The 54080-nt window shown below is 68.3% G+C and carries 60 protein-coding genes (1 of these 60 running past the window's edge); 27 read left to right on the top strand and 33 right to left on the bottom strand.

Annotated features, from left to right (window positions below):
* The 5 genes in view from AC07O4_RS10640 to AC07O4_RS10620 are tightly spaced (at most 56 nt apart) and all read right to left on the bottom strand, a layout consistent with a single transcriptional unit that may run on beyond the window.
* On the bottom strand, nucleotides 1-27 hold the 5' end (the start) of the coding sequence (locus AC07O4_RS10640) for a sugar phosphate isomerase/epimerase family protein (RefSeq protein ID WP_495304495.1). 717 nt of this gene lie to the left of the window's left edge; 27 of the gene's 744 nt are visible here — the first part of the coding sequence; it begins with the start codon at nucleotides 25-27; its stop codon lies off the left edge, out of view.
* Nucleotides 27-782 (bottom strand): amino acid ABC transporter ATP-binding protein, encoded by a 756-nt coding sequence (locus tag AC07O4_RS10635; protein WP_495304494.1) that lies wholly within the window; start codon nucleotides 780-782, stop codon nucleotides 27-29. The genes AC07O4_RS10640 and AC07O4_RS10635 overlap by 1 nt, the downstream gene beginning before the upstream one ends.
* A 27-nt stretch (nucleotides 783-809) precedes the next feature.
* Nucleotides 810-1607, bottom strand: a complete 798-nt coding sequence (locus tag AC07O4_RS10630) for a transporter substrate-binding domain-containing protein (RefSeq protein ID WP_159277491.1) — start codon at nucleotides 1605-1607, stop codon at nucleotides 810-812.
* A 56-nt stretch (nucleotides 1608-1663) separates the two neighbouring features.
* Nucleotides 1664-2317, bottom strand: coding sequence for an amino acid ABC transporter permease (locus tag AC07O4_RS10625; protein WP_062474720.1), 654 nt, complete (start codon nucleotides 2315-2317; stop codon nucleotides 1664-1666).
* 31 nt (nucleotides 2318-2348) lie between these two features.
* Nucleotides 2349-3020, bottom strand: coding sequence for an amino acid ABC transporter permease (locus AC07O4_RS10620; RefSeq protein ID WP_495304493.1), 672 nt, complete (start codon nucleotides 3018-3020; stop codon nucleotides 2349-2351).
* A gap of 135 nt (nucleotides 3021-3155) precedes the next feature.
* On the opposite strand from AC07O4_RS10620, the gene AC07O4_RS10615 reads away from it, so the two are divergent.
* Entirely contained in the window at nucleotides 3156-4850 is a 1695-nt protein-coding gene (locus AC07O4_RS10615; RefSeq protein WP_495304492.1) for a hypothetical protein, read from the top strand.
* A 297-nt stretch (nucleotides 4851-5147) separates the two neighbouring features.
* A complete protein-coding gene (locus AC07O4_RS10610) occupies nucleotides 5148-5897 on the top strand; it encodes a metallophosphoesterase family protein (RefSeq protein ID WP_495304491.1) in 750 nt (249 codons plus the stop codon).
* 11 nt (nucleotides 5898-5908) lie between these two features.
* Here AC07O4_RS10610 and AC07O4_RS10605 read toward each other — a convergent pair whose 3' ends face one another.
* Entirely contained in the window at nucleotides 5909-6445 is a 537-nt protein-coding gene (locus AC07O4_RS10605) for a cysteine hydrolase family protein (protein WP_495304490.1), read from the bottom strand.
* Between the two features lie 154 nt (nucleotides 6446-6599).
* Between AC07O4_RS10605 and AC07O4_RS10600 the strand changes: the two genes are divergently transcribed.
* The gene (locus tag AC07O4_RS10600; protein WP_495304489.1) at nucleotides 6600-7727 is read left to right on the top strand and encodes an MBL fold metallo-hydrolase; all 1128 of its coding nucleotides are present in this window, start codon (nucleotides 6600-6602) and stop codon (nucleotides 7725-7727) included.
* A 115-nt stretch (nucleotides 7728-7842) separates the two neighbouring features.
* Here the strand turns inward: AC07O4_RS10600 and AC07O4_RS10595 are convergent, their stop codons facing one another.
* Entirely contained in the window at nucleotides 7843-8118 is a 276-nt protein-coding gene (locus AC07O4_RS10595; RefSeq protein ID WP_159277496.1) for a hypothetical protein, read from the bottom strand.
* A gap of 169 nt (nucleotides 8119-8287) precedes the next feature.
* Here AC07O4_RS10595 and AC07O4_RS10590 point away from each other — a divergent pair, with 169 nt between their 5' ends.
* Entirely contained in the window at nucleotides 8288-9241 is a 954-nt protein-coding gene (locus tag AC07O4_RS10590; protein ID WP_159277497.1) for an ABC transporter substrate-binding protein, read from the top strand.
* Nucleotides 9242-9263: 22 nt separating this feature from the next.
* Here AC07O4_RS10590 and AC07O4_RS10585 read toward each other — a convergent pair whose 3' ends face one another.
* The 5 genes from AC07O4_RS10585 to AC07O4_RS10565 all read right to left on the bottom strand — a co-directional run bounded on the left by AC07O4_RS10585 (nucleotide 9264) and on the right by AC07O4_RS10565 (nucleotide 15888).
* Nucleotides 9264-9461: a hypothetical protein gene (locus tag AC07O4_RS10585; RefSeq protein ID WP_225617000.1), complete on the bottom strand. Its 198-nt coding sequence runs from the start codon at nucleotides 9459-9461 to the stop codon at nucleotides 9264-9266.
* The gene (gene parC / locus AC07O4_RS10580; protein WP_095744758.1) at nucleotides 9461-11857 is read right to left on the bottom strand and encodes a DNA topoisomerase IV subunit A; all 2397 of its coding nucleotides are present in this window, start codon (nucleotides 11855-11857) and stop codon (nucleotides 9461-9463) included. The genes AC07O4_RS10585 and parC overlap by 1 nt, the downstream gene beginning before the upstream one ends.
* 87 nt (nucleotides 11858-11944) lie before the next feature.
* Nucleotides 11945-12880 carry a lytic transglycosylase domain-containing protein gene (locus AC07O4_RS10575; RefSeq protein WP_495273620.1) on the bottom strand — a complete coding sequence of 312 codons (936 nt, stop codon included), beginning with the start codon at nucleotides 12878-12880 and terminating at the stop codon, nucleotides 11945-11947.
* Between the two features lie 33 nt (nucleotides 12881-12913).
* Nucleotides 12914-14902: a DNA topoisomerase IV subunit B gene (locus tag AC07O4_RS10570; protein WP_495304488.1), complete on the bottom strand. Its 1989-nt coding sequence runs from the start codon at nucleotides 14900-14902 to the stop codon at nucleotides 12914-12916.
* Between the two features lie 74 nt (nucleotides 14903-14976).
* Nucleotides 14977-15888 (bottom strand): LysR family transcriptional regulator, encoded by a 912-nt coding sequence (locus tag AC07O4_RS10565; protein ID WP_495304487.1) that lies wholly within the window; start codon nucleotides 15886-15888, stop codon nucleotides 14977-14979.
* Between the two features lie 90 nt (nucleotides 15889-15978).
* Here AC07O4_RS10565 and AC07O4_RS10560 point away from each other — a divergent pair, with 90 nt between their 5' ends.
* The 8 genes from AC07O4_RS10560 (at nucleotide 15979) to AC07O4_RS10525 (ending at nucleotide 23508) form a co-directional block, all read left to right on the top strand.
* Nucleotides 15979-17172 carry a serine hydrolase domain-containing protein gene (locus AC07O4_RS10560; RefSeq protein ID WP_495304486.1) on the top strand — a complete coding sequence of 398 codons (1194 nt, stop codon included), beginning with the start codon at nucleotides 15979-15981 and terminating at the stop codon, nucleotides 17170-17172.
* Nucleotides 17165-18361 (top strand): MFS transporter, encoded by a 1197-nt coding sequence (locus tag AC07O4_RS10555; RefSeq protein ID WP_495304485.1) that lies wholly within the window; start codon nucleotides 17165-17167, stop codon nucleotides 18359-18361. Before AC07O4_RS10560 ends, AC07O4_RS10555 begins: the two co-directional genes overlap by 8 nt.
* A gap of 131 nt (nucleotides 18362-18492) precedes the next feature.
* A complete protein-coding gene (locus AC07O4_RS10550; protein ID WP_062474686.1) occupies nucleotides 18493-19719 on the top strand; it encodes an MFS transporter in 1227 nt (408 codons plus the stop codon).
* 41 nt (nucleotides 19720-19760) lie between these two features.
* Nucleotides 19761-19904, top strand: a complete 144-nt coding sequence (locus AC07O4_RS10545; protein WP_167395003.1) for a hypothetical protein — start codon at nucleotides 19761-19763, stop codon at nucleotides 19902-19904.
* Nucleotides 19905-19947: 43 nt separating this feature from the next.
* Nucleotides 19948-20520, top strand: coding sequence for a class I SAM-dependent methyltransferase (locus tag AC07O4_RS10540; RefSeq protein ID WP_495304484.1), 573 nt, complete (start codon nucleotides 19948-19950; stop codon nucleotides 20518-20520).
* A gap of 71 nt (nucleotides 20521-20591) precedes the next feature.
* Nucleotides 20592-21488: a 4-hydroxy-tetrahydrodipicolinate synthase gene (dapA, locus tag AC07O4_RS10535; protein ID WP_409574630.1), complete on the top strand. Its 897-nt coding sequence runs from the start codon at nucleotides 20592-20594 to the stop codon at nucleotides 21486-21488.
* A 155-nt stretch (nucleotides 21489-21643) separates the two neighbouring features.
* Entirely contained in the window at nucleotides 21644-22723 is a 1080-nt protein-coding gene (bamC, locus tag AC07O4_RS10530; protein WP_495304483.1) for an NlpB/DapX family lipoprotein, read from the top strand.
* Between the two features lie 5 nt (nucleotides 22724-22728).
* Nucleotides 22729-23508 carry an MBL fold metallo-hydrolase gene (locus AC07O4_RS10525; RefSeq protein WP_062474678.1) on the top strand — a complete coding sequence of 260 codons (780 nt, stop codon included), beginning with the start codon at nucleotides 22729-22731 and terminating at the stop codon, nucleotides 23506-23508.
* 79 nt (nucleotides 23509-23587) lie between these two features.
* Here the strand turns inward: AC07O4_RS10525 and AC07O4_RS10520 are convergent, their stop codons facing one another.
* The 3 genes from AC07O4_RS10520 to AC07O4_RS10510 all read right to left on the bottom strand — a co-directional run bounded on the left by AC07O4_RS10520 (nucleotide 23588) and on the right by AC07O4_RS10510 (nucleotide 25569).
* Complete coding sequence (locus tag AC07O4_RS10520) at nucleotides 23588-23836, bottom strand: hypothetical protein (protein ID WP_056583267.1); 249 nt, start codon at nucleotides 23834-23836, stop codon at nucleotides 23588-23590.
* Between the two features lie 94 nt (nucleotides 23837-23930).
* On the bottom strand, nucleotides 23931-24437 hold the full coding sequence (locus tag AC07O4_RS10515) for a hypothetical protein (RefSeq protein ID WP_495304482.1): 507 nt from the start codon (nucleotides 24435-24437) through the stop codon (nucleotides 23931-23933).
* A complete protein-coding gene (locus AC07O4_RS10510; protein WP_495304481.1) occupies nucleotides 24427-25569 on the bottom strand; it encodes a JmjC domain-containing protein in 1143 nt (380 codons plus the stop codon). The genes AC07O4_RS10515 and AC07O4_RS10510 overlap by 11 nt, the downstream gene beginning before the upstream one ends.
* Nucleotides 25570-25583: 14 nt before the next feature.
* Here AC07O4_RS10510 and AC07O4_RS10505 point away from each other — a divergent pair, with 14 nt between their 5' ends.
* Nucleotides 25584-26108 (top strand): FKBP-type peptidyl-prolyl cis-trans isomerase, encoded by a 525-nt coding sequence (locus tag AC07O4_RS10505; protein ID WP_095947302.1) that lies wholly within the window; start codon nucleotides 25584-25586, stop codon nucleotides 26106-26108.
* 69 nt (nucleotides 26109-26177) lie between these two features.
* Here AC07O4_RS10505 and AC07O4_RS10500 read toward each other — a convergent pair whose 3' ends face one another.
* The 4 genes from AC07O4_RS10500 to coaBC form a co-directional block, all read right to left on the bottom strand.
* Nucleotides 26178-26678, bottom strand: coding sequence for a glycine zipper 2TM domain-containing protein (locus tag AC07O4_RS10500; protein WP_062474665.1), 501 nt, complete (start codon nucleotides 26676-26678; stop codon nucleotides 26178-26180).
* A 189-nt stretch (nucleotides 26679-26867) separates the two neighbouring features.
* Entirely contained in the window at nucleotides 26868-27314 is a 447-nt protein-coding gene (gene dut / locus AC07O4_RS10495) for a dUTP diphosphatase (protein ID WP_495304480.1), read from the bottom strand.
* Nucleotides 27315-27330: 16 nt separating this feature from the next.
* Entirely contained in the window at nucleotides 27331-27771 is a 441-nt protein-coding gene (locus AC07O4_RS10490; RefSeq protein WP_492695321.1) for a hypothetical protein, read from the bottom strand.
* Nucleotides 27771-28994, bottom strand: coding sequence for a bifunctional phosphopantothenoylcysteine decarboxylase/phosphopantothenate--cysteine ligase CoaBC (gene coaBC / locus AC07O4_RS10485; RefSeq protein WP_495304479.1), 1224 nt, complete (start codon nucleotides 28992-28994; stop codon nucleotides 27771-27773). Before coaBC ends, AC07O4_RS10490 begins: the two co-directional genes overlap by 1 nt.
* A gap of 124 nt (nucleotides 28995-29118) precedes the next feature.
* On the opposite strand from coaBC, the gene pyrG reads away from it, so the two are divergent.
* Genes pyrG through AC07O4_RS10445 form a run of 8 tightly spaced genes read left to right on the top strand, consistent with a single transcriptional unit; the run spans nucleotide 29119 to nucleotide 35929 of the window.
* The gene (gene pyrG, locus AC07O4_RS10480; RefSeq protein WP_139705616.1) at nucleotides 29119-30801 is read left to right on the top strand and encodes a CTP synthase; all 1683 of its coding nucleotides are present in this window, start codon (nucleotides 29119-29121) and stop codon (nucleotides 30799-30801) included.
* Nucleotides 30798-31655 carry a 3-deoxy-8-phosphooctulonate synthase gene (gene kdsA, locus AC07O4_RS10475; protein ID WP_492695317.1) on the top strand — a complete coding sequence of 286 codons (858 nt, stop codon included), beginning with the start codon at nucleotides 30798-30800 and terminating at the stop codon, nucleotides 31653-31655. The genes pyrG and kdsA overlap by 4 nt, the downstream gene beginning before the upstream one ends.
* Entirely contained in the window at nucleotides 31652-31942 is a 291-nt protein-coding gene (locus AC07O4_RS10470; RefSeq protein WP_062474654.1) for a DUF1330 domain-containing protein, read from the top strand. The genes kdsA and AC07O4_RS10470 overlap by 4 nt, the downstream gene beginning before the upstream one ends.
* A gap of 52 nt (nucleotides 31943-31994) precedes the next feature.
* Complete coding sequence (gene eno / locus AC07O4_RS10465) at nucleotides 31995-33278, top strand: phosphopyruvate hydratase (RefSeq protein WP_062474653.1); 1284 nt, start codon at nucleotides 31995-31997, stop codon at nucleotides 33276-33278.
* Between the two features lie 15 nt (nucleotides 33279-33293).
* The gene (ftsB, locus tag AC07O4_RS10460; RefSeq protein WP_070059525.1) at nucleotides 33294-33572 is read left to right on the top strand and encodes a cell division protein FtsB; all 279 of its coding nucleotides are present in this window, start codon (nucleotides 33294-33296) and stop codon (nucleotides 33570-33572) included.
* Nucleotides 33573-33594: 22 nt separating this feature from the next.
* Entirely contained in the window at nucleotides 33595-34227 is a 633-nt protein-coding gene (gene pnuC, locus AC07O4_RS10455; protein WP_495266074.1) for a nicotinamide riboside transporter PnuC, read from the top strand.
* On the top strand, nucleotides 34224-34901 hold the full coding sequence (locus AC07O4_RS10450; RefSeq protein ID WP_495304897.1) for an AAA family ATPase: 678 nt from the start codon (nucleotides 34224-34226) through the stop codon (nucleotides 34899-34901). Before pnuC ends, AC07O4_RS10450 begins: the two co-directional genes overlap by 4 nt.
* Nucleotides 34902-34945: 44 nt before the next feature.
* On the top strand, nucleotides 34946-35929 hold the full coding sequence (locus AC07O4_RS10445) for a hypothetical protein (protein ID WP_495304478.1): 984 nt from the start codon (nucleotides 34946-34948) through the stop codon (nucleotides 35927-35929).
* A 2-nt stretch (nucleotides 35930-35931) separates the two neighbouring features.
* Here the strand turns inward: AC07O4_RS10445 and AC07O4_RS10440 are convergent, their stop codons facing one another.
* Nucleotides 35932-36807, bottom strand: a complete 876-nt coding sequence (locus AC07O4_RS10440) for an AraC family transcriptional regulator (protein WP_495304477.1) — start codon at nucleotides 36805-36807, stop codon at nucleotides 35932-35934.
* Between the two features lie 106 nt (nucleotides 36808-36913).
* On the opposite strand from AC07O4_RS10440, the gene AC07O4_RS10435 reads away from it, so the two are divergent.
* On the top strand, nucleotides 36914-37702 hold the full coding sequence (locus AC07O4_RS10435; protein WP_495304476.1) for an SDR family oxidoreductase: 789 nt from the start codon (nucleotides 36914-36916) through the stop codon (nucleotides 37700-37702).
* Between the two features lie 25 nt (nucleotides 37703-37727).
* Nucleotides 37728-38603, top strand: coding sequence for an NAD(P)-dependent oxidoreductase (locus AC07O4_RS10430; RefSeq protein WP_495304475.1), 876 nt, complete (start codon nucleotides 37728-37730; stop codon nucleotides 38601-38603).
* Nucleotides 38604-38615: 12 nt separating this feature from the next.
* Here the strand turns inward: AC07O4_RS10430 and hslO are convergent, their stop codons facing one another.
* Together hslO and AC07O4_RS10420 are read right to left on the bottom strand one after the other, a co-directional pair.
* Entirely contained in the window at nucleotides 38616-39614 is a 999-nt protein-coding gene (gene hslO, locus AC07O4_RS10425; protein WP_495304474.1) for an Hsp33 family molecular chaperone HslO, read from the bottom strand.
* 31 nt (nucleotides 39615-39645) lie between these two features.
* Complete coding sequence (locus tag AC07O4_RS10420) at nucleotides 39646-40170, bottom strand: gamma carbonic anhydrase family protein (RefSeq protein WP_099796276.1); 525 nt, start codon at nucleotides 40168-40170, stop codon at nucleotides 39646-39648.
* A 39-nt stretch (nucleotides 40171-40209) separates the two neighbouring features.
* On the opposite strand from AC07O4_RS10420, the gene AC07O4_RS10415 reads away from it, so the two are divergent.
* Both AC07O4_RS10415 and AC07O4_RS10410 read left to right on the top strand, forming a co-directional pair.
* Entirely contained in the window at nucleotides 40210-41022 is an 813-nt protein-coding gene (locus tag AC07O4_RS10415) for a ferritin-like domain-containing protein (protein WP_495304473.1), read from the top strand.
* Entirely contained in the window at nucleotides 41019-41699 is a 681-nt protein-coding gene (locus AC07O4_RS10410; RefSeq protein ID WP_495304472.1) for a pentapeptide repeat-containing protein, read from the top strand. Before AC07O4_RS10415 ends, AC07O4_RS10410 begins: the two co-directional genes overlap by 4 nt.
* A gap of 3 nt (nucleotides 41700-41702) precedes the next feature.
* On the opposite strand, the gene AC07O4_RS10405 is transcribed toward AC07O4_RS10410, so the two are convergent.
* The 9 genes from AC07O4_RS10405 to phnD form a co-directional block, all read right to left on the bottom strand.
* The gene (locus tag AC07O4_RS10405) at nucleotides 41703-42155 is read right to left on the bottom strand and encodes a MaoC family dehydratase (protein ID WP_495304471.1); all 453 of its coding nucleotides are present in this window, start codon (nucleotides 42153-42155) and stop codon (nucleotides 41703-41705) included.
* A 39-nt stretch (nucleotides 42156-42194) separates the two neighbouring features.
* Entirely contained in the window at nucleotides 42195-43328 is a 1134-nt protein-coding gene (locus AC07O4_RS10400; protein ID WP_495304470.1) for a thiolase family protein, read from the bottom strand.
* 94 nt (nucleotides 43329-43422) lie between these two features.
* Entirely contained in the window at nucleotides 43423-44004 is a 582-nt protein-coding gene (locus tag AC07O4_RS10395) for a TetR/AcrR family transcriptional regulator (protein ID WP_495266083.1), read from the bottom strand.
* A gap of 45 nt (nucleotides 44005-44049) precedes the next feature.
* Nucleotides 44050-45042: a Bug family tripartite tricarboxylate transporter substrate binding protein gene (locus AC07O4_RS10390; RefSeq protein ID WP_495304896.1), complete on the bottom strand. Its 993-nt coding sequence runs from the start codon at nucleotides 45040-45042 to the stop codon at nucleotides 44050-44052.
* A gap of 44 nt (nucleotides 45043-45086) precedes the next feature.
* Nucleotides 45087-46055: a Bug family tripartite tricarboxylate transporter substrate binding protein gene (locus tag AC07O4_RS10385; protein WP_062482231.1), complete on the bottom strand. Its 969-nt coding sequence runs from the start codon at nucleotides 46053-46055 to the stop codon at nucleotides 45087-45089.
* 72 nt (nucleotides 46056-46127) lie between these two features.
* The gene (gene psrA / locus AC07O4_RS10380) at nucleotides 46128-47231 is read right to left on the bottom strand and encodes an iron-containing alcohol dehydrogenase PsrA (protein WP_495304469.1); all 1104 of its coding nucleotides are present in this window, start codon (nucleotides 47229-47231) and stop codon (nucleotides 46128-46130) included.
* A 50-nt stretch (nucleotides 47232-47281) separates the two neighbouring features.
* The gene (gene phnE, locus AC07O4_RS10375; protein ID WP_159272475.1) at nucleotides 47282-48100 is read right to left on the bottom strand and encodes a phosphonate ABC transporter, permease protein PhnE; all 819 of its coding nucleotides are present in this window, start codon (nucleotides 48098-48100) and stop codon (nucleotides 47282-47284) included.
* Nucleotides 48097-48954: a phosphonate ABC transporter ATP-binding protein gene (gene phnC, locus AC07O4_RS10370; protein WP_495304468.1), complete on the bottom strand. Its 858-nt coding sequence runs from the start codon at nucleotides 48952-48954 to the stop codon at nucleotides 48097-48099. The genes phnE and phnC overlap by 4 nt, the downstream gene beginning before the upstream one ends.
* Nucleotides 48951-49814, bottom strand: coding sequence for a phosphonate ABC transporter substrate-binding protein (gene phnD, locus AC07O4_RS10365; RefSeq protein WP_495304895.1), 864 nt, complete (start codon nucleotides 49812-49814; stop codon nucleotides 48951-48953). The genes phnC and phnD overlap by 4 nt, the downstream gene beginning before the upstream one ends.
* A gap of 250 nt (nucleotides 49815-50064) precedes the next feature.
* On the opposite strand from phnD, the gene AC07O4_RS10360 reads away from it, so the two are divergent.
* Complete coding sequence (locus AC07O4_RS10360; protein ID WP_062482221.1) at nucleotides 50065-50949, top strand: LysR substrate-binding domain-containing protein; 885 nt, start codon at nucleotides 50065-50067, stop codon at nucleotides 50947-50949.
* 14 nt (nucleotides 50950-50963) lie between these two features.
* On the opposite strand, the gene xerD is transcribed toward AC07O4_RS10360, so the two are convergent.
* Complete coding sequence (gene xerD / locus AC07O4_RS10355) at nucleotides 50964-51878, bottom strand: site-specific tyrosine recombinase XerD (RefSeq protein WP_495269515.1); 915 nt, start codon at nucleotides 51876-51878, stop codon at nucleotides 50964-50966.
* A 67-nt stretch (nucleotides 51879-51945) separates the two neighbouring features.
* Complete coding sequence (locus AC07O4_RS10350) at nucleotides 51946-52920, bottom strand: tripartite tricarboxylate transporter substrate binding protein BugE (protein WP_495269516.1); 975 nt, start codon at nucleotides 52918-52920, stop codon at nucleotides 51946-51948.
* Between the two features lie 116 nt (nucleotides 52921-53036).
* Here AC07O4_RS10350 and AC07O4_RS10345 point away from each other — a divergent pair, with 116 nt between their 5' ends.
* A complete protein-coding gene (locus tag AC07O4_RS10345) occupies nucleotides 53037-53954 on the top strand; it encodes an AEC family transporter (protein ID WP_062482210.1) in 918 nt (305 codons plus the stop codon).
* Nucleotides 53955-54080: the final 126 nt, after the last annotated feature.

Here is a 54080-nt window from a genome sequence, read left to right as displayed (position 1 = left end):
CAGAGAAATCAGGACTTCGAAGGCCATCAGTGGGCTTGGTGCGAGCTGAGAATTTGCCCGAGGAACTGGCGCGTGCGCTCGTCCTTGGGGTTGCCGAAGAACTCCTGCGGCGGTGCCTGCTCGACGATCTTGCCGTCGGCCATGAAGATCACGCGGTCGGCCACGCTGCGGGCAAAGCCCATCTCGTGCGTCACGCACAGCATGGTCATGCCGTCTTCGGCCAGGCCGATCATGGTGTCGAGCACTTCCTTGACCATCTCGGGGTCGAGCGCGGAGGTGGGCTCGTCGAACAGCATGATCTTGGGCGACATGCACAGCGCGCGCGCAATGGCCACGCGCTGCTGCTGGCCGCCCGAGAGCTGGCTCGGGTACTTCTTCGCCTGCTCGGGAATGCGCACGCGCGTGAGGTACTTCATGGCCACCTCTTCCGCCTGCACCTTGGTCATGCCGCGCGAGCGCATCGGCGCCAGCGTGCAGTTCTCCAGGATGGTGAGGTGCGGGAACAGGTTGAACTGCTGGAACACCATGCCGACTTCGGCACGCACCGCGTCCACGTTCTTGCCGCCGGCCGTGAGGTCGATGCCGTCGACCACGATGCGGCCTTTTTGCACCGTCTCGAGCCGGTTGATGCAGCGGATGAGCGTGGACTTGCCCGAGCCCGAGGGCCCGCAGATCACGATGCGCTCGCCCTGGCGCACCGACAGGTCGATGCCGGTCAACACCTGGAATTCACCGTACCACTTGTTGACCGCTTCCATGCGGATGATCGATTCCGTCGTCATGCCAGGATTCCCTTCAAGCGCTTTCGCTTATTGCATCTTCGGCAGGTCGGCCTGCAGCCACTTTTGATAGAGCTTGTTCAGCTCACCGTTGGCGGTGTTCTTCTGCACGAATTCGTTCACGGCCTTGTGCAGCTCTTCCTGGCCCGGACGCATCGCGATACCCATCGACTGCTGCACCAGCGTGAACTTGTTTTCGAAAGTGTTGGCCGGCACGCGCTTGGCGATCTGCGCCGCGACGGTGACCGAGCAGCCGATCGCATCGACCTGGCCCGAGATCAGCGCCTGCATGGCCGAGGCGTCGTCGTCGAAGCGGCGGATCTCGGTGCCTTCGGGTGCGGCCTTGGTCACGGCCACGTCTTGCGTCGAGGCGCGGGCCACGCCCACGCGCAGGCCCTTCAGGTCGCCTGCCGCCTTGATGGAAGTCTTGGTCGCGCCGTACAGCACGATGGTCGCCGCCGCGTAGGGCTGCGAGAACTGCACCTGCTTGGCGCGCTCGGGCGTCACGGCCAGCGATGCCACCAGCAGGTCGACCTTGTTGGTCAAGAGGAACGGAATGCGGTTCGGGCCGGTGACCGGCACGATGTTGGCCTTGACGCCCCAGTCTTTCGCCAGCAGCTTGGCCACGTCGGCGTCGTAGCCGTCGGGCTGGTTCTTCGCGTCTGTGGTGCCGTAGGGCGGGAAGTCGACCAGCATGCCGATGGTGATCTCGCCCTTCTTCTTGATGTCGGCCATGCTTTGCGCCGAAGCGAAGGGAGCGAACACGGTCAGCGCGGCGCCGAGGCCCAGGGCTGCGATGGCAGCGCGGCGGGTGGTGGTAACGGTCATTGGATGTGTCTCCTGAATAAAGAAAGGAAGCGACGAGAAAGGAAAAGCGAAAAGGGTCAACGTGCGAGCGCCTGGGCGCGCTTGCGCTCCATGCGCGCCGCGAGCAGCGACAGCGGCCAGCAGATCACGAAGTAGATGGCGGCCACCACCGAGAACACGATGAGCGGCTGGAAGGTGGCGTTGTTGACGATCTGACCGGCGCGCGTGACCTCGACGAAACCGATGATGGCCGCGAGCGAGGTGCCCTTGATGATCTGCACCAGATAGCCCACCGTGGGCGCCAGCGCGATCTTGAAGGCCTGCGGCAGCACCACGTCGCGCATGCGTGCCACGTAGTGCAGGTTCAGCGCCTGCGCCGCCTCCCACTGGCCGCGCGGAATGGCCTGGATGCAGCCGCGCCAGATTTCGCCCAGGAAGGCCGCGCTGTTCAGGACCAGCGCCACGCCTGCGGCGACCCACGGGTTGATGTCCAGCCCCAGCACCGGCGCGCCGAAGAACACCAGGAACAGCTGCAGCAGCAGCGGCGTGCCCTGGAAGATCTGGATGAAGGTGGTCGACACGGCGCGCGCCCACGTCGATTCCGACGTGCGCATCAGCGCGATGAGCAGCCCAAGAATGGCGCCGCCCACGAAGGCGATGGCCGACAGCGCCAGCGTCCACTGGGCCGCTTCGAGGATGAAAAGGAATTCGGGGAAACCGAAGGTGCGCATGGTGTGTGCTCCGTCCGTCGTGGTCAGTCAGTTACCGGCGGTCCGGGTAGTTGAGCGTGCGCTTGTAGATCAGCTTGAACATGGCCGAGAAGGCCAGCGCCAGCGCGAGGTAGATGCCGGCCACGACGATGTAGATCTCGAAGCTGCGGAAGGTCTGCGACTGCAGGTTGGCGGCCACCGAGGTCAGGTCGTCGGCCGAGATGACCGACACCACCGCCGAGCTCAGCATCAGCAGAATGAACTGGCTCGTGAGCGCCGGGTAGATCGCCTTCAGCGCGGGCTTGATGATCACGAAGCGGAAGATTTCCCAGGGCTTGAGGTTGAGCGCGCGGCCCGCCTCGATCTGGCCCTTGGGAATCGACTCGATGCCCGCGCGGATGATCTCCGTGGCGTAGGCGCCCAGGTTCACCACCATCGCCACCAGCGCGGCCGTCTGCGGCGACCAGCGCAGGCCGATGGCCGGCAGCGCGAAGAAGAAGAAAAACAGCTGCACGAGGAACGGCGTGTTGCGGATCACCTCGATGTAGGCATTGACGAGGAAGCGCAGCCAGCCCGGCCCCGAGGTCTTGCCCCAGGCACAGAAGATGGCCACCACCAGCCCCAGCAAGGTGGCGGTGAGCGAGAGCTGCACCGTGATCCACGTGCCCTTGAGCAGCAGCGGCCAGGCGGCAAAGACGGCGTCGAATTGGAACTGGTAGTTCATGGCGGAGCGTGCACGGCCAGGCCGTGCGCAGACCCTGAAAGGAATGCTTGCAGCTTAAATGAAACCGGTTTCAGGCCTAGCTAGGGATTCCCCTAGGTGGGCGTTTTGCCCTACCCGCCTGCCTACACTGGCGCGATGCCGAACCCCCACGCGGACCCCACTTCTTCCCCGGCAGGCACCCCGGCCACCGGCCCCGTCGTGCAGCATTTCCGGCAGGCGCTGCTCTGGCCCTTGCGCCTGGTGCCGGCGCCCGGCGCGGCGCCCACGCACCACGGCCCCTGGCACGTGCTGCGCGACTTGGGCGAGGCTTCGCCCTGGCGCGAGGAGGTCGACGAATACACCGGCGAGAGCGGCCGCTTCCACGAGCGCCACTACAACGAGTTCGTGAGCTTCCTGCCGTACGTGCAGCGCTTCCTGTACGGCGAAGGCCGATCGCGCGGCAGCACCGACGCCGCAGGCAGCGACGGCGATTCGCCGATGCGCGTGTTCCGCCGCCGCGACATCGCGGCCGTGCGGCTGGTGGCGCACCCCGGCGAGGCGCCCATCACGCTCGACGTGATTCACTGCGACCTGTACTTCTTCTTCGACATCGACGTGGTGCTGCTCAACCTCGAGGTCGGCACCGACCACCTGAGCCTGGCGCAGGCGCAGGACATCCTCTACCGCTTCGGCCGCGCCTACCCCTCGGGCTGGGAGCCCGACGGCGCCGCCCTGCACTGCATGGCCAGCGTCGAGTGGCTGGACGCCGACGGCCGCGTGCTCGCCGCCTCCGACGCGCAGCAGCGCGACGCCTTCCTGTCGCACGTGGCCCAGCACCGCGCGCCGCGCATCGCGGCGCACTGGGCCTACCTGATGCAGCCGCTGGTGAGCGACCATTCGGACGACCCCGGTGTGCTGCGTTACCGCCAGATCGAGTACTACCGCATGCCGGTGATGGCCTACCTGTCGCTGGACGACCCGCGCCGTCTCACGCGCGACGACTTCGTGCGGCTCGCGCTGGTCACCGGCGCGGGCGGGGCCGACGCCCACCTGCCCTATGCCGAGCACCACCTGGCCGACTTCGAGCACAAGTACTGCTACGACCGCTTCTGGGTGAACACGGGCGCGGCGCCCAACACGCGCTACCTGTGCAACGGCCACGCCCTCATCGTGGTGGGCGACGCGCGCTCCGAGTTCTTCTGCTGCCGCGACCGCGGCGTGCTCGCGCAGTTCAGGCACCAGCACTTCCTGCTGTTCCTCATCGCGCACTTCCAGAAGGCCTCGCTGCTGATGTTCTCGGACCAGCTGGTCGAGGCGCTGAAGAAGCTCGACATCCGCAGCACGCCGAGCGTGAAGCAGTTCAAGCGCGCCATCCGCGCGAGCTTCGAGCGCTTTCTGCGCTTCACGCACCGCTACTGGTTCCACGAGATTTCGGAGCAGGCGCAGGTGCGCGCGCTCTCGCACATGTGCGCCGCGCACCTCGGCCTCGACCCGCTGTACGACGAGGTCAAGGCGCGCATCGCCGACATGAACACCTACCTCGATGCCGACAGCCTGCGCCGGCAGGCCAGCACCGTGGTGCGGCTCACGGTGGTCACGCTGTTCGGTCTCATCGGCACCGTCACCACCGGCTTCCTCGGCATGAACCTGCTGGCCGAAGCCGACGCGCCGCTGTGGCGCAAGGCGATCTGGTTCGGCGTGGTGTTCGTGTTCACCACCTGGCTCACGATCTACACGATGGTGAAGTCGCAGCGGCTGTCGGACTTCATCGATGCGCTGTCGAACGACCGGCTGAGTTTTCGGGGCAAGCTGGCTGCGCTGGCGCGGGTGTGGCGGGCTGGGGCGGACTGAAAGTTTTGTTCGGGGCGACGCTCCCGCCGACGGCGTACCTTGCTCCGCGAATGTCCTCCGGCCTGCGGCCTCCCCCTTGATTTCGCTGCGCAAGGCACCCCATCGACGTGAGCGTTGGGCAGTGCAGTCGTTGATCGGCGAGCACCAGCAGCGCGTCCAGTGCGCAGGACACTGGGTGCTTCCCGCAGCGAAATCAAGGAGGAGGCCGAAGGCCGGGGGACATTCGCGGAGGGAAGTACCCGGTGGCCTGTGCACGCACCCCGAACTAAGATCACCGCCCTCACAAAGAAGCCACGCATGCGCATCGCCCTCGTCTCCGACATCCACGGAAACCTCCCCGCACTGAAAGCCGTCGTCGAGGACATCGCACGCCGCAACGTGGATGCCATCGTCAACCTCGGCGACAGCCTCTCAGGCCCGCTGATGCCGCTGGAGACTGCGCAGTTCCTGATGGCGCAGGACTGGGTCCAACTCGCCGGCAACCACGAACGGCAACTGCTCACGTTGCCGACCTCCGGCCAGCGCGGCGAGTCCGACGCCTTCGCACACGCCCGACTCGGCGAGGCAGAGTTCGCATGGATCGCCTCGCTCACGCCGCGCCTGCGCTTGAGCCCCGAGGTGCTGCTGTGCCACGGTACGCCCGACAGCGACCTCACCTACTTCCTCGAAACGGTCGAGCCCACGCAACTGCGCACGGCCACCGCAGCAGAGGTCGATACGCGTCTCGGCACAGTGGAAGCCGGCACGGAGCTGGTCGCCTGCGGCCACACGCACCTGCCGCGCGTGATGCACGCATCCAACGGCACCTTGATCGTCAACCCGGGCAGCGTCGGCCTGCAGGCCTATGGCGACGCGCATCCGTACCCGCACCACGTGGAGACCGGCTCACCCGATGCGCGCTACGCGCTGGTCGAACGGCACGACCACGGGCAGTGGACCTGCACGCTGGTCACCGTGCCCTACGACCACGCGGCCATGGCGGCACTGGCTGCTGCCAATGGGCGTGCGGACTGGGCCCACGCACTGGCCACCGGGCGCATGCCCTAGCGATCGATCGATCAATCGCCGAAAGCGATGTCCGCGCTGTCGACCGCGCGGATCGGCACGCCGAAGCTCGTGATGTCCGACAGCGTCGCGTTGTGGTGCGCGCGGATGAAGGCGCCCTTGGCATGCGGCTTGTCGTGCGAGGTGTGGGCGTCGGCCGCCAGCACCACCTCGTAGCCCAGCGCGGCGGCGCGGCGCACGGTGGTGTCCACGCAGAACTCCGACGAGTAGCCGCAGACCACCACGCGCCGCACGCCCTGCCCCGACAGCCAGGCCTCGAGCGGCGTGCGCAGGAACGAGTCGGGCGTGGTCTTGCGCAGGCGCGCGTCCGCCGGTGTCACCTGCAAGGCATCGGCCAGCTGCCAGCGCTCGGAATCGAACTCCAGGTCGATGGCGTTCTCGTGCTGGATGAAGGCCACCGGCACGCCGGCCGCGCGGGCCCGCGCCGTGAGCGCGTTGATGCGCGCGATGACCGCTTCGGCCTCGTACGGCCGGGGCGGATCGTCGCAAAGGCCGCGCTGCATGTCGATGACGAGGATGGCAGTTTTCATGGCGATGAAGGGCTGAAGCCGTGGATCGCCGCAGTATGCCGCCGCCCCGCGGATTGCCCCCGCTCGCCGAATGTTTCTGTCGCTGAAACCATTGAAAAGCCAACTCCCGCTAGTCTCGCGCCTCAAGACCAACACACACGCAGAGGGCTTTCCCATGGCTGACGAATCGGATTCGCAAGGCGCTTATTTACCCCGGCTGCTGCGCCGCAGCGCGGTGCTCGCCACGGCGGGCTGCGCGTTCGTGGCCGGCTGCAGCAGCGCCGGCGGCGGGGAAACGCGCTACGACAACTCGCCGCAGTTCAAGGGCGGCGTGTTCCAGAACATGCCCAACCCCGAGCTGCAGCCCGCCGCCAGCACCTGGCGCATCTGGTCGCGCTTCATCGTCGGCAGCAAGGTCGACACCGTGCCGGTCGACCCCATTCCGGTGCGCGCGCTGACGCCCCAGGCGCTCGACGCGCTCGCGGCCGACGCCAACCACGTGGTGCGCCTGGGCCACTCGTCGCACCTGCTGAAACTCAAGGGCAAGTACTGGCTCATCGACCCCGTGTTCAGCGAGCGCGTCTCGCCCTTCACCTGGGTCGGGCCGAAGCGTTTTCACAAGCCGCCGATCCAGCTGGAGCAGCTGCCGCCGATCGAGGCCGTGATCCTCTCGCACGACCACTACGACCACCTGGACGTGGCCACCATCGAGTACCTCGCCACGCGCGTGCAGCGCTACTTCGTGCCGCTGGGCGTGCGCGCCCGACTCGTCGAGATGGGCGTGCCCGCCGAGCGCGTGACCGAGCTCGACTGGTGGCAAGGCGGCGAGCATGCGGGCGTGAAGCTCACGGCCACGCCCGCGCAGCATTTCTCGGGCCGCGCGGTCACGCTGACCGACCGCGACCGCACGCTGTGGGCCTCGTGGGTGGTGCAAAGCGGCGAGCAGCGCATCTTCTACAGCGGCGACTCGGGCTACTTCCCGGGCTTCAAGCAGATCGGTGAACGCTTCGGCGGCTTCGACCTCGCGCTGATGGAAAACGGCGCCTACGACGCCTACTGGCCCGGCGTGCACATGACGCCCGAGCAGAGTGTGCAGGCCTTCGAAGACCTGCGCGGCAAGGTGCTCTATTCGGTGCACAACAGCACCTTCGACCTGGCCTTCCACACCTGGCACGACCCGCTGGACCGCATCGCCGACCTGGCGCAGGCGAAGAAGATCGACCTGGCCACGCCGGTGATCGGCGAAGTGCTCACGGTGGGCCAAGCACGCACCAACGTGCGTTGGTGGGCCGGGCTGAAGTAAGGAGCGCACCGTCCGCGCGGCGGTGTGTATTTCAAATGTTGCTCGCCACTTTTGGAAGGTTTACAGACAGTTAACCAGCGGCCGGTTCAATCGCCGTGTCGCCGCGACGAATCCCTCACCGGACGCCGATCGCGGACGACACCGTCATCTGCAAGGCAGCAGCCACAGGGAGCAAGGTGATCACAAGAAGAACCGGCAAGAAAGGAGGCGGCATTCCCGCCATCTCGACGCGCGCCCCGAGGCGCCGCCTGGCGCGCATCGCCAGGGGTTTCGCCACGGGGCGCGTGCTGGCATCGATCGCGGGCGCACGGGCCGTCGCCCCCTCGATGCGCCGCACATCGGCCTGATCGTCAGCGACCCGGGCAACCCCTTCTTCCTCCAGGTCTGACACTGCTGCCGCCCACGCTGCTGACCCGCGACAACATCGGCACCGACCGGGGCCGGCAGGTCCGTCCATTCCCCCACGCTTGCCCCGCAGATCGCGGATGCGAGGCGGTGCGGAACATGTCATCATCCCCACCCCTTCACCGGCCCCCTCTCGCAACGAGGCCCTCGCACCCATGCCCATGAAACGTCCCTGGCGCACCTGGCTGCTGGCCCTCCTCCTCGCCGTGGGCCCCGTGGGCAGCGCGCTCGCGACACATGCCAACCATGGCAAAGGCCCGCGCGTCGGCGTGCTCGTGAGCGACCTGCGCAACCCCTTCTTTGCCTACATCGCGCGCGCAGTGGAAAGCACGCTGGCCGCAGACAGTCGCAACGCGGCGCACATCACGGTCGTGTCGAGCGGGTTCGATCCGCAGCGGCAGGACGAACAGCTCAAGGAAATGATCCGCCAGCGCGTGCAGCTGGTGATCGTGACGCCGGTCGATTCGACCACCCTGCACGCCCGCGTCACGGAGGCGCGCGCCGCCGGCATCAAGGTGGTGGCGGTCGATGCGCTCGTGCAAGGCGCGGACGCGGCCGTGGTGACCGACAGCCGCGCGGCCGGCAGGCTCTCTTGCGAACACCTGGTGCGCACGCTCGGCGGCAAGGGCGAAGTGGCGATCATCGACGGCCCGCCGAACACGGCCGCGGTGGGCCGCGTCAACGGCTGCCGCGAGGCATTGAACGCCGCACCCGGCGTGCGCGTCGTGTCGATGGCGCTCAATGGCGGCGCCACCAAGGACGGCGGCGTCGAACAGATGACGCGGCTGCTCGCGCGCCATCCGAAGCTGTCGGGCGTGTTCGCGATCAACGACCTGTGCGGCATCGGCGCGGAACTGGCGGCCCAGGTCGCGGGCCGGCGCGACATCGTCATCACGGCGATGGACGGTTCGCCGGAGGTGGCGCAGCGGCTGCAGGACCCGGTCACCTTGATCGTCGGCAGCGCCACGCAGTCGCCCACGTTGATGGGCCAGCGGGCGGCCCAGATCGGGCTGAAGCTCCTGAAGGGCCAGCCCCCGGCGCAGCGCGTGCTGCTGTTGCCGTCCAAGCTCGTGACGCGCGAGAACGTCGACGGCTACGGGGGCTGGTGAGCCAGCCGCTCGGCCTGCCTGCCTACTTGCCTTCCTGCTCGCGCCGCTCGCGTGCGCGACGCACCTGGCGCGTCTCGTTGGCCTGCGCGATGGCGCGGTCTTTCGCGCGCCGCTTGCCCTGGCGCTTCTCGCGCATGCGGCGCCCCAGGATGTAGCTGCCGAAGCCCGTGACCACGGCGAGGATCACGCCGAGGATGCTGATGTCGATGCCGCCCAGCATCAGAGCACCCGCACCACGCTCGCCGGCGTGAATCCGAGGTCTGCCACCTTGCCCTTGCGCGCGCGGGCACCCATCGCGTTGTTGAGCGAGCGGATCTCGAGCGTTTCTTCGCGCTCCTTGCCGCCGCGGGCGACGCCTTCGATCCGCACGCTGCGCGTGTAGGCCACCGCACCGGCCAGCGATTCCTTGGCCTCCAGGTCGATCAGCATCAGGCCGCGTCCGCCCTTGGGCAGGCTCTTGAGCTCGGCGATGTCGAAGGTCAGGATGCGCTTGCCGCTCGAGGCGCAGGCCACGTGCGTGGCGGCCGGCATCGGCTCGGCGCCGCTCGCGCCACCCACCAACGACGGCCGGCACAGTTGCTCGCCCTCGCCCACGTCGATGAAGGCCTTGCCGCCGCGCTGGCGCGACATCATGTTCTCGATGGTGGCCATGAAGCCGTAGCCGCCGGTGTTGGCCAGCAGCAGGCAGGCACCCACCGGGCCCGCGAAGAAATGCGTGACGTGCGTGCCGGCATCGAGCTCGATGAGCGTGGTGACGGGCTGGCCGTCGCCGCGCGCGCCGGGCAGCGAGGCCACGGGCACGGTGTAGACGCGCACGCTCTTGTCCTTGGCGCTGCCGAAGACCAGCAGCGTGTCGACGCTGCGGCATTCGAAGGCGCCGTAGAGCGTGTCGCCCGACTTGAAGCTGTACTCGGGCGCGGTGCCCCCGTTGCCGGCGGCCTTCTCGCTGGCCCAGCCCTTCTGCGCGCGCACCCAGCCCTTCTGCGACACGATCACGGTGACGGGCTCGTCGACCACCTTCACTTCGGCCACGGCGCGCTTCTCGGCCTGGATGAGCGTGCGGCGCGGGTCTTCGAAGGTCTTGGCGTCGGCTTCGATTTCCTTCACCAGCAGGCGGCGCAGCGTGGCCGGGCTGGAGAGGATGTCTTCGAGCTTCTTCTGCTCGTCGCGCAGACCGGCCAGTTCCTGCTCGATCTTGATGGCCTCGAGCCGCGCGAGTTGGCGCAGCCGGATTTCAAGGATGTCCTCGGCCTGGCGTTCGCTGAGGTTGAAGCGCGCGATGAGCGCCGCCTTCGGGTCTTCCGCCGCGCGGATGATGGCAATGACCTCGTCGATGTTCAACAGCACCAGCTGCCGGCCTTCGAGGATGTGGATGCGGTCCTGCACCTTGTCCAGGCGATGGCGCGAGCGCCGCTCGACGGTGATCTCGCGGAACGCGATCCACTCGTTGAGCATCTGGCGCAGCGACTTCTGCGTGGGCTTGCCGTCGATGCCGACCATCGTGAGGTTGATCGACGACGAGGTCTCGAGCGAGGTCTGCGCCAGCAGCGTGGTCACGAACTCGTCCTGGCTGATGCGCGAGGTCTTGGGTTCGAACACCAGGCGCACGGCGGCGTCCTTGCTCGATTCGTCGCGCACCACGTCGAGCACGGACAGCATCGCGGCCTTGAGCTGGGTCTGGTCGGCGCTCAGCGCCTTCTTGCCGGCCTTGACCTTCGGGTTGGTGATTTCCTCGATTTCCTCGAGCACCTTCTGCGTGCTCACGCCCGGCGGCAGTTCGTTGACCACGAGCTGCCACTGGCCGCGCGCGAGGTCTTCGATCTTCCAGCGCGCGCGCACCTTGAGCGAGCCGCGGCCGGTGCGGTAGGCGTCGGCGATGTCGCTCGCGCTGCTGATGATCTGCGCGCCGCCCGGGTAGTCGGGGCCGGGCACGAGGGCGAAGAGTTCTTCTTCGCTGAGCTTGCCGTTGGACTTGATCAGCGCCACGCAGGCGTCGGCGATCTCGCGCAGGTTGTGGCTCGGGATTTCGGTGGCCAGGCCCACGGCGATGCCGCTGGCGCCGTTGAGCAGCGTGAACGGCAGCCGCGCGGGCAAGAGGCGCGGCTCTTCGGTGCTGCCGTCGTAGTTGGGAATGAAGTCGACCGTGCCTTCGTCGATCTCGTCGAGCAAGAGGCTGGTGATGCGCGCCAGGCGCGCTTCGGTGTAGCGCATGGCCGCGGCGCCGTCGCCGTCGCGGCTGCCGAAGTTGCCCTGGCCGTCGACCAGCGGATAGCGCTGCGAGAAGTCTTGCGCCATGCGCACCAGCGCGTCGTACGCGGCCTGGTCGCTGTGCGGGTGGAAGCGGCCGAGCACGTCGCCGACGACGCGCGCGCTCTTCACGGGTTTGGCGCCCACAGTGCCGTTGGTGCCGCCGAAGCCCAGGCCCATGCGCGACATCGAGTACAGGATGCGCCGCTGCACCGGCTTCTGGCCGTCGGACACATCGGGCAGCGCGCGGCCCTTGACCACGCTCAGGGCGTATTCGAGGTAGGCGGTCTGCGCGTAGTCGGCCAGCGTGAGGGTGGTGTCGCCGTCGGTGGGGCCTGCAAGGTCGAGCGGAGGTTGAGAGTCGTCCATGAAGAAGAGAGAAAGAAAAACAGTGACGGGCGGCGTGCGTTCGCGCTCAGCCCAAAATGAAAGTGGGGTGCATGGCGGCCTGCGGGATCACGACAGCGGCGACGGCGGCGAAGCGTCGCCCGGCTCCACCGCGCTGGTGGGCACGTCGGACGGCTCGGGAATCTCGGGCATGGTCGGCACGTTGCGCGGCGACTCGGACGGCATGTTGCCGCGCCCGATCGCGCCGCCCTTGGGCACCGACATTTCCATGCGGATGCGCCCCGGCGTCCTGCCACCACTGCTGCCGCTTCCGCTGCGCAGGTTGCCGCCCACGGTCACGGCCGAGGGCTTGAGGTACGCATACAGCTGCAGCACGGTCTGCACGTAGTTCTGCGTTTCCTTGTAGTTCGGGATCTTGTTGCCCGCGCGCTGCACCGCGCCCTCGCCCGCGTTGTAGGCGGCCAGCGCGAGCTCGATCTGGCCCGGGAACATCGCGATCAGGTCGCGCAGGTAGCGCGAGCCGGCGGCGATGTTGATGTGCGGGTCGAACAGCTTCTTCTCGATCGTGCCGCGCTTGTCCGTCGCCACGCCGTAGCGCTGCGCGGTGGCCGGCATGAGCTGCATGAGCCCCATCGCGCCCTTGGGCGAGACGGCTTTTGCATCGAAGCCCGACTCGGTGGCGACCAGCGCCTGCAGCAGCTCGTAGTCGATGGCGTGCTTGCTCGACGCATCGCGCAGCGCCGCCTTGGCGGTCTTGTAGCCGGGCGAGGCCTCGAACATGGCGAGCAGGTTCTGCGACGCCGGCGACACCTTGCCGTCGAGCCGGCGATTGATGCTGCCGCGGCCCATCGGCGACAGGCCCTTGGCGGTGTCGAAGCTCTGGCCGCCCTGGAAGAAGAGCTTGTAGCGCTCGTCGACCTTCTCGGCCGCGAAGTGCGCCACGCCGTTGCTGTCGATGTAGCCATAGATGTCGGTCGCGTGCGCGAGCCCCTGCTGCATGCACAGCAGAAGGGCCAACCACAGCGAACGCTTGAAAACCGACATGCGTATGAGAAGAAGGAAAGAAAAAGGAAACTGTCAGACGTCGATGTCGACGTCGTCTGCGCGCAATTCCATGAGCTCGCGCCGCGCCGCCGCTTCGCCCTTGCCCATCAGCTTGGTGATCTCGCCCTGGGTGGACGAAAAATCGAACCGCCCCAATTGGACCTTCATCAGGCGACGGGTGTCCGGATTGAGCGTGGTTTCCCACAATTGTTCCGCGCTCATTTCGCCCAGACCCTTGAAGCGGCTGATGCTCCAGGCGCCTTCGCGCACGCCATCTTTACGCAGTTTGTCGAGCGTGGCGGTGAGTTCGCCCTCGTCCAGCGCATAGACCTTGGAGGCCGGCTTCTTGCCGCGCGCAGGCGCATCGACCCGGAACAATGGCGGCTTTGCGACATACACGTGGCCGGCTTCGATGAGCTTGGGAAAGTGCCGGAAGAACAGCGTGAGCAGCAGCACCTGGATGTGCGAGCCGTCCACGTCGGCATCCGACAGGATGCAGATCTTGCCGTAGCGCAGCCCGCTCATGTCGGGCGTGTCGGCGGGGCCGTGCGGATCGACGCCCACAGCCACCGAGATGTCGTGGATTTCGGTGTTGGCGAACAGGCGGTCGCGCTCCACTTCCCAGGTGTTGAGCACCTTGCCGCGCAGCGGCAGGATGGCCTGGCTTTCCTTGTCGCGGCCCATCTTGGCGCTGCCGCCGGCGGAGTCGCCCTCGACCAGGAAGACCTCGTTGTGGCTGATGTCCTTGCTCTCGCAGTCGGTCAGCTTGCCGGGCAGCACGGCCACGCCCGAGCCCTTGCGCTTCTCGACCTTCTGGCCGGCGCGCTGGCGCGTCTGCGCGGCCTTGATGGCCAGTTCGGCCAGCTTCTTGCCGTAGTCGACGTGCTGGTTGAGCCACAGCTCGAGCGTGGGACGCACGAAGCTGGACACCAGGCGCACGGCGTCGCGCGAATTCAGGCGCTCCTTGATCTGGCCCTGGAACTGCGGGTCGAGCACCTTGGCGCTGAGCACGTACGAGGCGCGCGCGAACACGTCTTCAGGCAGGAGCTTCACGCCCTTGGGCAGCAGCGAGTGCAGCTCGATGAAGCTCTTCACTGCGGTGAACAGGCCGTCGCGCAGGCCGCTTTCGTGCGTGCCGCCGGCGCTGGTGGGAATCAGGTTGACGTAGCTCTCGCGCACCGGCTGGCCGTCTTCGGTGAAGGCCACGCACCAGTCGGCGCCCTCGCCTTCGGCGAAGTTGTCGGCGTTCTTGTCGGCATGGCCGCTGCCTTCGAACAGCGGAATGACGGGGTCGCCGTTGAGCGTCTGCATCAGGTAGTCGCTCAGGCCGCCCTTGTAGAGCCACTGCTGGCTTTCGCCGGTCTTCTCATTCACCAGCGTGACGCTCACGCCGGGCATCAGCACGGCCTTGCTGCGCAGCAGGTGGGTGAGTTCGCCCATCGGCAGCGCGGCGGTCTCGAAGTACTTGGCGTCGGGCCAGGCACGCACGGTGGTGCCCTGCTTGCGTTCGCCGGCTTCGAGCTTGCGGATTTCGAGCGCCTCGATCACGTCGCCGGCGCTGAAGGCCAGCTTGGCGACCGAGCCTTCACGGTGCGAGCTGACTTCGAGGCGCTTGGACAGCGCGTTGGTCACCGACACGCCCACGCCGTGCAGGCCGCCCGAGAAGCTGTAGGCGCCGCCCGAGCCCTTGTCGAACTTGCCGCCGGCGTGCAGCCGGGTGTAGACCAGCTCGATCACGGGGGCCTTTTCCTCGGGGTGCAGGCCGAAGGGAATGCCGCGGCCGTCGTCCTCAACGCTGACCGAACCGTCGGTGTGCAGCGTGACCTTGATCTTCTTGCCGTAGCCCGCCAGCGCTTCGTCGGCGGCGTTGTCGAGCACTTCCTGGATGATGTGCAGGGGGTTGTCGGTCCGGGTGTACATGCCCGGGCGCTGCTTCACGGGCTCGAGGCCCTTGAGCACGCGGATGGAGCCTTCCGAATAGCCGGAAGCGGAGTCTGAAGATGTCTTGGGGGAAGTCGCCATGGGGGCGGATTGTAGTCAGTTGGGTTGAAATGACTGGATACCCATACAGGCACCGGCTTCGGTCTTTTCGCACATCAGGCGGGAGTTTCTGCGGGCGGACCGAACATCCGCGCGCCCAGGAAATCGATGAACGCCCGCAGCTTGGGCGACGGATGGCGCCCCGAAGGCCACAGCACGCGGAACGCGATGGTACGGGGCCGGCGCAGGTGGTCGGCCAGCACGGGTTGCAGCGCGCCCTCGGCCAGCGCGGCGCGCACGCTGAAGTCGGGCAGGCAGGCGATGCCGCGCCCGCGCAGGGCAAAGCACAGCCGGGTCTCGATGTTGTTGCAGATCATCGAGACCGGCGGGCGCACCTCGCTGCCGTCGGGCCCGGGCGCGAGCGGCCAGACCTCGACCTTGCCGGTCGCCGGGTAGCGGTAGTGCAGGCAGGCGTGGCGGGCCAGGTCGTCCGGCGAAGTGGGCGTACCGTGGCGCGCCAGGTACGCGGGTGAGGCCACCAGCAGCTGCGAGAACTCGCCCAGCTGGCGCGACGACAGCCGTGAATCCGCCGGCTCGCCGGTGCGCACCACGGCGTCGAAGCCCTCCTCGATGACGTCGACGAGGCGGTCGCTGAAGTCGAGGTCGAGCTCGATCGCCGGGTAGGCGGCCATGAAGTCGGCCAGCACCGGCAGCACCAGCGAGCTGACCAGCGGCAGGCTCACGCGCAGGCGCCCGCGCGGCGCTTCGGCGGCGTGCGACAGCTCCTGCTCGGCGGCCTCGATCTCGGCCAGCACGCGGCGGCTGCGCGCCAGGAACAGCGCGCCCTCGGCGGTGAGCGTGATGCTGCGCGTGCTGCGGTGGAACAGGCGCACGTCCAGCCGCTCCTCGAGCCGCGCCACGCGCTTGCCCACGGCCGAGGCCGACACGCCGAGCGCGCGCCCCGCCGCCACGAAGCTGCGGGTCTCGGCGACCTGAACGAAGACGGCAAAGCCGCTGAGGCTGTCCATGGGGAATCTCCATTGCGGACTTCAACGTCCGCATTGAGCGGAACTGTAGCCGTCTTTATCCGAAGTCGGCTTCTTCCTATCGTTGGCCGCATGACCTTTCTTCCCGACATTTCCCCCACTTTCACCCCTGCGTGGCAGGGCCCGGACCCGTCGCGCATCGACGCGACCATCGACCGTGCGCTGGCCGAGCAGCGGCTGGTTGGCGCCGTGGTACTGGTGAGCCACGGTGGCCGCCTCGTCCACCGGCGCGCCGCCGGGCTGGCCGACCGCGAGGCCGGCCGGCCGATGCGCGAGGACGCGCTGTTCCGGCTGGCCTCGGTGTCCAAGCCCATCGTCTCGACCGCCGCGATGGTGCTCGTGGACCAGGGCCGGCTCGACCTGGACGACCCGGTGACGCGCTGGCTGCCGGACTTCCGCCCGCGCCTTCCCGATGGCGGCGAAGCGGTCATCACGCTGCGGCAGCTGCTGACCCACACGGCCGGGCTGGGCTACCGCTTCCTCGAAAGCACGGACGACGGCCCGTACGCGCGCGCCGGTGTGTCGGACGGCATGGACCGCGACGACGGCCTCACGCTGGCCGCCAACCTGCAACGCCTGGCCGGCGTGCCGCTGCTGTACCCGCCCGGCACCGGATGGCTCTACTCGCTGGCCATCGACGTGCTCGGCGCGGTGGTCGAGACGGCCAGCGGCCTGCCGCTGCCCGAGGCGGTGCGCACGCTGGTGACCGGGCCGCTGCAGATGCACGACACGGGCTTCGCCGCCGTCCCCGGCGACCCGCGGTTGGCCACGCCCTACGTGAACGGCCCCGGCGCCACGCCGCCGCAGCGCATGGACGGCCCGGTCGTCGCCACGCCGTTCGAAGGCGCCGTCGGCATCCGCTTCGACCCGGCGCGCGCCTTCGACGCCAACGCCTGGCCCTCGGCCGGCGCCGGCATGGTCGGCAGCGCGGGCGACTTCCTGCGCCTGCTCGACACGCTGCGCACCGGCGGCGCACCGCTGCTGGGCACCGCCACCGTCGACGCCATGGGCCGCAACCACACGGGCGCCTGGGGGCCGGCGGACGCGCCGGGCTGGGGCTTCGGCCTGGGTTTCTCGGTGCTGCACGACCCGCAGCCCACGCAGACGCCCGAATCGCCCGGCACCTGGCGCTGGGGCGGCGCCTACGGCCATGCCTGGTTCGTCGACCGGGCGCACGGGCTCAGCGTGGTGGCCTTCACGAACACGCTCTACGAAGGCATGTCGGGCCGCTTCGTCACCGAGTTGAGGGACGCCGTCTATGCGTGACACGACCTCTTCTTCACCGCTGCCCCTTTCAGGCCTGCTGGCGCTGGCGGCCGGCGGCTTCATCACCATCCTCACCGAGGCGATGCCGGCCGGCCTGCTGCCGCAGATCGGCGCCGACCTGGGCGTGGCGCCCGCGCTGGTCGGCCAGCTCGTCACCGTGTATGCGCTGGGCTCGCTGGTGGCGGCCATTCCGCTGGTGGCCTTCACGCGCGGCTGGCGGCGCCGGCCGCTGCTGATGGGCGCGATCGGCGGCTTCGCGGTGGTCAACACAGTGACGGCGCTGTCGCACGACTACACGCTGACGCTGGTCGCGCGCTTCTTCGCCGGCGTGTTCGCGGGCCTGCTGTGGGCGCTGCTGGCCGGGCACGCCGCGCGCATGGTGGCGCCGTCGCAGCAGGGCCGGGCCATCGCCGTGGCGATGCTGGGCGCGCCGCTGGCGCTGTCGCTGGGCATTCCGGCCGGCACGCTGCTGGGCGCGAGCGTCGGCTGGCGACCGGCCTTTCTGATCATGTCGGCGCTGTCGGTGCTGCTGCTTGGCTGGGTGCGCTGGCAGGTGCCCGACTTCCCGGGCCAGGACGCCGGGCGCCAGCAAAGCGTGCGCCGCGTGTTCCTGCTGCCGGGCGTGCGGCCGGTGCTGGCCGTGATGTTCGCCTTCGTGCTGGCGCACAACATCCTCTACACCTACATCGCGCCCTTCCTGGCGCACGCCGGGCTCGGCGCGCAGGTCGGGCGGGTGCTGCTGGTGTTCGGCGCGGCCTCGCTGGGCGGCATCTGGCTCACGGGCGTGCTGATCGACCGCTGGCTGCGCACGCTGGTGCTGGCCGGCACGACCGCCTTCACGCTGGCGGCGCTGATGCTCGCCGCAGCGGGCGGATCGGCGGCGGGCGTGTACCTCGCGGTCGCGGTCTGGGGCCTGGCCTTCGGCGGCGCGGCGACGCTGTTCCAGACCGCCTCGGCCCAGGCGGCCGGCGATGCGGCGGACGTGGCGCAGTCGATGGTCGTCACCACCTGGAACCTCGCCATCGCAGGCGGCGGGCTGGCGGGCGGCCTGCTGCTGCAGGGCGGCGGCGCGGGCAGCCTGCCCTGGTCGCTGCTGGCGTTGCTGGTGCCGGGGCTGGTGCTGGCGTGGCGGGCCTGCGAGCACGGTTTTCCTGGCGCGCGTGGCGCGGCGGCGGCACCGGCGCGCTGACCCCGAAGGCAGGCTGCGTGCCTGCCTTCTTTCTTTGATGCCGTCCGCGCATCGAAACCGCGCCCACAAATCATCAATGGCCATGGCCACCGCGCCACCTGCCGCAGCATCCATTTCGCTACATTCGAAGGATGCAAGCCTCCCCCGCTCCCACCCTTTCGATCAAGCAGGTGCTGTTCTGCGGCGCCATGATCGTCACGCTCTCGATGGGCATCCGCCACGGCTTCGGCCTCTGGCTGCAACCCATCACGCAGGCACAGGAGTGGAACCGGCAGACCTTCTCGTTCGCGCTGGCGGTACAGAACCTGTCGTGGGGCATCTTCGGCGTGTTCGCGGGCATGCTGGCCGACCGCTTCGGCGCGTTCCGCGTGCTGATCGGCGGCTCGCTGCTGTACGCGGCGGGCCTCTTCGGCATGGCGCATTCGCCGACGCCGCTGCTGTTCACCCTGAGCGCGGGCGTGCTGATCGGCGCGGCGCAGGCGGGCTCGACCTATGCCGTGATCTACGGCGTGATCGGCCGGCAGATTCCGGCCGAGCGCCGTTCCTGGGCCATGGGCGTGGCCGCGGCGGCCGGCTCGTTCGGCCAGTTCCTGATGGCGCCCATCGAAGGCCGCCTTATCGGGGCCTTCGGCTGGCAGACGGCGCTGGCCGTGGTGGCGGTGCTGGTGCTGGTGATCGTGCCGCTGGCCTTCGGCCTGCGCGAGCCCAAGACCGCGGCGCTGGCCGGCCACCGTGACCAATCGGTGCTGCAGGCCGTGGGCGAGGCCTTCCGCTACCCGAGCTTCGGCTTGCTGATGGCGGGCTACTTCGTCTGCGGCTTCCAGCTGGCCTTCATCGGCATCCACATGCCGACCTACCTGCGCGACAAGAACCTGTCGCCCGAAGTGGCGGGCTACGCGCTGGCGCTGATCGGGCTGTTCAACGTGTTCGGCACCTACACGGTCGGCCTGCTGGGGCAGAAGCTGTCCAAGCCCAAGATCCTGGCGGCCATCTACTTTGCACGGGCGGTGTCGATCGCCCTCTTCCTGCTGGCGCCGATCTCGCCGCTCAGCGTGTACGTGTTCTCGGCGGCGATGGGCTTCCTGTGGCTGTCGACCGTGCCGGCCACCAACGCCATCGTGGCGGGCATCTTCGGCGTGGCCCACCTGTCGATGCTCAGCGGCTTCGTGTTCCTGAGCCACCAGGTGGGTTCGTTCCTGGGCGTGTGGCTGGGCGGCTTCCTGTATGACACGACGGGCAGCTACAGCATCGTCTGGTACATCTCGATCGCGCTGGGCGTGTTCGCGGCGCTGATCAACCTGCCGGTCAAGGAAAGCGCCATTGCGCGCGCGGTCCGGCCGGTCGCCGTGGCGGGCTGACGGCCCGCGCTTTTCTGTCTTGTTTGCAAGGAGCCATCGCCATGACGCCCCGCACACGCAACCACTACCTGGCCCAGGCCGCCTGGCTCGCCGCCGTGCTGGCGGCGCTGGGCGGCGTGTTCGCGCTGTACGTGCATCCGACGTTCCTGGTCACGCTGGTCGACCAAGTGTGGTCCTGTTTCTGAACGACTTCGCCCCGAAACGCCCGCTTGACGGGCCCAGGCCACTATGAAAGATGTAGCAATTCCCGTGCATGCGAGCACGGCGCCCTCCGAATGGATCGTGCGCTGGTCGCACCTGCTCGCGCCGAACGCCACGGTGCTCGACGTGGCCTGCGGGTCCGGGCGGCACATGCAGTGGTTCGCCGGGCGCGGGCATGCGACGACCGGCGTCGACCGGTCGCCCGAGGCCGTCGAGGCGGCCGGCGCCTTCGGTCGCGTGGTGGCGGCCGACATCGAGTCGGGCCCCTGGCCCTTCGCGGCCCAGCGCTTCGGCGCGGTGGTCGTCACGAACTACCTCTGGCGCCCCCGCATGGCCGACATCGTGGCCGCCGTGGCGCCGGGCGGCGTGCTGCTGTACGAGACCTTCGCGGCCGGCAACGAAACCGTCGGCAAGCCCTCGCGGCCCGATTTCCTGCTGCAGCCGGGCGAGCTGCTCGGGGCCTGCGCCAGCCTGCAGGTGATCGCCTATGAAGACGGCTTCCTGCCGGCGCCGGCGCGCTTCGTCCAGCGCATCGCCGCCGTGCGGCCCGGCGAAGCGGCCGCGGGCGCCCCGCCGCGCCACTTCCTGAAGGCCAGCTGAGCTGGCCGACACAACTGTCTCCGGCCCGGCCGGAGTCAGTAGAATGGCCGCTTTCGTCCACCGACAAAGAGATTCCCTTGGAGCAACTGACAGGCAGCATCGTCGCGCTCGTCACGCCGATGCACGACGACGGCAGTGTCGACTACCCCGCCCTGCGGCGGCTCATCGACTGGCACATTGACGAAGGCACCGACTGCCTTGGCGTGGTCGGCACCACCGGCGAATCGCCGACGGTCGATGTGGAAGAGCACTGCGAAATCATCCGCGTATCCGTCGAGCAGGCCCGGGGCCGCGTGCCCGTGATGGCCGGCTGCGGCGCGAACTCGACCAAGGAAGCCATCGAGCTCGCCAAGTTCGCCAAGGGCGTCGGCGCCGACTCGCAGCTGCAGGTCGTTCCCTACTACAACAAGCCCACGCAAGAGGGCCAGTACCAGCACTTCAAGGCCATCGCCGAAGCGGTCGGCGACCTGCCCGTCGTGCTGTACAACGTGCCCGGCCGCACCGTCGCCGATATGGCGCACGATACCGTGCTGCGCCTGGCACAGGTGCCCGGCATCATCGGCATCAAGGAAGCCACCGGCAACATCGAACGTGCCCAGTGGCTCATCCGCGACCTGCCGAAGAGCTTTGCCGTCTACTCCGGCGACGACCCGACCGCGGTCGCGCTCATGCTGTGCGGCGGCCAGGGCAACATCAGCGTCACGGCCAACGTGGCGCCGCGCAAGATGCACGAGCTGTGCGTGGCCGCGCTGGCCGGCGACGTCAAGCGCGCGATGCAGCTGCAGTTCGAACTGATGCCGCTGCACCGCAACCTATTCGTCGAACCCAACCCGATCCCGCTCAAGTGGGCCATGGCCCGCCTGGGTCTGTGCGGCGGCGCCCTGCGGCTGCCGCTCACGGAACTCGGCGAAGCGAGCCGCCCGGCGGTCGAGGGCGCCCTGCGCGCCACCGGCCTGCTCAAGGACTGACCGAGCCCGGGTTTCCCCCCGATCACACCGGTTCCCGTCCGCCCTTTCCCCTGTTCGCAGCAAGGTCAAGCAACCTTTTGCCGCAACAGTGCTCAGAGAGGGCGGGGCGCTGGGGCCCATCGATTGACCGAACCATTCCACCAAGGAAGACGACGTTGAAGAACATTTCGCGACTTGCACTGCTGGCCCTCGTTGCCAGCCTCGCCGCCTGCTCCGTCCTCGAGAGCGACAAGATCGACTACAAGAGCGCAGGCAAGGCCCCGACGCTCGAAGTCCCACCCGACCTGTCCCAGCTCTCGCGCGACAACCGCTACGCGGTGCCAGGCGGCGCCGTCACCGCCAACGCCTACCAGGCCGGCATCGCGAACGCACCGGGCATCCCCACCGCCGTGGCCAACATCGGCGACGTGCGCATGGAACGCTCAGGCACGCAGCGCTGGATCGTCATCAACCGCACGCCCGACCAGCTGTGGGAGCCTGTGAAAGACTTCTGGCAGGAAAACGGCTTCCTGCTGACCACCGACCAGCGCAACCTGGGCATCATGGAAACCGACTGGGCCGAGAACCGCGCCAAGCTGCCGCAGGACATCATCCGCGGCACGCTGGGCAAGCTGGTCGACTCGGTCTACTCGACCGGCGAACTCGATCGCTTCCGCACCCGCCTGGAGCGCAGCACCAACGGCACCGAGATCTTCGTCAGCCACCGCGGCATGCAGGAGGTCTACAACAATTCCCGCCAGGACCAGACCGTGTGGCAGCCCCGCCCGAGCGATCCTGAGCTCGAGACCGAATTCCTGCGCCGCCTGATGGTCAAGCTCGGCGTGTCGCAAGAGCAGTCGAAGATCCTCGCCGCGACCACCGCAGCGCCCAAGACCGCCACCGTGGCCACCGTCGGCAACCAGCCGGTCGTGCAGATCAACGAAGGCTTCGACCGCGCATGGCGCCGCGTCGGCCTGGCCCTGGACCGCACCGGCTTCACCGTCGAAGACCGCGACCGCAGCGCCGGCATCTACTACGTGCGCTACGTGACGCCGAACCCCGACAAGAAGGACGACGGCTTCTTCGGCAAGCTGTTCAGCAGCTCCAAGAAGGACGAAGCGCCGATCAAGTTCCGCATCTCGGTCAAGAGCCAGGGCGAAGCCACCACGGTCTCGGTCCTGAACGACGCCGGCGCGCCCGAAACCTCGGCCAACGCGCAGCGCATCGTCAAGGTCATCGCCGACGACCTGAAGTAAGCCCCATGCTCCGCTTCCGAAGCCTCGGCAGCGGCAGCACGGGCAACGCCGCGCTGGTCGAAGCAACGACCAGCGCCGGCCGCACCACCCGCCTCCTCGTCGACTGCGGCTTCGGCATCCGCCAGCTCGACCGGCGCCTGGCCCAGGCGGGCCTGGCCGCAGCGGACCTCGACGCCGTCTTCATCACGCACGAGCATGGCGACCACATCGGTTGCGCCCATGCCCTGTCGCTGCGCGACCGCATTCCGGTCTGGATGAGCGAAGGCACGTGGCTTGCCACCGGCGGCCGCGACTACGAAGGCCGCCTGCACCTGGCGCGCGACGATGCCGAGTTCACGGTCGGCGACCTCTGCCTGCAGCCCTTCACCGTGCCCCACGACGCGCGCGAGCCGCTGCAGCTGCGCTGCACCGACGGCAACCGCACGCTGGGCGTGCTGACCGACCTGGGCCACGCCACCAGCCACGTGCTGGCCCGGCTGCGCGGCGCGCATGCGCTGCTGCTGGAGTTCAACCACGACAGCGACCTGCTCGCCGGCTCGGCCTACCCGTCGTTCCTGAAGCAGCGCGTGGGCGGCAACTACGGCCACCTGTCGAACACCGCGGCCGCCGAGATCGCGCGTGCCGTGCTTCACGACGGGCTGCGCCACGTGGTCGCGGCGCACCTGAGCGAGCAGAACAACCGACCCGAGATCGTGCGTCGCCTGATGGCCGAGGCGCTGGGCGGCGACGAGGCCGAGATGCTCACGGCCACCGCCGCCGAGGGTTCGCCCTGGCTCGACGTCTAGGCAGGCGGGGCATCGCCCTCCCCCAATGAAAAAGCCGCCCGAGGGCGGCTTTTTGCATGGTGCGGACCTGGCAGCGGAATTACTGCTTCGGTGCCTCGCCCTTCTTGGCGGCTTCGGTCGCGGCGTTGGCGGCGTCCAGGGCCGACGAAGCAGCGGCCGACGGTGCCGACGCAGGCGCGGCGGCTGGCGGTGCGGCGGGTGCGGGTTCGGTCACGGGAGCGGGCGGCGGGGTCACGACCGCGGGGGCGGCGTCCTCTTTCTTTCCGCAGGCCACCAGGGCGGCAGCGGCGATCAGCGAGGCAATCAGGACGGACGACGACTTCTTCATGAGGACTCCTTTGGCAATGAAGGTCTGGAACCAAAAAATTCTAGACCGCCAACCCCGCCCGGATATGTCGCGGGGGTGTATTTGCGGCATTGGCTTACAAGCCGAGCGTGGAGGCCGGAAAGGCCGGTCGGCCCTGGCACCAGCGCTCGTCGAGGCTTTCGCGCAGGTCGCGCCGCGCACGCGGCTCGCTGCTGCAGACGCCGCGGCTGCGTTCGGGGTCGATGCGGTGCAGGCACCAGGTGGGCGTCCAGAAGGCGCTGGGCACCTCTTCTGCCGTGCCTGAGCGGCCTGCCGCGCGGCATTCGACGATGTGGTCCCAGGTGCGGCGCCACGTCACGAAACGCGCATGACCGCGCTCGATCAGGTCGAAGCGCCCTGCCAGCAGCAACAGGCGGCGCCCGCTGGCCGACCAGGCCTGCAGCGCCTCGATGCTCGCGCGCTCGCCTAGGGGCCAGTCGGCGAAGTCGGGATCGCTGAAGACAATCTCGTTCCAGCCCTGGTGCGCAGCGGCGGACAAGGCCCCGCGGACGAGGTCAGCGAACGCCTCCCGGCCGTCGAAGCGGCCTTCGATCAGGACCGGGACGGCACCTTCACTCGGCATGCAGCCAGCCCGCCTCGCACCAATCGCCCAGCAGCGCCCGCGCGCCCTCGCTGGCACGGGCCAGGTCACGCGCACCGAGCGCACGCTGGTCCGCCAGCCGCCGCATCAGCGTGGCGTCGGCCCCGCCGGCGCGGAAGCTCTCGCCATTGATGTAGATGTGCCGCGCGTCGTAGAGCATGCGCGTGCGGCGATCGAGCGCGACCGCGCGCAGCACCCCGGGCACTTCGTTGCCCTCGCCGAACCAGACGTTGGCCTTCGGCTCGGTGAGCGATTCGCCCAGCGCGCGGTCGATGGCGTCGGGGTCGCGCAGCGCGGCCTCGACGGCCTTGCGTGCGAAGTCCTGCAGCGCGGCCGGCATCGCGGCCGGGGCTTCCACGGCAGGCTGCGACGGATCGCGGTAACGCGCCAGTTCGGCCGGACCCGCGTCTTCCAGGTCTTCGGCATAGGCCTGCGCCACGCGCGCCAGCAGGTCAGCGCCCAGCTCGCCCACGGCGGACGAGCGCAGCCCGATGGAGTACGTCATGCAGTCGTCGCCCACCGCCACGCCGTCGTGGGCGTACTTGGGCGGCAGGTACAGCATGTCGCCGGGCTCGAGCACGAAGGTCTGCTCGGGCTCGAAGTGCTCGAGCACCTTGAGCGGCACGTCGGACTGCAGCCGCAGGTCGGACTGCTTGCCGATGGACCAGCGGCGCCGCCCCTGCGCCTGCAGCAGAAACACGTCGTAGCTGTCGAAATGCGGGCCGACGCCGCCGGTGTCGCTCGCGTAGCTGATCATCAGGTCGTCCAGGCGCGCGTCGGGCAGGAAGCGGAACTGCCGCAGCAGGTCGTGCACGCCGTCGTGATGCAGGTCGACCCCCTGCACCAGCATCGTCCAGCCCGGCTGCTTCAGCGGCGGCAGCGCGCGGCGGGGCAACGGGCCGTGCTTGAGCGACCAGCCGGCCTTCCCATGCCGGATCAGGCGCGACTCGACCCCCTCGCGCTCCGCCAGCGCGAACAGCGCGGGGCGGTCGATCGGTGGCACCATCGAGGGAACGGCCTGCCGGATCAGCAGGGGTTTCTTTTGCCAGTACCGGCGCATGAACTGCGCGGGACTCAGGCCGCCAAGCAAGGGCAGCGGTTGATTGATCTCCATGGGAGAATTCTGCAATGGAAATCTCTGAACAATGCGTGGTCGGCCTGACCTGGACCATGAAAGACACGCTCGGCGATGTGCTGGACGTGCTCGACGAGCCGGTGGAATTCATGGTGGGCGGCGACGACCTCTTCGACGTGATCGAGGCCGCCCTGCAGGGCCATGAGCCCGGCGCGCGCGTGCAGCTGCAGATCGAACCCGAACAGGGCTTCGGCGACTTCAACGACCAGCTGCTCTTCCTGGAGCCGCGCGCGCTGTTCCCCGAAGGCACCGAGGAAGGCATGACCTTCGACGGCTCCGCCCTGCCCAAGGGCGTGAGCGAGGCCATGCCCAAGGACGCGATCTACACCGTGGCCGAGATCTACCCCGACCACCTCGTGCTCGACGGCAACCACCCGCTGGCGGGCATCGCGATCCGCCTGGACATCACCGTGCGTTCGGTGCGTGAAGCCACCGAAGAAGAAGTCGGCCGCGGCTCGGCCGGCACGGCCTTCTTCAAGGTGCCGCCGATGGCGCCGGGCGGCCAGATGCTGCACTGAGACCACGCCACTTCACAAAGCAAAAGCCGGGCAGTGCCCGGCTTTTTTTGTGTGCGCACGGCCGAAGGGTTACATGCGCGAGATGTGCCCGTTGTCGATGCGCACGCGGTCGCCGATGCGCAGGTCGCCCGGGTTTTGCACGTCGAAGGCACGGTAGCCGCCGCGGTCGGTCTGCACCGAGACGCGGTAGCTCTCGTAGGCGCGCGGGCCGTTCTGCTGGGCCTCGATGGTGTTGCCCAGCAAGGCGCCGCCCACGAGGCCGAGCGCCGTGGCTGCGGCACGGCCGTTGCCGCGTCCGAACTGGTTGCCCACCACGCCGCCGATCAGGCCACCCGCGATGGCACCGCCACCCGTGGTGCCCACGCCCGCGGTTTCGCTGCGCAGCACCTCGATGTTGGCCACGTGGCCGTACTCGACGTAGGCCGCTTCCTGGTACTGGATCGCCCGCGGCGGGGCCTGGTAGGGGTAGCGCGAGGTCTGGTAGACCGGGGCCGGCGCGACACAGGCCGTGAGCGTGGCCAGTGCGAGCACGGACGCCGTGACGGAAATGAAGCGCATTGAGATGTTCATGAAAGAGGCTCCTCGAAGAAAACAGCACGCGCCCGGACGGGCTGCATGCCTGCCTGTGTCTAACGTTTCAGCCGAAGCCGCGATGACGAAAGACACACGCTGAAACCTTCGAGACGAACCACGCGCCGGCGGTTCCGTTCTTTACGCCTTGGATACTCAGGTGCCCTTCAGCTTCGCTGGGGCAAAGGCTCAGTGCTTGCCGGTCGAGCCGTACCCGCCCTCGCCGCGTTGCGAGACCTCGAACTCGGCGACCACGCGGAACTGCGCCTGCACCACCGGCACGATCACCAGCTGCGCAAGCCGCTCCATCGGCTGCAGCACGAAGGGCGTGTTGCTGCGGTTCCAGGCGCTGACCTTCAGCTCACCCTGGTAGTCGCTGTCGATCAGGCCGACGAGATTGCCCAGCACGATGCCGTGCTTGTGACCCAGGCCCGAGCGCGGCAGGATCAGCGCGGCATAGGCCGGATCAGCCAAGTGGATCGCGATGCCGGTGCCCACCAGTTGCCAGGCATTGGGTTCGAGCGTGACCGGGGCGTCGAGGCAGGCCCGCAGGTCGAGGCCGGCGCTTCCGGGGGTGGCATACGCGGGCAATTGATCCACCATGCGCGGATCGAGGATTCGGACGTCTACTTTCACTGACTTGCTGCCTTGGTTACTTCTGTTGCTGTTCTTTTTGCCTGCGCGCGGCCTCTTCGAGCACCTGCTGCCACTTGGCGACCCCGGGCCTCAGGTTGAGCCCCTTGAGAAAACGCTTGCCGAACCAGGCCGCCGCGGCGGCGCCCAGGACGAGCACGGAGAGCGGCACGCCGATGGCCCACAGCACCAGGAACACCAGCGCCCCCATGCCGGCCAGCACCTTGAGCGTGCCCAGGGGGATGGCCTTGGTGCCGTCTGCCTTCGCGGCCTCGCCACCCGGCGATTCACGCCGCGTGGCCACGGTGCCCTGCGCACCGGGCGAAGGCGTCATGCCGACGTCCAGCCCGTGCTCGGATTCCTTGCCCGGAACGCGGGCGGACTGGCCGGCCCGCGCCGACAACTGCTCCACGTAACGGGCGAAGTCGCCATTCGGCGGTGTGTTCGATTCGGTGTTCATCAGGCCCTCCAATCCGGAAGTCGCGCGGCAATTTCCGTCATCAACTCGCGTGCCAGCCGGAGCTTGGGCGCGCGGGGCAACTCGCGCACGCCCTTCGCGTCCACGAGCAGCAGTGCGTTGTCGTCCTGCCCGAAGGTCAGCGGACCGATGTTGCCCACCAGCAGCGGAATGCCCTTGCGCTCGCGCTTGGCCTTGGCGTGCTCGGCGAGGTTCTCGCTCTCGGCGGCAAAGCCCACGCAGAACAGCTTCCTGGCCTGCGCACGCTCGCTCTTTGCCACGGTGAGCAGGATGTCGGGGTTCTCGACGAAGTGCAGCACCGGCGTCTGGCCGCTGCCGTCCTTCTTGATCTTCTGGTCGCTGTGCGTCGCCGGGCGCCAGTCGGCCACGGCGGCCGTTGCTACAAAAATGCTAGCTGCCTGCGCAGCACGGGTGGTGGCTTCGAGCATCTCCTGCGCCGACAGCACGTCGATGCGGCTCACGCCGCGCGGGGTCGGCAAGTGCACCGGGCCGGCCACCAGCGTGACCTCGGCACCGGCCTCGCGCGCCGCGCGGGCGATGGCGAAACCCATCTTGCCGGACGAATGGTTGGTGATGCCGCGGATCGGGTCCAGCGCCTCGAAGGTCGGGCCGGCCGTGACCAGCACCTTCTGCCCCGCCAGCAGCTTGGGCTGGAAGAAGGCCGTGATGTCCTCGAGCAGCTGCGCCGGTTCGAGCATGCGCCCGTCGCCGGTTTCGCCGCAGGCCTGCCAGCCGCTGCCCACGCCCAGCACGGTCGCGCCGTCGACCGACACCTGCATCAGGTTGCGCTGGGTGGCCGGATGGGCCCACATCTCGCGGTTCATGGCCGGGGCGATCAACAGCGGCACGCGGTCGGTCGGGCGTGCCAGGCACAGCAGGCTCAGCAGCTCGTCGGAACGGCCCTGCACCAGCCGCGCGATGAAATCGGCGCTGCAGGGCGCCAGCACGATCGCATCGGCCTCGCGGCTCAAGTTGATGTGCGGCATGTTGTTGGGCTCGCGGGCGTCCCACTGCGAGGTGTAGACGGTGCGCCCCGAGAGCGCCTGCATGGTGACCGGCGTCATGAACTGCTCGGCCGCCTCGGTCATCACGACCTGGACGGTGGCGCCCGCCTTCACGAGCAGGCGGCACAGCTCGGCCGATTTGTAGCAGGCGATGCCCCCTGTGAGTCCGAGGACGATGTGTTTGCCAGCGAGATCTTGCATGGGACATATTGTTGCTCACATACCGACAAGATCAGGAACCGGATGGCCTTCGGCCGTGGAGGCACAAAGGGGACACCTATAATCGCAATTTCCCACTGCCCGGATTCACGCGTCCGGAACTGGCATGACCAAATTTGTCTTCGTCACCGGTGGTGTCGTATCTTCCCTTGGCAAGGGAATCGCCTCCGCCTCGCTCGCCGCGATCCTCGAATCGCGCGGCCTCCAAGTCACCCTCATCAAGCTCGATCCGTACATCAATGTCGACCCCGGCACGATGTCACCGTTCCAGCATGGCGAAGTGTTCGTCACCGATGACGGCGCCGAGACCGACCTCGACCTCGGCCACTACGAGCGCTTCATCAACACGCGGATGCGCAAGGCCAACAACTTCACGACCGGCCAGATCTACAAGACCGTGCTCGAGAAGGAACGCCGCGGCGACTACCTCGGCAAGACCGTCCAGGTCATTCCGCACATCACCAACGAGATCCAGGAATACATCAAGCGCGGCGCCGGCATCGGCACGGCGCATGAAGTGGACGTGGCCATCGTCGAAATCGGCGGCACCGTGGGCGACATCGAGTCGCTGCCCTTCCTGGAAGCCGTGCGCCAGATGAGCCTGCGCATGGGCCCGAACAACTCGGCCTTCGTGCACCTGAGCTACGTGCCCTGGATCGCCGCCGCCGGCGAGCTCAAGACCAAGCCCACGCAGCACACCGCCAAGGAACTGCGCGCCATCGGCATTCAGGCCGACGCCCTGCTGTGCCGCGCCGACCGCCCGATCCCCGACGACGAGCGCGCGAAGATCTCGCTGTTCTCGAACGTGCCCGAATGGGGCGTCATTTCGATGTGGGACGTGGACACCATCTACAAGGTGCCCCGCATGCTGCACGAACAGGGCCTGGACGGCCTGATCTGCGACAAGCTGCGCATCAACACCCCGCCCGCCAAGCTCACGCGTTGGGACGAGCTGGTGTACGAGGTCGAGCATCCGCAACAGGAAGTGTCGATCGCCATGGTCGGCAAGTACGTCGACCTGTCGGACAGCTACAAGTCGCTCAACGAAGCGCTGCGCCACGCCGGCATGAAGAACCATGCCCGCGTGAAGATCGACTACATCGACTCCGAGACCATCTCGGCGCAAGACGTGTCGCGCTTGGCCAAGTACGACGCCATCCTGGTGCCCGGCGGCTTCGGCCAGCGCGGCGTGGAAGGCAAGATCTCGGCCGCCCGCTTCGCCCGTGAATCGAAGGTGCCCTACCTGGGCATCTGCCTGGGCATGCAGGTCGCCACCATCGAGTACGCCCGCCACGTGGCCGGCCTGAAGAACGCCAACAGCACCGAGTTCGACCCGGAGACGCCCACCCCCGTGATCGCGCTGATCACCGAGTGGAAGGACCGCGACGGCACCGTGAAGACGCGCGACGAGAAGTCCGACCTCGGCGGCACCATGCGCCTGGGTGCGCAAAGCTCCGACGTCACGCCGGGCACGCTGGCGCACAGCATCTACGGCGACGTGGTCACCGAGCGCCATCGCCACCGCTACGAAGCCAACGTCAACTACCTGGACGAGCTGCGCAACGCCGGCCTCGTGATCTCGGCGCTCACGCAGCGCGAGCACCTGACCGAAATCGTCGAGCTGCCGCAGAACGTGCACCCGTGGTTCATGGGCGTGCAGTTCCACCCCGAGTTCAAGTCAACGCCGTGGGGCGGCCATCCGTTGTTCAACGCCTTCATCAAGGCGGCGCTCGACCACAAGGACAAGGGCGCGGGCAGCACCAACAAGACGCTCAAGGCAGTGGCATGAAGCTTTGCGGATTCGACATCGGGCTGGACCAGCCTTTCTTCCTGATCGCCGGCCCCTGCGTGGTCGAATCCGAGCAGCTGCAGATGGAGACGGCCGGCACGTTGAAGGAAATCACCGCGTCGCTGGGCATCCCGTTCATCTTCAAGAGCAGCTTCGACAAGGCCAACCGCTCCTCGGGCACGAGCTTTCGCGGCCCGGGCCGCGACAAGGGCCTCGAGATCCTGGCCAAGGTGAAGCGCGAACTCGGCCTGCCCGTGCTGACCGACGTGCACACCCATGAAGACATCACCGAGGCCGCCAAGGTGGTCGACGTGCTGCAGACACCCGCCTTCCTGTGCCGCCAGACCGACTTCATCCACGCCGCGGCGCAGTCGGGCAAGCCGGTGAACATCAAGAAGGGCCAGTTCCTCGCACCGCACGACATGAAGAACGTGATCGACAAGGCCCGCGCTGCTGCAAAAGAAGCCGGCCTGGACGAAGACAGCTTCATGGCCTGCGAACGCGGCGCCAGCTTCGGCTACAACAACCTCGTGTCGGACATGCGCTCACTGGCGATCATGCGCGAGACGAAGGCGCCGGTCGTGTTCGATGCCACCCACTCGGTGCAGCTCCCCGGCGGCCAGGGCACCAGCTCGGGCGGCCAGCGCGAAATGGTGCCCGTGCTCTCGCGCGCGGCCGTGGCCGTGGGCGTGGCCGGTCTCTTCATGGAGACGCACCCCGACCCGAACAAAGCCCTGAGCGACGGCCCCAACGCCGTGCCGCTCAAGCACATGAAGGCCCTGCTCGAGACGCTGGTCGCGCTCGACCGGGTCACCAAGAAAAACGCTTTCCTCGAGGACAGTTTTCAAGCATGAGCAGCGGTTACGTCATTGCCCACGTCGAAGTCACCAATCCGACGCAGTACGAGGAATACAAGAAGTGGTCGAGCGTCGCGATGCAGGCGCACGGCGCCGAAGTCTGCGTGCGCGGCGGCCAGGTGCAGCCGCTCGAGGGCGACTGGAAGCCCACCCGCGTCGTCGTGCTCAAATTCCCCAGCTTCGAGAAGGCCAAGGCTTTCTACGAGACGCCCGAATACCTGAAAGCGCGTGAAGCGCGTGCCGGCGCCGCCATCATGAACATGATCGCGGTCGAAGGCCTTTGATTCCGTTTTTTGCCAGTCCACTCCACCAAGAGACCCAGAGAAAGAGATAGAGATGAGTGCAATCGTTGACATCGTCGGCCGCGAAATTCTCGACAGCCGAGGCAACCCCACCGTCGAGTGCGACGTGCTGCTCGAGTCGGGCACCATGGGCCGTGCGGCCGTGCCCTCGGGCGCTTCGACCGGTTCGCGCGAGGCCATCGAGCTGCGCGACGGCGACAAGAGCCGCTACCTCGGCAAGGGCGTGCTGAAGGCCGTCGAGAACATCAACACCGAGATCTCGGAAGCCGTGCTGGGCCTGGACGCCAGCGAACAGGCCTTCCTCGATCGCACGATGATCGACCTGGACGGCACCGACAACAAGGCCCGCCTGGGCGCCAACGCCACCCTCGCCGTCTCGATGGCCGTGGCCCGCGCCGCGGCCGAAGAGTCGGGCCTGCCCCTGTACCGCTACTTCGGCGGCATGGGCGGCATGCAGCTGCCGGTGCCGATGATGAACGTCATCAACGGCGGCGCGCACGCCAACAACAGCCTGGACCTGCAAGAGTTCATGATCATCCCCGTGGGCGCCAAGAGCTTCCGCGAGGCCGTGCGTTACGGCGCCGAGGTGTTCCACGCCCTGAAGAAGATCCTGGGCGACCGCGGCATCAGCACCGCCGTGGGCGACGAAGGCGGCTTCGCCCCCAGCGTCGAGAGCCACGAAGCGGCCATCCAGCTGATCCTGGAAGCCATCGACAAGGCCGGCTACACCGCCGGCGAACAGATCGCCCTGGGCCTGGACTGCGCGGCCAGCGAGTTCTACAAGGACGGCAAGTACGTGCTGTCGGGCGAAAACCTGTCGCTCACGGCCGAGAGCTGGACCGACATGCTCGCGACCTGGGTCGACAAGTACCCGATCATCAGCATCGAAGACGGCATGCACGAAGGCGACTGGGACGGCTGGAAGCACCTGACCGAACGCCTGGGCAAGCGCGTGCAGCTGGTGGGCGACGACCTGTTCGTCACCAACACCAAGATCCTGCAAGAAGGCATCGACAAGGGCATCGCCAACTCGATCCTGATCAAGATCAACCAGATCGGCACGCTGACCGAAACCTTCGCCGCCATCGAGATGGCCAAGCGCGCGGGCTACACGGCCGTCATTTCGCACCGTTCGGGCGAAACCGAAGACAGCACCATCGCCGACATCGCCGTGGGCACCAACGCCGGCCAGATCAAGACCGGCTCGCTGTCGCGCTCGGACCGCATCGCCAAGTACAACCAGCTGCTGCGCATCGAAGAAGACCTCGGCGACATCGCCGTCTACCCGGGCCGCGGCGCGTTCTACAACCTCAAGTAGCGCCTCGCAGCCTGCATGCGCGCGCGCTTCGTCCCTCCTCTCATCCTGGTGCTCCTGCTGGTCATCCTGCAGTGGCAGCTGTGGAACGGGCGCGGCAGCGTGCGCGAGGTCGCCCAGCTCAGGACCCAGCTGGCCGACCAGAAGGACGCCAACGCCAAGGCCGCCCTCAACAACGAGCGGCTCGCGTCCGAAGTCAATGACCTGAAAGACGGCCTCGAGATGGTCGAGGAACGCGCGCGCGCGGAACTCGGCATGGTCAAACCGAACGAAGTCTTCGTGCAGATCGCGCACTGATCCTTTCCTTCGCCGCTTCTCGATGCCAGAGCTTCTCTCGGCCTCCGCCTTTGCGCTGTGGGGTTCTCCCGTCACCTGGCTCGAGCTCGTCGCCGCCGTGCTCGCGCTCGCGATGGTCGGCTGCAACATGCGCGAGATCCACTGGGGCTGGCCGCTGGCGATCGTCAGCTCGCTGCTCTACGTGGTGGTGTTCGCCAACGCACGCATCTACGGCGACGCCTCCCTTCAAGTCTTCTTTGCCTTCGTCGCCCTGTGGGGCTGGGCGCAATGGCTGCGCGGCTTTCGCGCCGACGGCAGCGCCTTGCGGGTCAGCCGGCTGTCGCCGCGCGGCACCGCATACGCCCTCGTGGCCTGCGCCATTGCGTGGCCTGTAGTCGCCCTCTTCCTGCGTCGCTTCACCAACACCGACGTGCCCTGGTGGGACGGCTTCGTCACCGGCCTGAGCCTGGTCGGGCAGTTCCTGCTCGGACGCAAGTTCATCGAGAACTGGCTCATCTGGCTGGCCGTGAACGTGGTCAGCGTGGGCCTGTTCATCCACAAGGGCCTGTGGCTCACGACAGCGCTGTACGCGGTGTTCGCCGTGCTCAGCGTGGCCGGCTTCCTGGCATGGCAGCGACGCCTGCCGAAGGCCACGGCGAAGGCGGTGCCGGCATGACGCCGAACCTGCCGACCGGCTGCGTCATCGCGCTCGTGGGCGCCGAGAGCACCGGCAAGACCGAGCTCTCGCGCGCCATCGCACAGCGCCTGCAAGACCGCGGCACGCCCGTCACGCTGGTGGGCGAGTACCTGCGCGAATGGTGCGAACGCGAAGGCCGCACGCCGCGCCCCGACGAGCAGCAGGCCATCGCCGACGAACAGAGGCGCCGCATCGACGCCGCTGCCGCCACGGGCGTGGTGGTGGCCGACACCACGGCGCTCATGACGGCGGTCTACAGCGAGCAGCTGTTCGCCGACACCTCGCTGTACGACAGCGCCCTCGCCGCACAGCGGCGCTATGCCATCACGCTGCTCACCGCGCTCGACCTGCCCTGGGTGGCCGACGACATGCGCGACGGCCCGCATGCGCGCCAGCCGACCGACACGCTGGTGCGCGCCGCGCTCTCGCGCGCCGGGCTCTCGTATGCCGTGGTGCATGGCAGCGGTGGAGAACGGCTGGCGAACGCCTGGAATGCGATCAACACCATCGCCGGCAACGAAGGCCGCGCCCGCACGCGCACCCGCCGCGATGCCAAGCCCGCCTCGTGGACATGGCCTTGCGAGAAGTGTTCCGACCCGGAATGCGAACATAAGCTCTTCAGCGACCTGATGGCGCGCCGCGACCCGCCCTGAGCCTTCCGGCTCCTGCGCGCCCTCTCCCCTTCACCGGAGACCCGATGCCCGTTTCGATTGCTGCGCGCCTTGCACCGCGCGCTCCCGCCGCCGCTTTCCTCGCCCTGCTGCTGACCGCCGGTGCCGCCTCTGCTGCGCCCGTTGCAGCCACCGTCGAGAACGCCACCACCGCCACGGCCTGCGCCGAGGAAGACAACGTGTCGATGGTGCTGCGCGGCGACGGCATCCGCCGCCTGCGCATCGAAGCGCTGCAGCCCAACTACCTCGGCAGCATCGGCAACGACGTCACCGCACCCGATTTCTCGGGCTGCAATTTCGACGGCGGCACCCACCCCACCGACCCGGCACACCGTTTCAAGAAACGCACCGTCGTGCTGCTCGACAACGCGCAGTGGCGCATCGTCGGCATGACGCTGCCGACCTTCTGGCGATCAGCGCGCGTGCCGGTGCAGGTCGGCGCGCGGCACGACCGCGGCTTTCACCTGCTGCAGGTGTTCAAGAAGGAAAACGGCAAGGCGCTCGAGGCCATCGTGCTCTACCCCTCCGACGGCTACTGGCGCCTCAAGCCGCTGCCCGAGGCGCGCTTCGGCGACGGCGTGTACGGCTCGTCGTTCCTGCTTGGCCCGGTCGTGCAGGCCGGGCGGCCGGTGGTGGACATCGCGTCGATCCGCGTCGTACCCCAGCCGCTGGCCATCCACCTGCGCTTCGCCGACGGCGGCAGCGCCGTGGCGCGCGTGACCGAGATCAGCCGCACCCGCACTGCGCTCGACGTGACGCTCTCCAAGCCCACAGCCAGCGCCAAGCAGCCCTTCGCGGTGCTGCGCTCGATGTATGTGACGCCCGACAACGCCGACATGAGCGAGGTCCGCTGGCAGGCCTCGCCGCAAGCGGCCGAGCAGGCGTTGCCGCTGCCCGAGGTGAAGACGCTGAATGCCACGCAGGTGCGCTTCGGCCGCAGCCTGCCCTCCAAGCACAACACGAGCGCGCCCGACATCGCATTCGGCGCCTTCGACGACGCAGCGCGCTGAGCTCAGGCCGCGCGCCGCACCTCGCCGGGCGTGAGGCCCAGCACGCGGCGCATGCAGCGCGCCATGTGGCTCTGGTGCGAGAAGCCGCTCTCGAGCGCCACGAGGCTCGCGGGCATCTCGCTGTTCAGCAGCAGGCCGCGCGCGCGGTCGACGCGGCGGTGCACCACGTAGGCATGCACCGCCTGGCCGGTGGAGCGCTTGAACTGCGTCTTCAGGTGCGAGGCACTCAGGCCCGCGACCTCGGCCAGCGCGGCCAGCGACAGGTCGCCGTCCAGGTGCGCCTCGATGAACTCCGTGACGCGTTTCAGCTGCAACCGCGTCAACCCCTGTTCGGGTGACGGCGCCACCTGCGGGCCGGCCGCGATCAGCTGCACCGCGAGCGCGGTGCCCAGGCTGTCGGTGTAGAGCCGGCCATTGGGAAAGCCCGCGCGCCGCTCGGCGTCGAGCGCCCAGGCGATGTGCTCGATCTGCGGGTCGCGGAACTGGTGGCGTTCGCCGAGCACCGCACGCTCGGCCGGCAGGCCCATCTCGTCGGCCGTGCGCACGAGCAGCGCGGGCGCCATGCGCACCACGACCGAGGTGCTCGGCGACTCTTCATGCCAGATGTCGGTGCTGCCGGCCGGCAGGATGTCGAGGTCGCCGCGCGTGTAGAGAAAGCGGTGGAACTGGCAGGCGCCCGCCACCGGCGCGCCCGCGTGCAGCTTGAGACGGTGGTCGGGCAGCGCCTCGTAGCCGACCACGCCGCCGGGGGTCTGGCGCACGTCGACGCGCAGGCTGTCGGTGGCGGGCGGCGCGACGAAGCTGTCGGCCGACAGCGCCACCTCGGACGCCGCACCACCGTGCCCGTGCAGATCGGTGTCCAGATCGGTATCGCTCATCGAAACATTATGGGCCGCGCGCGGCGTGCATGCCGTCGGCCGTTTGTGCTCCCCCACGGCTGAACGTGCGCGACCGCAAGCCGTGCGATCCGGATCATCGACGGCCATGAACACCACACCCCACACCCCCTACGCAGGCAAGAAGGCCGTCATCACCGGCGGCACCCTCGGCATGGGCCTGGCCACCGCGCAGGCGCTGCTCGACGGCGGCGCCGACGTGCTCGTGACCGGCCGCAACCCGCAGAACCTGGAGGCCGCACGCCGCGTGCTCGGCCCCTTCGGCGCGCGCGCACATGTGCTCGCGTCCGACACGGCCTCGCTGGCCGACATCGACACCCTCGCCGCCACCGTGCGCGAGCGCTTCGGCCGCATCGACCTGCTGCACATCAACGCGGGCATCTCCTCGCTCGAGCCCTTCGAGCAGGTGACCGAGGCCGGCTACGACCGCGCCTTCGCCGTCAACACCAAGGGCCCGTTCTTCACCGTGCAGCGCCTGGCGCCGCTGATGCCGGCGGGCAGCGCGATCGTCTTCACCTCGTCCATCGCGGACGAAGGCGGCATGCACGGCATGAGCGTGTACAGCGCCACCAAGGCCGCACTGCGCTCGATGGCCTCCGGCTTCGCGGCGGAGCTGGTGACGCGCGGCATCCGCGTGAACGTGGTGAGCCCCGGCTTCATCGACACGCCCACGCTCGGCGTGACCGACGCGAGCGCCGAAGAGCGCGCCGAGTTCATGCGCCTGGGCGACCAGATCACGCCGATGCGGCGCCACGGCACCTCGGTCGAAGTGGCGCGCGCGGTGCTCTTCTTCGCCTTCGAGGCGACCTTCACGACGGGCGCCCGACTCACCGTCGATGGCGGGCTAGGCCAGGGCCTGACGCCGGCGGCCGCCTGATCCGATCTCTCACCAAGGACCTCACATGACCGACGTTTCTCTCATCGGCCTCGGCCCCATGGGCATCGCCCTCGCGCGCGCCCTTCAAGCATCGAAGTTCACGCTGACGGTGTGGAACCGCACCACCGAGCGCGCGACGCCCCTCCTGAACCAGGGCACGGTGCTCGCACCGACGGCCCTGGCCGCCGTGCAGGCCAGCCCCGTCGTGCTGGTCTGCGTGGCCGACTACCCGGCGTCGCGCGCCATCCTCGCCGCGCCCGGCGTTCACGACGCGATGCGCGGCAAGGTGCTGGTGCAGCTGAGCACCGGCACGCCGCAGGACGCACGCGACGACTGGGCCGCGCTGAGCGGCGTGGCGTACCTCGACGGCGCCCTGCTCGCCACGCCGGGCCAGATCGGCCGGCCCGACACGCCGCTCTTCATCTCCGGCGAAGCACGCGCCCTTACCGCCTGCCGGCCGCTGCTCGAAGCCATCGCCGGCAACATCCAGCACATGGGCGAGCCGATCGGCAACGCGGCCGCCTGGGACCTGGCCACGCTGTCGTGCATGTTCGGTGCGATGAGCGGCTTCTTCCACGGCGTGCGCATCTGCGAAGCCGAAGGGCTGCCGGTGGACGGGTTCGCGCAGATGATCGGCGCGATCTCGCCGGTGCTCGGCGAAATGATCCAGGCCGAGGGCGAGGCGATCCACGCCGGCCGGTACGGCGAGCCCGAGAGCTCGATGGCCACCTGCGCGGGCTCGGGTCGGCTCTTCGTGAAGCAGGCGCGCGAGGCGCAGCTCGACGCCGGCTTTCCCGATTTCCTGATGGGACAGTTCGAGCGCGCGCTGCGCGCGGGCCTGGGCAACGAGCGCCTGGCCGCGATGGTCAAGGTGCTGCGGCAGCCGTCGCAGCCCGCTTGAACCGCGTCGCGCTTACTGGACGACCGGGCTGCCCGGCAGCTGGTCGCCCAGCGGCTTGAACAGCTGCGCGGTGTCGACCGCGTCGAAGCGGTACTGCTTGCCGCAGAAGTCGCAGCCGACCTCGATGTCGCCGCGCTCGGCGAGGATTTCCTCGGCCTCTTCCACGCCGAGCCCGCGGATCATCTGCGCCACGCGCTCGCGGCCGCAGGTGCACGCGAAGTGCGGGCCCAGCAGGCCGGCCTGCGGTTCGAAGCGCAGCAGCTTTTCTTCCCAGAACAGGCGGCGCAGGATGGTCTCGACGTCGAGCGTGAGCAGCTCGTCGCGCGTGAGGCTCGACGCCAGGATCGAGATGCGGTTGTATTCCTCGTTGCGGCCGATCTGGTCCTGGTGCGCCTCGTCCTGCGTCTGCTGCGAGGTGCCTTCGAGGTTGCCCTCGCCCTTGATGGGCAGGCGCTGGATCAGCAGGCCGGCCGCCACCTTGTCGTCGGCGGCGAGCACCAGCGTGGTATCGAGCTGCTCGCTTTGCAGCATGTAGTGCTGCAGCACGTCGCTGAGCTTGCCCAGCTTCTGGCCGTCGTCGCCGAACAGCGGCACGACGCCCTGGTACGGCGTGGTGCCGGGCAGCTTGTCTTTCGGGTCGAGCGTGATGGCGCAGCGGCCCTTGTTGTTCACGTTGACCATGTCGGGCAGGCGCGCGTCGGCCGGCAGGTCGCCGATCACTTTGGCGGTGGCGCGCAGACTCAGGTCGGGCTTGGCCTCGGCCACGGCCACCTTCACGGGGCCGTCGCCGAAGATCTGCAGGATGAGTGCGCCGTTGAACTTGATGTTGGCCTGCATCAGCGTGGCCGCGGCCGTCATCTCGCCCAGCAGCTCGGCCACGGGCGGCGGATAGGCGCCGGTGGCGGTGTTGGAGGCGCGCCGCGCAAGAATCTCCTGCCACGCATCCGTCAGGCGCACGATCATGCCGCGCACCGGCAGGCCATCGAACAGGAATTTGTGCAGCTCGCTCAAAACGGAATCTTTCTCTGTGTGCCTGCGCAGGTCAGGCGATTTTTTTCAGGCCCTTCGCGAAGCGATGGGCGTTTTCTACATAGTGCTCGGCGCTTTGCCGCAGCTTGGCGGCGGCGGCATCGTCGAGCGTGCGCACCACCTTGGCGGGCGAGCCGATGATGAGGGAGTTGTCGGGAAACTCCTTGCCCTCGGTCACGACGCTGCCGGCGCCAACGATCGAATTGCGGCCGATCCTGGCGTTATTCAAGACCACCGCCTGGATGCCGATCAGCGAGTTGTCGCCGATGGTGCAGCCGTGCAGCATCACCTGGTGCCCCACCGTCACGTTGTCGCCGATGGTCAGCGGGCAGCCGATGTCGGCGTGCAGCACCGACAGGTCCTGGATGTTGCTGTTGCGCCCGATGGTCAGCACCTCGGTGTCGCCGCGCAGCACGGCGCCGAACCAGACGCTCGCGTTCTCTGCCAGTTCGACATTGCCCATGACCTGGGCGCTGTCCGCGACCCATGCGCCTTCGCCAAGGCGCGGTGCAATGCCATCCAATTCGTAAATCGCCATCGTGGTTGTCTCCGGAGGGGCAAAACTAGAATTGTAGGGATGCACCCCCGATTGAGCGCGCTGGCCGCGCTGCGCCTGACAGACCCCGACGACAAGGTGGCCGCCACGCGCGCCACGGCTGCACAGGCAGCTACCATTTCCATAGCAATCGAGCCCCTGCGCACGCCCGGCGACGACGACGGCGTGCCCGGCCGCCCCGAGCGCCCGCTGCGCGTGGCCGCCACCGCCGTGCAGAAGCGCTCGCCCTTCACGCCCGAGGGCCGCGCCGCGCTGATCCATTCGATCTGCCATATCGAGTTCAACGCGATCAACCTCGCGCTGGACGCCGTGTGGCGCTACGACGGCATGCCCGAAGCCTACTACCGCGACTGGCTGCGCGTGGCCGACGAGGAGGCGCAGCACTTCACGATGCTGCACACGCACCTGCAGGCCATGGGCTGGCGCTACGGCGACTTTCCGGGCCACGACGGCCTGTGGAACATGTGCGAGAAGACCAAGGACGACGTGCTCGCGCGCATGGCGCTGGTGCCGCGCACGCTCGAGGCGCGCGGGCTCGACGCCACGCCGCTGATCCAGTCCAAGCTGAAACGCGTGAACACGCCCGACGCGCTGCGCGCAGTGGAAATCCTCGACATCATCCTGCGCGACGAAGTGGGCCACGTGGCCATCGGCAACCACTGGTACCGCTGGCTGTGCGAGCGCGCCGGGCTCGACGCCGAAGCCAACTACCCGGCCCTGGTCGCGCGCTACGACGCGCCGCGCCACAAGCCGCCTTTCAACCTCGAAGCACGCGGCCGGGCGGGCTTCAGCCCCGCAGAGCTGCGCGCGCTGACCGATTCCCGCCCCGAATGACCGAAGTGATTTCCGACCAGACCTGGTCACGCGCCGAGCTGCAGGCCTGCCTGCAGGGCCGCGACGCGCCGCCGCATTTCGAACGCTGCCATTTCGACGAGGCCGACCTGTCGCGCCTCGATCTGCGCGGCGCGCAGTTCACGCTGTGCAGCTTCGCCGAAACCTCGTTCGACCGCGCCCAGCTGGCGGACACGCGCTGGGTTGGCTGCCGCGCGCGCCAGGCCGACTTCGGTCTGGCCGACCTCACGAACGCGCGCTTCCAGGACTGCGACCTCAACAACACGCAGTGGGCGCGCGCCAAGCTGGCCTCGGCGCTCTTCACGGGCGTGAAGCTCACGGGCGCGCACTTCGGCGAGGTGTCGGCGCTGGGCGTCGTGTTCAAGGATTCGCTGCTGGTCGACGCGCACCTGCGCGGCCTGTCGTTCCGCAAGCAGACGCTCGCGCAGCTCGACCTGTCGGAGGCCGACCTCTCGGGCTGCGATTTCCGCGAGGCCCTCTTCGAAGGCGGCAGCCTGCGCAACGCGCACCTGAAGCTCGCGCGCTTCGAAGGTGCCGACCTGCGCGACGTGGACCTGGGCGGCCTGCGGCTGGCCAACGCCGCGCCGTTCAAGGGCGCGACCATCTCCCACCGCCAGGCCGCCGCGCTGGTCGAGGAACTGGGCCTGCGCGTCGTCTGAGATTCAGGCCGTCGCGGTGCGGCTGTGCACCACCAGCTTGGGCGTGAAGTACTGCAGCACCTCGCCGCGCTGGTTGCGCGTCTGGCAGCGCATCGAGACCATCGCACGGCCGGGCTTGGAGCGCGAGGGCGTGATGTCGACCACCTCGCTCACCACATGCAGCACGTCGCCGGGCCGCGTGGGCTTGGGCCACTGCAGCTCGCCGCCCGAGCCGATGATGCCGTCGGCCAGCGGGATGCCGCTGTCGACCAGCAGCTTCATCGTGAGCGCCGCCGTGTGCCAGCCGCTCGCGGCCAGCCCGCCGAAGAAGGTGTTCTTGGCGGCCTCTTCGTCGGTGTGGAAGGGCTGCGGGTCGAACTGCTGCGCGAAGGCCTTGATCTGCGCCGCGTCGAGCAGGTGTTCGCCGCTCTGGAAACGGTCGCCGACCTTCAGGTCTTCGAGATACAGCTTGTCCATGGGAGTCTCCTTGTTGCGTTGCCCGTCATTCTCGGGCGATCAGACGCGCTCGAGGATGGTGGCGATGCCCTGCCCGCCACCGATGCATTGCGTGGCCAGCGCATAGCGGCCGTTCTCGCGCGCGAGCAGCGCCGCCGCCTTGCCCGTGATGCGCGCGCCGGTCGCACCCAGCGGGTGGCCGATGGCCAGGCCGCCGCCGTCGAGGTTGACGGTGGCCGGGTCGAGCCCGAGGTCGCGGATGCAGGCCAGCGCCTGCGACGAGAAGGCTTCGTTGATCTCGACCACGTCGAGGTCGGCCACGCCCAAGCCCGCACGTGCGAGCGCCTTGCGCGTGGCGGGGATCGGTCCGATGCCCATGACGGCCGGGTCGACGCCCACGGTCGCGAACGAACGGATGCGCGCCAGCGGCTTCAGGCCGTGCTTGGCGGCGAAGGCGTCGCTGGTGACCAGCACCACGGCCGCACCGTCGGTCAGCGGCGACGACGTGCCGGCCGTGACCACGCCGTCGGGTCGGAACGCGGGCTTGAGGTTGGCCAGCGCCTCGGCCGAGGTCGCGGGGCGGATGCAGCCGTCGGCATCGACCACCTCGCCGGAGGCCAGGCGCACCGGCACGATCTCGCCGGCCAGCCGGCCCTGCGCACGCGCCTCGGTCGCCTTGCGGTGCGATTCGACGGCCAGCGCTTCCTGGTCGGCGCGGCTCACGTTCCAGCGCTGCGCGACGTTCTCGGCCGTCTCGCCCATCGAGATGTAGGCATCGGTGCTGGCCAGCAGCTCGGGGCTGGGCGAGAAGTTGAAGCCGCCCTGCGGCACCATCGTCATCGACTCCACGCCCACGCACAGGAAAGCGTCGCCCATGCCCGCCTCGATCTGCGCGGCGGCGATGTGCACGGCCTGCATCGACGAGCCGCAGAAGCGGTTCACCGTCATGCCGCCCACCTCGTGCGGCAGTCCGGCCAGGAGCCCGACGATGCGCGCCAGGTTGTTGCCCTGCGACGCCTCGGGGTAGGCGCAGCCCAGGATGATGTCTTCGAGCAGCGCCGGGTCGAGGTCGGTGCGCTGCAGCAGGCCCTGCACCACGCCGGCGGCGAGCGTGTCGGGGCGCACCCCGGCCAGCGCGCCCTTCTTCGCGAAGTGGAACGGGGAACGGGCGTAGGCGGAAATCACGGCTTTCATGGGAACACTCCTTAGAGAAAAACTACCTTCCAATCGGTAGGCTTCGGGATTCAAAAAAAGGCACGTCCGGCGTGCCCGTGGTGAAACGCATCGGTCAGTCCAGCGGCAGTGCGCGCCGCAGTTGGGCGATGGCGTCGTCGAAGTCTTCGACGCGGCCCGTCATGCGCGACGCAAGCAGCGCGCCCTGGCACGACGAGAACACGAAGGCCGCGAGCGAGGCCACGGGGTTGTCTTTCTGTGCCTGCACCGGCACCAGCGCGCCGAGCACGCCGGTGAGCCACATCACCTGGGTGTTGCGCAGCGCCTGCACGGCCTGGCGCAGGTCCTCGTTGATGCAGTCCCAGCCCGGCGCCAACGCGCCCGCGGGGCACAGGCCCGAGCCCGCCTTCAGCGTGTTGCGGTACATGCGGAAATAGGATTCGAGCGCGTCCTTGGGCTCGCGCGCGCGCGCCGCCACCCAGTCCTTGAAGCCCTGCGTGGCGCCCTGGATCACCGCGATGCCCAGCGCTTCCTTGGTGGGAAAGTGGTGGTACAGGCTCGCCTTGCGCACGCCCACCGCGTTGGCCACGTCCTGGAAGCTGAAGCCCAGGTACGAACGGGTTTCGATGAGCCCGCGCGCCACCGCGAGGATCTGCTCGCGGGTGCCGCCGGGGGCCAGGGTGGAAGCGTCGTTCATCTACCTACTATAAGGTAGGGAAACCCAGCCCTGCAAGCGCCGGGGTCAATCGGCCTTGATGCCCGCGGCCTTCACGATGCGGCCGTTGCTCTCGAACTCGCTGGCGATTTCCTTGGCGAAGGCAGCCGGCGTGCCCGGGGCGGGCACGTTGTCGGTGGCCGTGAGCTTGGCGCGCAGCTCGGGGCTGGCGAGCGCCTTGTTGATCTCGGCGTTGTACTTCGCAACCAGCGCCGCCGGCGTGCCCGCAGGCGCGAACACACCGAACAGCGAATGGATGTTGGCCGCGCTGTAGCCCAGCTCGGCCAGCGTGGGCACCTGCGGCAGGCTCTCGAGCCGCGCGGGCGCGCCCGCCGCCAGCGGGCGCAGCTTGCCCGACTGGATGTGCGCCGAGAGCGTCGGACTGGCGTTGGTCGACAGGATCTCGAACTGCCCGCTCAGCGCGTCGTTGAGCTGCTGGCCGCCGCCCTTGTACGGCACGTGCGTGATGTCCACGCCGGCCGTCGCGCACACCTGTTCGAGCACGATGTGCCCGAGCGAGGCCGGCCCCGACGTGGCCCAGCGCACCGCGCCGGGCTGCGCCTTGGCCTCGGCGATCAGCGCGCGGAAGTCCTTCGCCTTGCTGGCCGGCGTGGCCACCAGCAGCACGGGCGAATACATCACGCTGGCCACCGGCACGATGTCCTTCAGCGGGTCGAACGGCAACTTGCCCAGGTGCGGGCTCAGCACCAGCGGGCTGATGGCCGAGAAGCCCAGCGTCGCGCCGTCGGGCGCGGCCTTGGCCACGGCGTCCATGCCGATGGCACCGCTGGCGCCCGCGCGGTTGTCGACGATCACCGTGGTGCCCAGCTGCGTGGCGAGCCGGTCGCCGAGTGCGCGGGCGACCACGTCGCTCACGCCGCCCGCCGGGTAGGCCACGATGAGCCGCACCGTGCGCGGCACGGCCTGCGCATGCGCGCCGCTGGCCGCGCACAGCGCCGCGGCGGCGAGCAGCCGGGTCGTGGTGCGGCGCGGAGGCTTGGAGGCGGCGAGGAAGTTCATGGTGTCGATGAAAGGCATGCGTCGAGGAGAAGAAGAAAGATCGGTCAGTCCAGCTGCAGCTTGCGCTCTCGGATCAGCTTGGACCACTTCTCATTGTCCGCCTTGACGAAAGCCGCAAAGGCCGCCGGGCCGAGCGGATGCACCTCGGCGCCGGCCGTCGCGAACTTGGCCTTGATCTCGGGCGTCGCCAGTGCCTTGGCGAGTTCACCCGACAGGCGATCGACCACCTCCTTGGGCATGTTGGCGGGGCCGACCAGCCCCTGGAAGCCAACTGCCTCCATGCCTGCGAGGCCCAGCTCCTTCACGGTCGGCACGTCGGGCAGTTGCGGGTCGCGCACCGGGCCGGTCACGGCCAGCGCCTTGAGCTTGCCGCCCTTCACCTGCGGCAACAGCACGCTGCCCGCGTCGATGAGGATCTGCGTCTGCCCGCCGAGCAGGTCCTGCACCGCGGGCGCGCTGCCCTTGTACGGCACGTGCGTCATGTCCAGGCCCGTCACCTGGTTCATGAGCTCGCCGTTCAGGTGCGTCGAGGTGCCGTTGCCGCCCGAGGCGAAATTGACCTTGCCGGGCTGGCCCTTGGCCCACGCCACGAACTCCTTGAGGTTCTTGGCCGGATGGTCGGGCCGCGTCACCGCGATGTAGCTGCCCTGGCTGATCTGGCCGATGTAGGTGAACTGCTTGATGGGGTCGTACGGCGGCTTGCTCTGCAGGTACGGCGCGATGGCGAAGGGGCCGGTGTTGGCCAGCAGCAGCGTGTAGCCGTCGGCCGGCTGGCGCGTGAGCTCGGTCGCCGCGATCATGCCGCTCGCGCCCGGCTTGTAGTCGACCACCAGCTGCTGCTTGAGTGCTTCCTGCAGCGGCACCTGCACCGTGCGCGCCGCGAAGTCGATGCCGCCGCCGGGCGGGTAGCCGACGATCAGGCGGATGGGCTTGGCGGTGGGAAAGCCCTGGGCGATGGCGAGGCCGGCGGTCGTGGCCAGTGCGAGGCCGGTGCAGAGTCTGCGAAGGTTCATGGATGTCTCTCGATGTCTCTTGAATAAGAGCATCCATTTTGAAACATCGCCGGACCTCCGGCTCGCACCTGCTCAGGCTTCCTGCGCCTCCACGTCGTTGCCGATGAAGTTGCGCCCGCGCGCCCCGCCCTGCGCATGGCGCAGCATCTCCCGCGCCTCGTCCTCGCCCACGCCGTAGTCGGCGAAGCGCGTCTTCACGCCCAGCGATTCGATGAAGGCCGCGAGCTGCGCCGGTGCCTCGGCCAGCGGCATGCGCAGCGCCTGCGCCAGCACCGCGTCGCGGTCGGGCCGGCGGCCGATCGCGCGCGCCAGCACCATCGGCAGCGGGAACGAACAGGCGATGCCGTGCGGCAGGCCGTAGCGCAGCGTCATCTCGTACGAGATGGAATGCGCGAGCGCGGTCTTGGTGTTGGAAAACGCCATGCCCGCCTTCAGTGCCGCGAGTGCCATGCGTCCGCGCAGTTCGACGTCGTCGAGCCGGGCCATGAGCTGCGGCAGCACCTCCAGCGTGTCCTGCACGGCGGCCACGGCGAAGGTGTCGGACAGCGGATTGGCGTTGACGTTCCAGATGGCTTCGAGCGCGTGCGACAGCGCATCGAGCCCGCTCTGCAGCGTGACCGCCGCCGGCAGCGACAGCATCAGCTCGGGGTCGATGACCGCATGGCTCGGCCAGGTCTGCGGCAAATGCAGCGAGTACTTCTTCTGGCGCTCGCGGTCCCAGATGGTGGCCCAGGGCGTGACCTCGCTGCCCGTGCCGGCCGTGGTGGGCACGGCGATGAGCGTCTTGTGGCGCGTTGCCACGAAGGGCCGCTCGCCCGCGAGGCCCGCCACCAGGTCCGCGAAGCGCCCGTGGTCGTCGGCCACCATCAGCGCCTTCGCGGTGTCGATGGCGCTGCCGCCGCCGACCGCGACGATCACCTCCACGTCGGCATGCGTGCGCCAGAACCATTCGTAGGTCTCGGCCAGTTCCGCCACGTCGGGGTTGGGCCGCGTCTGGTCGAGCGTGCAGGCCAGCGCGTCGCCGAGCACCGACGCCAGCCGATCGAGCAGGCCCAGCGCGCGCGCCTCGGGAAAGGTCACCAGCGCGGCGCGCCGGCCTTCGAGCAGCGTCGGCAGGGACAGCAGGGCCCCTGCCCCGTACACGCTGTGCACGGGGTTGTGGTAGTTGGCGCTCATGGGAAAGTGGCTTCAGGAGGCGGCAAGAGCCGCAGGGAGAGAGCGGGCCATCAGCGCGCGCCCTGCTGGATCCAGCCGCGCAGCCGGGTCGAGAGGTAGTCGGCCGTCATGACCATCACGACGATCACCAGGATGCAGGTGGCCGTGTCCTGGTACTGGAACAGCTTCATGCTGCCCACGAGCTCGAAGCCGATGCCGCCCGCGCCCACCATGCCCAGCACGGTGGCCTGGCGCAGGTTGGTCTCGAAGCGGTAGACGATCACGCCGATCCACGCGGTGACCACCTGCGGAATGACGCCGAAGATGATGGTCTGGATCGGCCCCGCGCCGGTGGCGCGCAGCGCTTCGATCGGACCCTGGTCGATCTCCTCGATCGACTCGGCGAAGAACTTGCCGAGCATGCCCGCGCCATGCAGCGCCAGCGCCAGCACGCCGGGGAACGGACCGAGTCCCACGGCCGCCACGAAGATCAGCGCCAGGATGATCTCGTTGATGCCGCGCGTGATGTTCAGCACCTGCCGCATCGCGTGGAACACGGCGACGTTCGGCGAGATGTTGCGCGCCGCGAAGAAGCACAGCGGCACCGCGAGGATCACCGCCAGCAGCGTGCCCCACAGCGCGATCTGCACGGTCTCGATGGCCGGCTTCACGAGCTTGCCCATGAACTCCCAGTTGGGCGGCAGCATGCGCCCCAGGAAGTCGGCGATCCAGGGCATGCCTTTGCCGAGTTCGCTGAAGCTCACCTGGCTGCCGATGGCGGCCCACCAGAACACGCCGATGCCGGCGAGCACGGCCACGGCGTACTTCCACCAGCCGGGGTTGCCGGCGCTCTTGGCGATCAGCAGGTTGTAGCGTCCGAGGGCGATCATGATTGCTCCATGGCGAGTTGCGGGGCGGTGCGCACCGGCGCCGCATGAAGGGCCGCAGCGGGCACGCTCGGCGTTGCGGTGTCGGGCTCTGCGCCTGCAGCGGCGGCCTCGGTGCCCTCTTCCACGCCGCCCGGATAGATGAGGTGCAGCACCTCGTCGGTCAGCTCGTCGGGCCGGCCTTCGAACACGATGCGTCCGGCCGCCACGCCGATCACGCGCTGCGCGAACTCGCGCGCGTAGTCGACCTGGTGCAGGTTGCAGATCACCGTGATGCCGTCCTGCCGGCTGGCCTGCTTCAGGTAGTTGAGCACCTTGCGCGAGGTCTTCGGGTCGAGGCTGGCCACGGGCTCGTCGGCCAGGATCACCTTGGGCTTTTGCGCCAGCGCGCGAGCGATGCCCACGCGCTGCTTCTGCCCGCCCGAGAGCGTGTCGGTGCGCAAGTCGGCCTTGGGGTCGAGCTCGACGCGGCGCAGGCATTCGCGGGCGATGGCGATGTCCTTCGCGGGGAACACCTGGAACCACGACAAGAGCGCGGGCATGGAACCCAGCCGCCCCGTCAGCACGTTCTTGAGCACCGACAGGCGCGGCACCACGTTGTAGTGCTGGAAAATCATCGCGACGTCACGGCGCACCTTGCGCAGGCCGGCGCGGTCACCGCGCGAGCGCTCACCGTCCACGTGGATCTCGCCTTCGCTCGGCTCGGCCAGGTGGTTGATGCAACGCAGCAGCGTCGACTTGCCCGCACCCGACGCGCCGAGGATGACGACGAACTCACCCTTGGCCACCGTGAGGTCCACACGGTGGAGCGCGGTGAAGTCGCCGTAGCGCTTGCACAGCCCGCGGATCTCGATCATTTCATCTTCCTCAGGTCGAGGTTCAGCACCTTGGCCGTGTCGCGGATGATGTTGTAGGCCGCGTCGTTGGTCGGGTGGAAACCGTTGAGCAGGCCCTGGTCGGACCAGGGGATGTCCTTCACCTGCAGGAAGGCGGCCTGCACGCGCGTCTTGAGGTCGGCGGGCAGGTCCTTGCGCCACACGGTGGGCGACTCGGGAATGGGTTCCGACTTCCAGACCTCGACCAGGTCTTCGCGCTTGACCAGGCCCTTGGACACGGCGGCGTCGAGGATGCGGTCGGCGATGGCCGCGGCATCGACCTTCTTGTTCTGCACCGCGATCGCGCTCGAGTCGTGCGAGCCCGAGAAGATCACGCGGCCGAAATCCTTGTCGGGATTGAAGCCCGCCTTCAGCAGGCCGGCCTTGGGAAACAGATGGCCCGAGGTGGAGCTCGGGTCGACGAAGGCGAAGGTCTTGCCCTTGAGGTCGGCCACCGTCTTGATGCCGGTGTCCTTGTGGGTCACGATCTGGCTGTGGTACGAGGTGCGCCCGGCCTTCTTGGTCTCGGCCACCGCGAAGGCCTCGATGTCGGCCACCGTGGTGCCCAGCACATACGAGAAGGGGCCGAGGTAGGCCACATCGAGCCGCTTGGAACGCAGCGCTTCGATCACGCCGTTGTAGTCGGCCGCCACGAAGGGCTTGACCGTGAAACCGAGGGCCTTGGACAGCATGTCCATCATGGCCTGGCTGTTGGCGATCATGGCGCGCGAGTCCTCGGAAGGAATCAGCCCGACAGTGAGAACCTGCTGTGCCCGTGCCATCGGCACGAAGGCGGACGCTGTCACGGCGGCAGTGCCGAGCAGCAGCTTTCTACGCTTCATCATGGTTGTCTCCAGTGGTCTGCGTTGCATGGAATCCTCAGGTCGTTTCGAAGGGCAAAAGTACCCGTCTCGAGTCTTCCAGTCGTGCGTGTCATGGTCATGACAACGTGAGGATTCGGGACGTCCGGCGTGTTTCTGTCGAGGCCTGGTCCGTCTTGAGCGCGAGTACATCACTGGTACTCATATCGATCAAATTCAAATTTTTTCGATGATCTATATACTGAACCTATAGATCAGAAAGGCTCCCGCGATGCGCCTCACCCAGCTGCGTTCCTTCTATGCCGTGGCCCGCGAAGGCAGCTTCACGCGGGCCGCCGAGCACCTGCATGTGAGCCAGCCCACCATCACCACGCAGGTGCGCTTTCTCGAAGAGGCCTACCAGGTCGAGCTCTTTCACCGGCGCGGCCGGCGCGTGCAGCTCACCGAGATCGGCGAGCAGCTCATGCAGCTCGCGCAGCAGATCTTCAGCCTCGAAGGCGATGCGGTGGCGCTGCTCGGCGACGCCGGCAAGCTGCGCACCGGCCACCTGCGCGTGGCGGCCGTGGGCCCGTACCACGTGACCAAGATGCTGGTCGACTTCAGCCTGCGCTACCCCGACGTGAAGGTCACGGTGAGCACCGGCAATTCACAGGACGTGCTCGACCGCCTGCTCGACTACAGCGCCGACGTCGGCGTGCTCGCACAGCTGGTGCGCGACGATCGCTTTCTGTCGGTGCCCTTCAGCCAGCACCCCGTCGTGATGTTCGTGCCCTCCACGCACCGCTTCGCGAAGCGGCGCAACATCCGGCTCGCCGAGCTGCAGGGCGAGCGGCTCATCCTGCGCGAGCAAGGATCGACCACGCGCAAGGCACTCGAACTGGCGCTCGCGAAAGCCAAGGTCGAAGTCGACGTGGTGATGGAGATCAGCAGCCGCGAAGTGATCCGCGAAGCCGTGGCGCAAGGCCTGGGCATCGCGGCCGTGTCGGGCGTGGAGTTCGTGCCGGGGCCCAACCTGCACATGGTCGGCTTCAGCGACACCGAAATTTTTACCTACGCCCACGTGCTGTGCCTGGCCGAGCGACGCGAGATGCGCATGGTCAGCGCCTTCTACGACACGCTGGTGCCGGCCATCGAGGCGCGCAAGCGCAAGAGCTGAGAACGAACGCAGCCTCAGCCGCGCGGATGGTGCTGCGCGTGCAGCTGCTTCAGGCGCTCGCGCGCCACGTGCGTGTAGATGGTGGTGGTCGAAATGTCGGCATGGCCCAGCAGCAGCTGCACCGCGCGCAGGTCGACGCCATGGTTCAGCAGATGCGTGGCGAACGCATGGCGCAGCGTGTGCGGCGACAGCGGCACATGGATGCCTGCCGCGGCCGCCTGCTTCTTCACGATGACCCAGAACATCACGCGCGTCATGCCCGCGCCGCGTGCGGTCACGAACAGGTCGGGTGTCTGCTGGCCGTCGAGGATCACGGGACGCGACTCGTCGAGGTAGCGCTCGATCCAGCGCCGCGCCTCGCCGCCGAAGGGCACGAGGCGCTCCTTGTTGCCCTTGCCGAGCACGCGCAGCACGCCGTCGTTCAGGCTCATGTCGATGGCCTTCAGGGCGACCAGCTCGCTCACGCGCAGGCCGCTCGCGTACATCAGCTCCAGCATGGCGCGGTCGCGCAGGCCGAGCGGGCTCTCGACATCGGGCGCGGCCAGCAGGTCGTCGACCTGCTTCTCGGACAGCGTCTTGATGGCGCGCGGCATCTGGCGCGCGGGCATGAGGCGGATGCTCGGGTCGGCCGTGATGCGGCGCTCGCGCAGCGCCCAGCGGTAGTAGCGCTTGAACACCGTGAGCCGGCGGTTCGCAGAAGTCGCCTTGCCCTTGGTGGACAGGCGCACGCCCATGTAGGCCTGCAGGTCGGTCTCGCGTGCGGTGTCCAGCCCCATGCCGCCGCGCTGCTCACGCAACCACTGCGCGAACAGCGCGAGGTCGCGGCGGTAGGCGGCCAGCGTGTTCTTCGACAGCCCGTCCTCGAGCCAGAGGGCGTCGATGAAGGTGTCGATGTCGGCGGTGGGGGGAACGGCGGCGGCCTCGGTCATGCGGTGCAAGATAACAAAAGAAAAAGCCGCCCGGAACGCGGGCGGCTTTCGGGGGAAGCGAAGAGGCTCAGTCGAGCTTGAGGTTCTGCTTCTTCACGACCTGCTTGTACACGTCGAACTCGGCCTTGATCTGCGCGGCGAACTGGTCGGGCGTGTTGGCCACGATCAGCGAGCCGGTGTCTTCGATGCGCTTCTTCACGGCCGGATCTTCCACCGCCTTCTTCACGCCGGCGTTGATCTTGTCGACCACTTCCTTCGGCAGGCCCTTGGGGCCGAGGATGCCGTAGTAGGCCATGCGGTTGACCGGCTCCAGGCCGACTTCCTTGAAGGTCGGCACGTTCGGCAGGCCGGCCACGCGCGTCGGCGCCGACACCACGATCGGCACCAGGCGGCCGCTCTGGATGAAGGGCATCGCCGAGGGCAGGTTGTCGAAGATGATCGGCACCTGGCCGGCCACCACGTCGTTCAACGCCGGGCCCGCGCCGCGGTACGGGATGTGCGTGACGAAGGTGGTGGTCAGGCTCTTGTACAGCTCCATCAGCAGGTGGCCGATGCCGCCCGTGCCCGACGAGGCGTACGAATACTTGCCCGGGTTCTTCTTCAGCTCGGCCACGAACTCGGCGTAGTTCTTGGCGGGGAAGCTCGGGTTGACGGCGATGACGTTCGGCGTGGCCGCGATGTTGATGATCGGCGTGAAGTCGGTGATCGGGTCGTACGGCGTCTTCGGGTTGATGGCCGGGTTGGCCGCCGTGCTCGACACCGTGGCCACGCCCAGCTTGTAGCCGTCGGCGGGCGCCCGCGCGGTTTCAGCCGCACCCACGATGCCGCCGCCACCGGCGCGGTTGATCACCACCACCGGCTGGCCCAGCACCTTGCCCAGCGGGTCGGCGATCACGCGCGCCACGATGTCCGTCGTGCCGCCGGGTGCGAACGGCACGCTCAGTTCGACCGGCTTGTTGGGATAGCCTTGCGCAAAACTCTGGCCTGCCACTGCGACCAGCGCGGCAGCGCCCGCAAGCGCGCTCCATTGACGACGTTGCATCGATAACTCCTTGACTTGACGGAACCGGCCGGGGCGGCCGGAAAAAAGCGAAGCCCGGATGCTAGCGGGTCGGGGCTTTCCGTCATGCTGTGGAATACCCACGGTTGTGCCGGTTTATGCTCGAAGCGGTGAACTACGCGCAGCTGCTCTTCCCCGATTTCTCCCTCATCGCCATCGGCTGGCTCCTGTGCCGCTACACCGCGCTCGACCGCCGCGTGTGGGACCAGGTCGAGAGCCTGGTGTATTACTTTCTATTTCCCGTCCTGCTGTTCCATTCGATCGTGCGCAGCCCGCTCGACTTCGGTGCGACCTCGAGCCTGCTGACCGCGGGCGTCGGCGTCGGGCTGGCCGGCATCGCGATGGCCTACGCCCTGCCCTTCGTGCCGGGCCTGCGCGCGCACATCGACCGGCACGACCACGCCGCGAGCGCGCAGATCGCATTCCGCTTCAACTCCTTCATCTGCCTGGCGCTGGCCGAGCGGCTGGCCGGGCCCGAAGGCCTGCTGCTGATCGCGGTGTTGATCGGCGTGTGCGTGCCGATGTTCAATATCGCCGCCGTGTGGCCGATGACGCGGCACGCGCAGACCGGCTTCGTGCGGCAGCTGGTGCGCAATCCGCTGATCGTGGCGACGCTGGCGGGGCTGCTGGCCAATGTGCTGGGGCTCACGGTGCCTGGCTGGTTGACGCCTACGCTCACGCGGATCGGGGCTGCGTCGCTGGCGTTGGGGCTGCTGGCGGCGGGGGCGGGGATGCAGTTCGCGACGTTGGGGCGGGGGAAGGTGTTGGCGGTGTCTGTGCTGGCGATACGGCACTTCTTCTTGCCGCTCGTGGCTTGGGGGTTGTCGCTTGCACTGAAGCTGGACGCTACGCAGGCTTCGGTGTTGATGGCTTTTTCTGCTGTGCCGACCGCTTCGAGTGCTTATGTGTTGGCGGCTCGGATGGGATACAACGGGCCTTATGTGGCAGGGCTGGTGACGCTGTCTACGATCTTGGGGGTAGTTAGCTTGCCGTTTGCGTTGGCTCTGCCTCGGTAGTTGCCGCGTGGTCGTAGGACGTTCCGAGGCCGGGTCTCGCCCCGGCGGGCGACCTACTTTTCTTTGCTTCGCCAAAGAAACGTAGGCAAAAGAAAGGCGACCCTACTGTCTGCGTCCCTCCGCTTC

The organism is Variovorax sp. GW821-FHT09D04 (genome assembly GCF_059416405.1).
This window is presented reverse-complemented; position numbering and strand designations above follow the sequence as displayed.

Coding starts and splice junctions, on each gene's coding strand:
- AC07O4_RS10635 (WP_495304494.1), bottom strand. CDS start 782: ATGACGACGGAATCGATCATCCGCATGGAAGCGGTCAACAAGTGGTAC.
- AC07O4_RS10630 (WP_159277491.1), bottom strand. CDS start 1,607: ATGACCGTTACCACCACCCGCCGCGCTGCCATCGCAGCCCTGGGCCTC.
- AC07O4_RS10625 (WP_062474720.1), bottom strand. CDS start 2,317: ATGCGCACCTTCGGTTTCCCCGAATTCCTTTTCATCCTCGAAGCGGCC.
- AC07O4_RS10620 (WP_495304493.1), bottom strand. CDS start 3,020: ATGAACTACCAGTTCCAATTCGACGCCGTCTTTGCCGCCTGGCCGCTG.
- AC07O4_RS10615 (WP_495304492.1), top strand. CDS start 3,156: ATGCCGAACCCCCACGCGGACCCCACTTCTTCCCCGGCAGGCACCCCG.
- AC07O4_RS10610 (WP_495304491.1), top strand. CDS start 5,148: ATGCGCATCGCCCTCGTCTCCGACATCCACGGAAACCTCCCCGCACTG.
- AC07O4_RS10605 (WP_495304490.1), bottom strand. CDS start 6,445: ATGAAAACTGCCATCCTCGTCATCGACATGCAGCGCGGCCTTTGCGAC.
- AC07O4_RS10600 (WP_495304489.1), top strand. CDS start 6,600: ATGGCTGACGAATCGGATTCGCAAGGCGCTTATTTACCCCGGCTGCTG.
- AC07O4_RS10590 (WP_159277497.1), top strand. CDS start 8,288: ATGCCCATGAAACGTCCCTGGCGCACCTGGCTGCTGGCCCTCCTCCTC.
- AC07O4_RS10585 (WP_225617000.1), bottom strand. CDS start 9,461: ATGCTGGGCGGCATCGACATCAGCATCCTCGGCGTGATCCTCGCCGTG.
- parC (WP_095744758.1), bottom strand. CDS start 11,857: ATGGACGACTCTCAACCTCCGCTCGACCTTGCAGGCCCCACCGACGGC.
- AC07O4_RS10575 (WP_495273620.1), bottom strand. CDS start 12,880: ATGTCGGTTTTCAAGCGTTCGCTGTGGTTGGCCCTTCTGCTGTGCATG.
- AC07O4_RS10570 (WP_495304488.1), bottom strand. CDS start 14,902: ATGGCGACTTCCCCCAAGACATCTTCAGACTCCGCTTCCGGCTATTCG.
- AC07O4_RS10565 (WP_495304487.1), bottom strand. CDS start 15,888: ATGGACAGCCTCAGCGGCTTTGCCGTCTTCGTTCAGGTCGCCGAGACC.
- AC07O4_RS10560 (WP_495304486.1), top strand. CDS start 15,979: ATGACCTTTCTTCCCGACATTTCCCCCACTTTCACCCCTGCGTGGCAG.
- AC07O4_RS10555 (WP_495304485.1), top strand. CDS start 17,165: ATGCGTGACACGACCTCTTCTTCACCGCTGCCCCTTTCAGGCCTGCTG.
- AC07O4_RS10550 (WP_062474686.1), top strand. CDS start 18,493: ATGCAAGCCTCCCCCGCTCCCACCCTTTCGATCAAGCAGGTGCTGTTC.
- AC07O4_RS10545 (WP_167395003.1), top strand. CDS start 19,761: ATGACGCCCCGCACACGCAACCACTACCTGGCCCAGGCCGCCTGGCTC.
- AC07O4_RS10540 (WP_495304484.1), top strand. CDS start 19,948: ATGAAAGATGTAGCAATTCCCGTGCATGCGAGCACGGCGCCCTCCGAA.
- AC07O4_RS10525 (WP_062474678.1), top strand. CDS start 22,729: ATGCTCCGCTTCCGAAGCCTCGGCAGCGGCAGCACGGGCAACGCCGCG.
- AC07O4_RS10520 (WP_056583267.1), bottom strand. CDS start 23,836: ATGAAGAAGTCGTCGTCCGTCCTGATTGCCTCGCTGATCGCCGCTGCC.
- AC07O4_RS10515 (WP_495304482.1), bottom strand. CDS start 24,437: ATGCCGAGTGAAGGTGCCGTCCCGGTCCTGATCGAAGGCCGCTTCGAC.
- AC07O4_RS10510 (WP_495304481.1), bottom strand. CDS start 25,569: ATGGAGATCAATCAACCGCTGCCCTTGCTTGGCGGCCTGAGTCCCGCG.
- AC07O4_RS10505 (WP_095947302.1), top strand. CDS start 25,584: ATGGAAATCTCTGAACAATGCGTGGTCGGCCTGACCTGGACCATGAAA.
- AC07O4_RS10500 (WP_062474665.1), bottom strand. CDS start 26,678: ATGAACATCTCAATGCGCTTCATTTCCGTCACGGCGTCCGTGCTCGCA.
- AC07O4_RS10490 (WP_492695321.1), bottom strand. CDS start 27,771: ATGAACACCGAATCGAACACACCGCCGAATGGCGACTTCGCCCGTTAC.
- coaBC (WP_495304479.1), bottom strand. CDS start 28,994: ATGCAAGATCTCGCTGGCAAACACATCGTCCTCGGACTCACAGGGGGC.
- pyrG (WP_139705616.1), top strand. CDS start 29,119: ATGACCAAATTTGTCTTCGTCACCGGTGGTGTCGTATCTTCCCTTGGC.
- kdsA (WP_492695317.1), top strand. CDS start 30,798: ATGAAGCTTTGCGGATTCGACATCGGGCTGGACCAGCCTTTCTTCCTG.
- AC07O4_RS10470 (WP_062474654.1), top strand. CDS start 31,652: ATGAGCAGCGGTTACGTCATTGCCCACGTCGAAGTCACCAATCCGACG.
- eno (WP_062474653.1), top strand. CDS start 31,995: ATGAGTGCAATCGTTGACATCGTCGGCCGCGAAATTCTCGACAGCCGA.
- ftsB (WP_070059525.1), top strand. CDS start 33,294: ATGCGCGCGCGCTTCGTCCCTCCTCTCATCCTGGTGCTCCTGCTGGTC.
- pnuC (WP_495266074.1), top strand. CDS start 33,595: ATGCCAGAGCTTCTCTCGGCCTCCGCCTTTGCGCTGTGGGGTTCTCCC.
- AC07O4_RS10450 (WP_495304897.1), top strand. CDS start 34,224: ATGACGCCGAACCTGCCGACCGGCTGCGTCATCGCGCTCGTGGGCGCC.
- AC07O4_RS10445 (WP_495304478.1), top strand. CDS start 34,946: ATGCCCGTTTCGATTGCTGCGCGCCTTGCACCGCGCGCTCCCGCCGCC.
- AC07O4_RS10440 (WP_495304477.1), bottom strand. CDS start 36,807: ATGAGCGATACCGATCTGGACACCGATCTGCACGGGCACGGTGGTGCG.
- AC07O4_RS10435 (WP_495304476.1), top strand. CDS start 36,914: ATGAACACCACACCCCACACCCCCTACGCAGGCAAGAAGGCCGTCATC.
- AC07O4_RS10430 (WP_495304475.1), top strand. CDS start 37,728: ATGACCGACGTTTCTCTCATCGGCCTCGGCCCCATGGGCATCGCCCTC.
- AC07O4_RS10420 (WP_099796276.1), bottom strand. CDS start 40,170: ATGGCGATTTACGAATTGGATGGCATTGCACCGCGCCTTGGCGAAGGC.
- AC07O4_RS10415 (WP_495304473.1), top strand. CDS start 40,210: ATGCACCCCCGATTGAGCGCGCTGGCCGCGCTGCGCCTGACAGACCCC.
- AC07O4_RS10410 (WP_495304472.1), top strand. CDS start 41,019: ATGACCGAAGTGATTTCCGACCAGACCTGGTCACGCGCCGAGCTGCAG.
- AC07O4_RS10405 (WP_495304471.1), bottom strand. CDS start 42,155: ATGGACAAGCTGTATCTCGAAGACCTGAAGGTCGGCGACCGTTTCCAG.
- AC07O4_RS10400 (WP_495304470.1), bottom strand. CDS start 43,328: ATGAAAGCCGTGATTTCCGCCTACGCCCGTTCCCCGTTCCACTTCGCG.
- AC07O4_RS10395 (WP_495266083.1), bottom strand. CDS start 44,004: ATGAACGACGCTTCCACCCTGGCCCCCGGCGGCACCCGCGAGCAGATC.
- AC07O4_RS10390 (WP_495304896.1), bottom strand. CDS start 45,042: ATGAACTTCCTCGCCGCCTCCAAGCCTCCGCGCCGCACCACGACCCGG.
- AC07O4_RS10385 (WP_062482231.1), bottom strand. CDS start 46,055: ATGAACCTTCGCAGACTCTGCACCGGCCTCGCACTGGCCACGACCGCC.
- psrA (WP_495304469.1), bottom strand. CDS start 47,231: ATGAGCGCCAACTACCACAACCCCGTGCACAGCGTGTACGGGGCAGGG.
- phnE (WP_159272475.1), bottom strand. CDS start 48,100: ATGATCGCCCTCGGACGCTACAACCTGCTGATCGCCAAGAGCGCCGGC.
- phnC (WP_495304468.1), bottom strand. CDS start 48,954: ATGATCGAGATCCGCGGGCTGTGCAAGCGCTACGGCGACTTCACCGCG.
- phnD (WP_495304895.1), bottom strand. CDS start 49,814: ATGAAGCGTAGAAAGCTGCTGCTCGGCACTGCCGCCGTGACAGCGTCC.
- AC07O4_RS10360 (WP_062482221.1), top strand. CDS start 50,065: ATGCGCCTCACCCAGCTGCGTTCCTTCTATGCCGTGGCCCGCGAAGGC.
- xerD (WP_495269515.1), bottom strand. CDS start 51,878: ATGACCGAGGCCGCCGCCGTTCCCCCCACCGCCGACATCGACACCTTC.
- AC07O4_RS10350 (WP_495269516.1), bottom strand. CDS start 52,920: ATGCAACGTCGTCAATGGAGCGCGCTTGCGGGCGCTGCCGCGCTGGTC.
- AC07O4_RS10345 (WP_062482210.1), top strand. CDS start 53,037: ATGCTCGAAGCGGTGAACTACGCGCAGCTGCTCTTCCCCGATTTCTCC.